The following is a 55,790-nucleotide window of genomic DNA, read 5'->3' as shown; positions in this document are numbered from 1 at the left end:
CGCGCTCGGCGGCAAGCGATGACAGCTCGCGCGTAACCTGCGCCGAAACCGTTGTGTGATCGACCAGAACCGCGCCCTTGTCCATGCCCGCAAATGCCCCGTCTGCACCGGCACAGACCACGCGCAGATCGTCATCATTGCCGACACAGGTCATCACGAACTCGGCGCCCTTTGCGGCCTCGGAGGGCGTTTTGGCGCAAGCCCCGCCATGCTCGGCCACCCATTTTTCGGCCTTGGCAAACGTGCGGTTATAGACCGTGACCTCATGGCCCTTTGCCGCCAGATGCCCCGCCATCGGATAGCCCATCACGCCAAGCCCCAGAAACGCAACCTTCGCCATAGTTCACCCTTTCGTTGCCGCGCGCGCAGGCGCGTTGAAAATCCTTCTCCTGTGACTTAGTAACGGCTCACCCCCGCCCGTCAACCAAAGGCCGGGGCCGACAAAGGGTAAAAGCGCGATGATCACCTTTTTCCGCTGGACGATCCGGCTGGTGTCTTTTGTTCTGATTGCGACGATCCTCGCCGTGATGGGGCTGTATTATTTTGCCGCCCGGTCTCTGCCCGATTACAACGAGGGCTACACAGTCAGTGGCATCTCCGCGCCCGTCGAGATTGTGCGCTCGACCGAGGATGTTCCCCATATCTTTGGCCAGACCGACGATGATGTGTTCTTCGCGCTTGGCCTTGCCCATGCGCAGGACCGGCTGTGGCAGATGACGCTGATGCGGCGCACGGTGCAGGGGCGCCTCTCCGAGGTATTCGGCGCCGAGACGCTGAAGACAGATGAACTCATGCGCCGGCTGGACCTCTATGGCGCGGCCCGCACCTCGGTCGAGGTGCAGGACCCGCAAACCCTTGCCGCGCTGAATGCATATGCCAACGGGGTCAACCAGTGGATCGAGCAGGTGAACTCTGGCGCGCGCGGCCGTGGCGCCCCCGAGTTCTGGCTGTTCAAGAACGAGGTTGCCTATTGGACCCCCGCCGATTCCATCGCGATCCTGAAGCTGATGGCCGTGCAGCTTTCGTCACAGGTCGAGACCGAGGTGCTGCGCGCGCGCATTTCCATGCTGAAGGGCGATTATCTGCGCGATATTATGCCCGATATGCCCGGAACAGGCGTTACCGCCCTGCCCGATTATGCGGCCCTCTTCCCCGGCATGAAAGCCATGCGCCATGCCGATGCAGCCGACACATGGCCACCCCTGATGCCGTTTCCCAAACGCGGGATGGCCGCCGCCTCGAACGCCTTTGCCGCGGGGCCGACGCGCTCGGCCGCTGGCGGGTCGCTGCTCGCCAATGACCCGCACCTGCCGCTGACCGCGCCGTCGCAATGGTATCTGGCGCGGCTGGAGCTGAAATCGGGCGGCGTGATTGGCGGCACTATTCCCGGGCTGCCCCTGGTTCTGACAGGGCGCAACGCGGAAATGGGCTGGGGGCTGACCTCGGCCTATATGGACGATCAGGATGTGTTTCTTGAGCAGGTCAACCCCGAGAATACCGAGCAATACCGCACCCCCGACGGCTGGGCCGATTTCGAGACGCGGCGCGCCATTATCGAGGTGAAAGACGCAGATCCCGTCACCGTAACCCTGCGCTGGAGCACGAACGGCCCGATCCTGCCCGGCAACCATTTCAAGCTGTCCACGGTGACGCCGCCCGGTCATGTGGCAGCGCTTGGCTGGACGGCGCTATCTGCCCGTGATCGCTCGATCAGCGCGGCCATGCGCCTGATGCGTGCAAAGAACATCCCGCAAGCCGTTGCTGCGACAAAAGATTTCACCGCGCCTGCGCAAAACCTGACATTGGCAGACGCGCATGGCGTTGCCCTTGTGATGGTCGGCGCCATGCCGGACCGTGACCCGCGCCACCAGACAAAAGGCCGGATGCCCGCGCCCGGCTGGAACCCCGAGAACCGCTGGCGCGGCACGCTGCCTGCCAGTGACAACCCGCAGGTTATCAATCCGGCCAGCCAACTGGTTTTGAACACGAATAACAAGCTGGTCGATCGCCCCTTCCCACAGCATGTCTCGTTCGACTGGGGCGACAGCCAGCGCATCCAGCGCCTGAGCCGCCTGATGGGCGAGCGCGAGGTGCATACCCGCGAAAGCTTTATCGCCGCGCAACTTGACAGCGTCAGCCCTGCCGCGCGGGGTCTTCTGCCGCTGGTGGGCGCGGATCTGTGGTTCACCGGCACGCCCGCGCCCAATGGCACCCCCGAGCGTCAGCGCCAGCGTGCGCTGGAACTGATGGCGGCCTGGGATGGCGATATGTCCGAGCACCTGCCCGAACCCCTGATCTATGCGGCCTGGATGAAAGCGCTGCAAAACCGGCTGATCCGCGACGAGCTTGGGCCGCTGGCCGAAGAGTTCACCCATATCGAGCCGCTGTTCCTTGAACGCGTGTTCCGCAACACCCAAGGGGCGTCTCGCTGGTGCGACGTCAAACAATCCGCGCCGGTCGAGACCTGCACCGACATCGCCCGAATCGCGCTGGACGAGGCACTGCTTGATCTAAGCGCTACCTACGGGCCAAATGTCGAAAGCTGGCGGTGGGGAGATGCGCATGAAGCGCAGCACGACCATCCGGTGCTGGGGCGTGTGCCCTTCCTGAACTGGATCGTGAATATCCGGCAATCGACCTCGGGCGGCGATTTCACGCTGCTGCGCGGCGTGACCGCTGGCACGGGAGAGACGCCCTTTGCGAATGTCCACGCTGCGGGCTATCGCGGGGTCTATGATTTTGCCGATCCGGATTCGTCGGTGTTCATCACAGCTACCGGCCAGTCGGGCCATCCGCTTTCGCGCCATTACGACGACCTGTCCGAGCTATGGCGGCGCGGCGAGTATATCCCGATGTCGCTTGACCCCGCGCTCGCGCGCGCGGCGGTGGCGGGGATCACCCGCCTGTCGCCTAAAGCGCCATGAACCGGCTTTGCTGGGTCGGGGTCCAGTTGACCTTGATCCGCCAGCCGTCCTTGCCCTGCCGTTCCGCGCGCACGACGTTCTGCTCATGCAGCCACGCCCGCGCGCGCCCCGCCGAGAATGGCAGGTTAAGCACTTCTTCGATCCGCTCTTCGGCCAGCCGGTCCTCGATATTGGCCAAGAGAGCATCCAGCCCCTCGCCCGTGATCGCGGACACGGCCTGAACCTCGCTGCGCCGCGCATCCTGCACCAGAAGAGCTGCACGAATTTCGGGCGAGAGCGCGTCGATCTTGTTCCAGACCTCGATCAGGGTGACGTCCTCGTCCACGCCAAGACCTTCCAGAATTTCGGCCACATCCTCGGCCTGTTCCTCGGTCTCGGGGTGCGAAATGTCGCGCACATGCAAGATCAGATCGGCCTCAAGCACCTCTTCGAGCGTCGCGCGGAAAGCGGCAACCAGTTCGTGCGGCAGGTCAGAAATAAAGCCCACCGTATCGGACAGAATGATCTTGCGCCCAGACGGCAGCGTCACCCCCCGCATCGTCGGGTCGAGCGTGGCGAAAAGCATATCCTTCGCCATCACATCCGCACCGGTCATCCGGTTGAAAAGCGTCGACTTTCCGGCGTTGGTATAGCCCACCAGCGCGACAATCGGGAACGGCACCTTGCGCCGCGCTGCGCGGTGCAACTCGCGCGTTTTTACGACTTTCGCAAGCTGGCGACGGATGCGGATAACTTGTTCGTCAATGGCGCGCCGGTCGGCCTCGATCTGGGTTTCGCCGGGGCCGCCGACAAAGCCAAGTCCGCCGCGCTGGCGCTCAAGGTGGGTCCAGGCACGCACAAGCCGCGTGCGCTGATAGCTGAGCGCCGCAAGTTCAACCTGCAACACACCCTCGCGGGTGCGCGCACGGTCGGCAAAAATCTCAAGGATCAGCCCCGTCCGGTCGAGGAGCTTGACCCCCCACTGCTTTTCCAGATTGCGCTGCTGGATTGGCGAAACCGGCCCGTCGACCAGCACCAGATCGACCTCGGCCGCCTCCAGCCGGCCTTTCAACTCGGCCAGCTTACCCGTGCCGAACAGATGGCCGGGATGCAGCTTGGCCAGCGGCACCACTTCGGAGCCGACAACATCGAGATCCGGCAAGGCCGCCGCCAACGAAACAGCTTCGGCCAGCCCGTGTTCAGGCAAACGCCGAGAGGCCGCACCCTTCAGCGCGGGGTGCAGCACATAGGCCCGCGTCGGGCCGTCGCGCGATTCAATTGCGTCGCTCAGTCTTCGCCCTCATACAGAGAGATCGTCTGGCCCGGCATGATCGTCGAGATCGCATGTTTGTAAACAAGCTGGCTCTGGCCATCACGACGCAGCAGCACACAGAAGTTGTCAAACCACGTAATCACGCCTTGCAACTTGACCCCGTTGATCAGGAAGATCGTGACCGGAATCTTGGTCTTGCGGACATGATTGAGAAAAGCGTCCTGCAGGTTTTGTTTATCGGCAGCCATTGTTCTTGCCTTTTATTATTGTCGCGCATTGGGGCAGATCGCCTGCCCATATTCACAGTATGAGTATTCTATGGGGAGATTCCAGACCCAAAATCAGCCTGTTAGAGAACTATTCGCCCGAAAATCCGCCTGAATTATGTGCAGATCGGGATCAGTTGCGCCAGAACTCGGGGTTGAAGAGCGCGATAAAGGCAAGCGTTTCAAGGCGTCCCAGCACCATCGCAAGCGCCAGAACGAACTTGGACCCCTGATCGAGCAAAGCCCAGTCGAGGGGCTTGTCGGCCGCGACCTCGACCAGCGGGCCGGTGTTGGTCAGGGCGGAGATTGTCATCACCGTCGCGGGTTCGAAGGACATACCAAGGATCGAGAGTGCCGTCATCACCAGCGCAATCGCGAAAGCAAACATCATAAAGACGATCCAGGCGATATAGGCGCCTTCGCGGCGCAAACGCCGCTCGACCGTGCCGCCTCCGGCAACCGAGGCCGGATAGATCAGGCGTTCCAGTTCGCGCTCGCCGTGGCGCATCATCGCATAGACCCGCAACAGGCGCACACCGCCCGCCGTGGTTGCAACGCCCCCGCCCACAATCGCGACGCCCGCCAGAATCATCCCCGAGGTGCCAAGCCCCGACCATTGCCGCGCCTCGCTCCATTCGGTCGATTCAAATCCCGTCGTCGTCAGGAAGGACAGCGTTGTGAACAGCCCGCCCCAAAGCGCCGAAAACACCGATCCCGCATTGGCCGCGCTTTTCACGTCAATCGCCGCGATCCAGTGACGCAGCACCAGAAGCGCCGTCACCGAAAGCACGATCCCCGCCGCCAGACGCAGTTCCGGGTCATCCCCGATCCGCGCCGAGGCCCGCAGCTCCCCCCCACCAGGCCAGAGCCTGCGCGACAAGGCCGGCACGAAAAACGCCAGCATCAGCGCCTCGCCCGCCACCCCCGAGGGCGCATGTGCACCTACAGGCAGTGACGTAATCCCCGAGGTCGAAAGCACCGACATCGCATGAACCAGCCCGACAAGCGCCGGATCGCCCGCGAGGATCAGCAAAATCCACAGCGCAGCCGTCAGCCCGAGATAGGCAGGCGCAAGCTGCATCACGAAATAGACCAGCCGCTCGGAGGTATCAGCGACGCGTTCGGTGCGCATTGGCGCGGCCCCCGTCGTGCCCCCCATAACGCCCGTGGCAAACACTTCAAACCCGCCAAGCCGCAAAGGCGCCAGCACCGCAATCGCCACCACCAGCATGAAGAACCCGCCAAGCCAGCCCACAGTCGCGCGCCACAGATGCAGGCTGGGGGCCAACCGCCCCGCGTCATAAAGCGTCCCGCCTGTCGTGGTGAACGACGAAACCATCTCCCACCAGCTATTGAACAGCCCCGTATCCGGCACCGCCTCGTTAAACGGCACTGCCAGCATCAAGGGCAGCAGCAAAAACGCCGCGATCAGTGACAGCAGATTGTCGCGCCCCGGATGCCCCTTCGGATTGCCGTATGTCGCCAGCCCGACCAGCAGCGTCATGAACGAGAACAGCAGACCCATATAGAAAAACGGCCGCCCCGTGGCGTAATCGCTTGAGACCAGCGCATGAGAGGCGGGCAGGAACATCGCCAGCGCGCCGATCCCCATCAGGACGACGGCCAATGGCAAACGCTGCACGCTCAGGAGGAACCGCTCCATGACAGATCAGAAGAAATCAATGGTGACTTGCAGCAGGCGCTCGACCTCGGGCACATCCGCCGCCAGCACAAACATGGCGATGGTGTCGCCTTCCTCGATGCGGGTCGTGCCGCGCGCGATGACCACCTCGTTGCCCTTTTTCAGCGCACCAACCAGCACGCCTTCGGGGAAATCGACCTCGCGCACCAGCTTGCCCGTGATCGGAGAGGTGCCCATGACTTGCGCCTCGATCACCTCGGCCTCGGCGTCGCCAATCGAATAGACGCCCTGCACCCGCCCGTGCCGGATATGGCGCAGGATCGAGGACACGGTCGTTGCGCGCGGGTTGATATAGGCGTCGATGTCCAAGGGTGCCATCAGCGTGGCCAGCGTCGGGTCGTTCACCAGCGTGATCGCCATCTTGCAGCCCGCCTGCTTGGCGCGCACCGAGACAAGGATATTCGTCTTGTCGTCATCCGTCACCGCCAGCACCGCATCCGCGCGCGAGATATTCGCCTCTTCCAGAAGCTCCGCGCTCAGCCCGTCACCATTCAGCACAATCGTGCGCTCCAGCGCATCGGCGGCCTTTTCAGCGATCGCACGGTTTTTCTCGACCACCTTGGCGCGGATTTTGTCATTGCGCGCCTCAAGCGCGCGCGCCACCCCAAGCCCGACATTGCCGCCGCCGATAATCACGATCCGCTCTTGTTTGCGCGTCGCCTTGCCGAAGATTTCCAGCGTGCGGTCAGTGTCCTTGGCATGAGAGAAGACGTAGATCTGGTCGCCTTCGAAAAGCTGATCGCCCGGCTCTGGCGCGAACAGACGCCCCTCGCGGCGCACGCCAACTACAATCGCGCGCAGCGTGGAAAACAAGTCCGTCAACTGCGTCAAGGGCGTATTCAGCACCGGGCAATCGCCATCCAGCGCGATCCCCAAAAGCTGCGCCTCACCGCCAAGAAAGTTCTCGGTGTCAAAGGTCGCGGGGGCCGCAAGGCGTTGCAACGCTGCCTCGGCGACCTCGCGCTCGGGGCTGATAATCACGTCGATCGGCAGATGCTCGCGCCGGTAAAGATCGGAATATTGCGGCGCGAGATAGGATTGCGCCCGAAGCCGCGCGATCTTGCGCGTGACGCCGAACACCGACTGCGCGACCTGACAGGTGACCATGTTCACTTCGTCCGAATAGGTCGCCGCGATAATCAGGTCGCAATCCGCCGCCCCCGCCTGATCCAGCACATCGGGGTGCGAGGCAAAGCCCACAACGCCGCGCACATCCAGCGTGTCAGAGGCGCGCCGCACCAGCTCGGGGTTGGAATCAACGATTGTCACATCGTTGCTCTCGCCGGCAAGCTGGCGTGCGATCTGCCAGCCAACCTGGCCAGCGCCGCAGATAATGACCTTCATGGGCAAGTCCTCCGAGGCTCGGTCGCCTCCTGTCTATTGCCAGAGGGTCAGCCGGTCAATCAAGCTCGTCTTCGACATGGGCCACGCGCGCGCCCGCCTTGGTGCTGGTCACAACGCCAAGGGATTTCAGCTTGCGGTGCAGAGCCGAACGCTCCATGCCGACGAAATTGGCGGTGCGCGAGATATTTCCGCTGAACCGGTTGATCTGGGTCAGCAGGTATTCGCGTTCGAACAACTCGCGCGCCTCACGCAAGGGAAGCGTCGCCAACTGCCCGCTGAGCGTCAGCCGACCGTCATCGCCAGACGCTTCACTTTCTTGCGGCAAGTCCTTGGATTCAATCGGACCTGTGCCTTCACCCAGGATTAGAATACGCTCGATCACATTGCGCAACTGGCGGATATTGCCCGGCCAGTCCATCGTCTGGATCACCGCCGCCGCCTCCTCCGAAATTTCGCGCAGCGGCAGGCCTTGCGAGCGGTTGAACCCTTCGATGAAATACTGCGCCAGAAGCGGCACATCCTCGCGCCGTTCGGCTAAGGAGGGCACAGCAATTGGCACCACGTTCAGCCGGTCATAAAGCTCTTGCCGGAAGCTGCCCTGTTCGATCAGCCCGCGCAAATCCCGCGTGGTCGAGGAAATCACCCGCAGATCGACCCGCACCTTATCGGCGCCGCCCACGCGGGTGAACTGTTGCTCGGTCAGAACGCGCAGGATTTTCGACTGTGTTCCCAAGGGCATATCGGCCACTTCGTCGAAATAAACAACTCCGCCATGCGCCTGCTCCAGAAGCCCTTTTTCAACCCCGCGCTCGGGCGTCTCGCGGCCAAACAGCACCTCTTCCACGCGCTCGGGTTCAATGGACGCCGAACTCACCGAGACGAAAGGCGCATTCGCGCGCCCCGAATTGGCATGGATAAACCGCGCCGCCAGTTCCTTGCCAGACCCCGGCTCGCCCGTCAGCATCACACGGCCGTTTGATTTTGTAACCTTATCAAGCTGTTCACGCAGCTTCTTAAAGCCGGCTGACTGGCCAATCATCTCGCCCAGATCGCCGCCCTGACGGCGCAGGCTAGAGTTCTCACGCCGCAGACGGGCCGTCTCCATCGCGCGGGCAACAACGACAAGTAACTGGTCGATATTAAATGGTTTTTCGATGAAATCATAAGCGCCTTGCTTGATCGCAGCAACCGCAATCTCGATGTTCCCGTGCCCCGAGATGATAATTACCGGCACGTCGGGATTGTCGCGTTTGACGTGCTTGAGAATGTCGATCCCATCCATCCGGCTGTCTTTCAGCCAGATGTCCAGAACCATCAGCGACGGTTCTTTCGCGTTCAGCTCGTCCATGCACTCGTCCGAGCTGCCCGCCGTGCGGGTTTCATAGCCCTCGTCGCCCAGAATATCCGCGATCAGCTCACGGATGTCTTTTTCATCATCAACAATCAGAATATCACTCATGTCGTCCCCGTTGCGGGCAGCCCCGCTCTTTCGGTGATTGCACGCGGCCCCGTGCGGGCTCGTGGCAACCGGATTTCAGCAAGCGCCCCACGATGGGCACCCTCTTCAAAGGCGGGCGCATCGGTCAAAACCAGCGTACCGCCATGTTCTTCAATGATTTTTTTGACAATCGACAGGCCAAGCCCGGTGCCCTTTGCCCGCGTCGTTACATAGGGCTCGAACAGGCGCGAGCGATCCTGAGGCAACCCGACCCCATTATCCGCGATCCGGATCGTAATCTGCTCAGGAGCGGCCTCCATCTCAACCTGAACGCGCGGTTTATATTCGTCATGAACGCCTTTTTCGCAAAGACTTTCAATGGCTTCTCCGGCGTTCTTGATAAGGTTCGTAACCGCCTGTGAAATCATTGTGGCATCAAGCTCGACGATCACCTCGCCCGTGGGAAGTTTGGCCTCCAGCGCGGCCCCATGAAGCGCCCCCTCTTGCAAGAGCACCGCATCGCGCATGAGTTGCGCCAGATCGCAGTCGCGCCGGTCGGGTTCGGGCATCCGCGCAAAGCGAGAAAACTCGTCAACAATGCGTCGTAAATCATTGGTTTGACGCACAATAACGCCCGTATACTGATCCAGAGCCTCTTGATCGACGCCCTCAACTTTGCTGAACTTGCGCTTCAGCCGCTCGGCCGAAAGCTGGATCGGCGTCAGCGGGTTCTTGATCTCATGCGCGATGCGCCGCGCGACATCCCCCCAAGCCGCCAGACGCTGCGCAGAAACCAGTTCGGTTACATCGTCAAAGGCAATCACATAGCCCTCTGCACTGCCTTCGGTATTCTGCCGCTCGGCCATCCGCACAAGCAGACTTTCAAGCCGCCCGCCGCGGGAAACGCGGATCTCCTCTTGCGCGACCTCATTAATTCCGTCCCTCAAGCGATTGAAAAGAGACCCGAATTCAGGAACACTATCGGTTAGGGGAAGGCCATGGTCGCGCGCGCTTTCCAGGTCAAGGATTTTGATCGCCGAGCGGTTCAGGAACTCGATCCGCCCCTCGGCATCCAGCCCGATCACCCCCGACGTCACCGAGCCAAGCACCGAGTCGAACATCCGGCGGCGTTCCTCGGTCGTGGCATGTGAGGCGACAAGCTCGTCGCGCTGCTGTTTCAACTGGCGCGTCATCCGGTTGAAGCTTTGACCAAGGGTGGCGATTTCATCTTCGCCTTGCTCCTCGATCACCCGCGCGTCAAGATCGCCCGCCCCGACCCGTTCAGCCGCCTGCGCCAGCCGCCCGATCGGGCGCGAAAGGCGTTCGGCAAACCACAGCCCCAGCCACACCGCCGCCAGAACAAGCAAAAGCGCAAAGCCGAAATAGACCAGCCCGAATTCGAACAGAACCCGCCCGCGCGTCGCCTCAAGCTGTTGATAAAGCCCGACAGTTTCGCGCGTATCATCCAGAAGCGACAGCACCTCGCCATCGACCGCGCGCGAGATATAGAGATAGCGGTCGACATAGGCATCAAGTTCGAGCAGCGACCGGAACTCGGAGTTTGGCCAGTCTTCGATCAGCAAGGTGCCGCCGTCCGCCTGCTTGATCTGATCGGCGGTGGGCTGTTCGTAGTCAAACAGGTAGCTACGATCCCCGCGCGCGATTATTTCTCCGGCACCATCAATGACATAGGCCTCTTTCAGGCCACGCTGAACCCCTGCCTGCCCGATCGTCAGCAATTCGCGCAGGTCGCCATCCGAGATGAAATTCGCAGCCTGCCGCCGCAGGTTCAGAAACGAGGCAAGCGCATCCGTGTCGGCCTTGAGATCGCGCCGGTGCTCTTCCTGATAAGCCTCGGCTGCGGTGAGCGATGCGCCCACGACCTCGCGCACACGGTCCGAAAACCAGCCTTCAAGGCCGATATTCACCGTCAAGCCGGCAAAAAGCGCGACCAGAACCGTCGGCACAAGCGCGATCCCCGCGAACACCCCGGTGAGCCGCAGCGTCAATTGAGAGCCGGCTGATCTCGCGCGCCGCGCTGCGATCATCTGCAACAGACGGATCGCGATCAGCCCCGCGAGCAGCAGAAAATAGATGAAATCCGCCAGCAGAGTCAGCCGCAATCCGGTCGAATCCGCGCCCTGCCCCAAAGGCCCGAGCACCGTAAAGGTCAGCACCGCCAGCACAGGCCCAAGCGCAACAAGGCTCAGCGTAAACAGGTTCTTCACGCGCCGCTGCCGACGCAGGCGAACCAGTCGCTCCCAAGTTGCCGTTTGCGGCCGTCGCAGCAAGAATGCCCCCATCGAATACGGGCTGCCTTGCGCGAATCCGGTAATGTAAATCCGCAACAGCCCCCTGTTGCCTGTTTACATCAGTTTGCGACGGCGAGTCACCTGAATATCGAGATCCGTGATCTTTTTTCGCAAGGTATTGCGGTTGATGCCAAGCAAATCGGCACATCTGGCCTGATTGCCGCCGGTCGCATCCAGCGCGATCTCGATCAGCGGAGCCTCCATTTCCTTCAGTATGCGATCATAAAGACCCGGTGCAGGCAGCGCGCCGCCATGCAGATCGAAGTAGCGGCGCAGGTGGCGCGCAATAGCGGCGGACAGCTTTTCGCCCTCGCCCCCTTGTCGCAACGGCTCCATCGCGGGCTGGCTGCCAAGCACGAATTCGACCTCGGCGCGGGTAATCTCTGGCTCGCCCGAGGTGACAACCAACCGGCGCACGGTATTTTCAAGCTGACGCACATTGCCGGGCCACGGATAGGCGCGCACCAGTTGCTTGGCGTCATTCGAGAGGCGGCGCAGCCCCAGCCCCTCGCGCTCGGCCCGCGCAAGGAAATGCTCGGCCAGAAGCGGAATATCCTCGACCCGCTCGCGTAGCGCAGGCACATGCAGCGTGACACCGCAGAGACGATAATACAGGTCCTGGCGGAATTTCCCGGCCTCCATCGGGCCGGTCAGGTCGATCTGCGTGGTCGCAAGGATACGCGGCGCGCTTTCGGGCAGCGAGTCGAGCATCCGCACCACCCGCGCCTGCGTATCGTCGTCGTAATCGCCCACCTCGTCGAAGACGAGCGAGCCACCCTTGGCCCGCGACAGCAACATTGATGGCCCCTCGGCACCTTGTAGATCGTTAGCCTGCGCCACCACAAAGGGTAGCGTCCGGCGATCAGAAAAATCGTGGATCGCGCGGGCCACAAGCGATTTTCCTGTGCCGCTTTCGCCCGCGATCAGAACCGGAAGATCGGCGTTCATCACCCGCGCGACAAGGCGATACAGCTCTTGCATTGCAGTTGTGCGTCCGACCAGAGGCAGATCGTCACCAATCCCGCCGGTTGGTCCCTCCTCGCGCGGCGCGCTGCGGGAGCGGCGCTTTATATCCAGCGCGCGAGAGGCACGTTTCATCAGGTCGGGCAGGTCAAAGGGCTTGGGCAGATAGTCATAGGCCTCGGCCTCGGCCGCCTGAATCGCCGTCATGATGGTATTTTGCGCCGAGATCACGATCACCGGAAGACCGGGGCGCAACTCGGTGATCTTCGGCAGCGCCTCGATCCCGTTTCCGTCCGGCATCACCACATCCGAGATCACCAGATCGCCCTTGCCCTCTTCGACCCATCGCATCAGCGTCACCAGCGAGGCCGTCGCATGGACCTTGCACCCCGCCCGCGTCAGCGCCTGCGTCAGAACCGTGCGGATCGTGCGGTCGTCATCAGCAACAAGAACGGTGCCGTCCATAGATCAAACCTCCTTGGGAGCGATGGGAAGGGAAACGCGGAACACCGTGCGGCCGGGGGCGGAATCAACGCTGATCCAGCCGTCATGGTCCGAGATGATTTTCGAGACCAGCGCGAGGCCAAGCCCCGTGCCATTCTCGCGCCCCGAGACAAAGGGCTCGAACACCGATCCCGCAATGTCGGGCGGCAGGCCCGGACCATCGTCGATGATCTCGACTTGCAACGGCAGCGCCTGCCCCGATCCATCCTCGCGCCGCAAACGCAGTGCGTAATCATAAAAGGTATGGAGCCTGATCCGCCCTTGCCCCCTGGCCGCCTCGGAGGCGTTTTTCAGCAGGTTCAGAAACACCTGCGTCAACTGGTCTGGATCGCCCCATGTGTTCGGCAGCGAGGGGTCGTAATCTTCCTCGATCAGCATATGCGCGCCAAAACCAACCTCTGCCGATTTGCGCGCGCGATCCAGAATATCGTGCAGGTTCACAGGTTTACGCTCGGGCAGGCGAAGGTTTCCGAACTGCTCGACCTGCTCTAACAGCTTCACCACGCGCCGCGTCTCATCCACGATCAGATCGGTCAGTTCCAGATCGTCACCCGTCAGGTTCATCGACAAAAGCTGCGCCGCCCCCGCGATCCCCGCCAGAGGGTTCTTAATTTCATGCGCCAGCATCTCGGCCATGCCAATTGCAGACCGCGCCGCCGTTTTCACCATCGAGGCACGGCCCAGACGGTCGGCAATCTCGCGCGGCGAAATCAAGAGCATCACACGGTCAGGGTCATCCCCAACAGGCGCGGCCTGAAGGTTGCACTGCACCGGCGCGCGTTCGCCCGTCGTCACATCGACATCGTTCACAAACAGGTCCGAGCGGTTATGCCGGACGCGGTGGAAAATCTCTTCCAAGGGCGCCGCAATCGACAGCCGCTCCAGCACATTCTTGCCGTTCAAAGACCGTGCGGACAGGTTGAGGAACAACTCCGCGGCGGGGTTTACCTTCTCAACGCAATCGGCCCCGTCGATAATCAGCGCGGGCACCGGAAGTGAGGTCCAGATCGTATCCGAGGCGCTCATGCGGCGGTCCTTTCCGAAAAGGCGTCGCGGATCAGGGAAAGCGTTTTTGCAGGCGTGTCCGAGACCATCAACTCTGCACGCAGGGGCGCATCGACGCGCTCGGCATACCAGCCCAGATGCTTGCGCGCGAGGCGCAGGCCAAGCTCAGCCCCGTAGAACCCGAGGATCGACTCGTAATGCTCTGAAATAAAATCACAAAGTGCGTTTGTTTGCGGGATTTTCGGTGCCTCTGCCCCATGCAGCGCACTGGCGATTTCCGCCAGAACCCACGGCGCCCCTTGCGCGCCGCGCCCCACCATCACTCCATCCGCCCCCGAAAGCTCGCGCGCCAAACGCGCGCTGGCCACATCGGTAATGTCGCCATTTGCCACCACCGGCACACGCACGGCATCCTTAACCGCGCGGATCGCGGCCCAATCGGCCTGCCCCTTGTAAAACTGCATCCGCGTGCGCCCGTGAATGACGATCATCTGCACGCCAGCCGCCTCGGCCCGCGCCGCGATTTGTGCCGCGTTGAGGCTGGCCCCATCCCAGCCAAGCCGCATCTTCAGCGTCACCGGCAGGTCAACCGCGCCGACCACCGCCTCGATCAGTCGCAGCGCATGGTCGGGGGTGCGCATCAGCGCCGCCCCCGAGGCGCCCCCTGTCACCTTTTTCGCGGGACACCCCATGTTGATGTCGATGATCCGCGCCCCCATATCCGCCACGATCTTCGCGGCCTCGGCCATCGGCTGCGCCTCGCGCCCCGCAAGCTGCACCGAGCACGGCAGATCAAGCCCCAGCTCGGTCCGCGCCTTGGCCCGCACCGATGGCTTCGCCGTCAGCATCTCGCCGCTTGCGACCATCTCCGAGACGACCAGCCCCGCGCCGAACCGCGCCACCATCCGCCGGAACGGCAAATCGGTGATCCCCGCCATCGGCGCAAGCAGCACCGGCGGGTCGATAGTCAACTGTCCAAGCGTGATCGCCACGGTGATTTCCTTCGTTGGTGCCTCCGAATTAGTCGCTTGCGCGCAGAATCACAAACAGAACCCGCCCAAAACGCGGCACAAAACAGCAAATGCCTAATTATTAATCGCAACACCGCCGATCGCATGACCACGCGCCGCGATTGCACCCAAAGGCCGGATCGCCTAAATCCATATACCAGAAGCAGGAGTGGACATGAGCACAGCCGCCATTATCGTCGCAGCCGGTCGCGGCACCCGTGCAGGCGGGGATACGCCGAAGCAATGGCAAGACCTGAACGGCAAGCCGGTTCTGGCACATACGGTCGCGGCTTTCGCGGGGCTGGATCGCGTCGTCGTGGTGCTGCATCCTGAAGACATGGAGCGCGGATTGCAGACCTTCGGCGGAGCCGTCACGCTGGTCGCAGGCGGGGCATCTCGCGCGGGGTCCGTGCGCAACGCGCTGGAGGTTCTGGCGGGCGCGGGCATCGACAAGGTGCTGATCCACGATGGCGCGCGCCCCCTGGTCAGCGCGGATCTGATCGCGCGCGTTGTCGAGGCTCTGGATCATTCGCAGGCCGCCGCCCCCGCCCTGCCCGTCACCGATGCGCTGTGGCGCGGAGAGAATGGGCTGGTCGCGGGCACGCAATCGCGCGAGGGGCTTTATCGGGCACAGACGCCGCAGGGCTTCCGCTTTGACGCGATCCTCGCCGCGCATCGCGCCCATCCCGCAGATGCCGCCGACGATGTTGAAATCGCCCGCGCGGCGGGGCTGGACGTGCATATCGTGACCGGCTCCGAGACCAACCTGAAGATCACCTTCGCAGAGGATTTCGCGCGCGCGCGCGCCAAGATGGGGCAAAACATGGATATTCGACTGGGCAACGGCTATGATGTGCACGCATTCGAAGAGGGCGATCACGTCATCCTCTGCGGCGTGCGCATCCCGCATATCAAAAAGCTCAAGGGCCATTCCGACGCCGATGTCGGGATGCACGCGCTGACGGATGCGATTTACGGCGCGCTGGCCGAGGGCGACATCGGGCGGCACTTCCCGCCAAGCGATCCGCAGTGGAAGGGCGCGGCCTCGGAGATATTCCTCAAACACGCGATTGATCTTGCGCGCGCAAAGGGCTTTCGCCTTGCCAATGCCGATGTGACCCTGATCTGCGAGCGCCCGAAAATCGGCCCGCACGCGGGGGCGATGATGGCAGAGCTTGCCCGCATCATGGGGGTCGAGGAAACCCGCATCTCGGTCAAGGCGACCACCTCCGAGCAGCTAGGCTTTACCGGCCGCGAAGAGGGCATCGCCTCGATCGCGACCGCCACGCTTATCAAGGACTAAGCCCCATGAACCGCGAGAGCCTGACGCTGATCAACACCTTCTTCTACACCGGTCTGATGAAGCCCGCTCCGGGCACATGGGGGTCGCTCGCGGCGCTTGTCGTCGGCTGGGGGATCGAGCGGTATCTGGGCTTCTGGCCGCTGGTGGTGGCGACGGTTCTGGTAACGGCGCTTGGCTTTGTCACCATCGCCGCCGAGCTGGCGCTGCGTCCCGGCGACGAAGACCCCTCGGAAATCGTGATCGACGAGGTCGCGGGCATGTGGCTGGCGCTGCTGTTCCCCGCTGCGGGCTTCTGGATGCGCGATATGTCGATGGTCTGGCCCGGCCCGATTGCGGCTTTCGCGCTGTTCCGGCTGTTTGACATCACCAAGCCGTGGCTTGTTGGCCGCGCGGACCGGCGCGGCGATCCGGCGGGAGTGATGCTGGACGATCTTTGGGCGGGGCTGTTTGCCGGACTTTGCACGCTGGTTCTGGCAGGTCTTTATCATGCGGTGCTGATGTGAGCCATGCCGCACAGGTTTTAGACGCCGCGAAAGCGAAAGGCGTGATGGTCGCCACAGCCGAAAGCTGCACCGGCGGCATGGTTGCGGCGGCACTCACCGATGTCGCGGGGTCGTCGGCGGTCGTCGAGCGCGGCTTTGTCACCTATACTAACGCCGCCAAGACCGAGATGCTGGGCGTGCGCGCGCAAACCCTTGCCGATTGGGGCGCAGTGTCCGAGCAGGTCGCGCGTGAAATGGCCGATGGCGCGCTGGCACATTCTCGTGCCGATCTGGCCGTCGCGATCACGGGCATCGCGGGGCCAGGCGGCTCTGAACACAAACCCGAGGGGCGCGTCTGTTTTGGCCTGGCCGAAAAAGGCCATCCCACCCGCACGGAAACGGTGGAATTCGGCGCGTTGGGCCGCGCCAAGGTGCGCGCCTCCGCCCGCGATCACGCGCTTGAGCTGTTGCTTGGGGCGCTTGGCGCCTAGTTCTCACCCTGCGCATTTCTTCGCCACACGCTCAATAATTCGCTCAAACTTTGTGCAGTTCGCCAAGTGGGCGCTTTTTATGCACCCTTGCGCACAAGTGATGCTTTGCTGCGCACCCGTCGGGTGGTTTGCCCCTGTCAAACCTATCTGAGGAGGTAACTTGGGATGAATGGCGCCGATACCGCCTGGATCATCGTGGCAACCGCGCTGGTCCTGATGATGACGCTTCCGGGGCTTGCCCTGTTTTATGGCGGGCTTGTGCGTGCGCGCAACGTGCTGTCGATCTTTATGCAGTGTTTCTCGATCGCCGCGCTGATGAGCGTGATCTGGCTGTTGGGCGGCTACTCCATCGCGTTCGGCACGGCGAACGGCTTTTGGGGCGGGCTGGACAAGCTCGGGCTGATGGGGGTTACACCCGATAGCCTGTGGGGAACCATCCCCGAGATCCTGTTTTTCGCCTTCCAGATGACCTTCGCGATCATCACGCCTGCGCTCTTCCTTGGTGCCTTTGTCGAGCGGGTGAACTATGCCTTCGTGATGGCGTTCTCGGCACTTTGGCTGATCCTCGTCTACGCGCCGGTGACGCATTGGATCTGGGGCGGTGGTATGATGGCGGATGGCGGCATTTTCGGCGCCATCGGCACCAAGGATTTCGCTGGCGGCATCGTTGTGCACGAAACCGCAGCCCTTGCGGCGCTTCTTCTGGCAATCATGATCGGCCCGCGCCGTCACCGCACCACGCCGCCCCATAACCCCGGAATGGTGGCAATGGGCGCGGGGCTACTGTGGGTCGGCTGGTTCGGCTTCAACGGCGGCTCGCAGCTTGCCGCCGATGGCGGCGCCGCGATGGCGATCACCGTCACGCATATCTCTGCCGCCGCCGCTTCGCTTAGCTGGGCCTTCTGGGAGCGCGTGAAATTCGGGCGTTCCTCGCTTGTGGGTCTGGTCACCGGCACCATCGCAGGGCTTGCCTCGATCACCCCCGCGTCGGGCTATGTCGGGCCGCTGGAGGCGCTTTTGATCGGCACCGTCGCGGGTATCCTCTGCCAGGAAGCCGTGATCCTGATCCGCGAGAAAATCCGCATCGACGATACGCTGGACGTATTCGCCGTGCATGGCGTGGGCGGCATCTTCGGCACGATCATGGTGGCGGTTCTGGGCTATGGCACCTTTACCGCGCAGCTTGGGGCGCTGGCGATTGTCGGTGCTTATACGCTGGCGCTGACCTTCGCGCTGGCCAAGCTGGTGGCGCTGATCTTCCCGATGCGCGTTGACAAAGAGGCCGAGACCAACGGGCTTGACCTGTCGACCCACGGCGAACGCGCCTACGACGTGAATTCGTAAAAAACGAAAGCCGCCCCACGGGGCGGCTTTTGCATGTCTCAGCCGTAAAGCACCTTGGCGCGCTCTTCAAAGGCGCGCACGATCCGCCGCATCGCCTCATCGAACACGACGCCGATGACCTTTTGCAAAATCGCGTTGCGGAATTCGAAATCCACATGGAATTCGGCCTCGCACCCGCCGCCCGGCGCATCCACGAACCGCCACCACGATTTGAGATATTTGAACGGCCCGTCCAGATATTCGATGTCCAGACGGTTCTCCGCGGGCCACAGAGTCGCGCGCGAGCCGAATTTCTCGCGGAACACCTTGAAGGAAATCACCAGATCGGCCTCAAGCACGGTCGCACCATCGGGCCGCTCGGTCCGGCGGCGGATGCGCGCGGCAGAGTTCCACGGCAGGAACTCGGGGTAGCGCTGAACATCGGCCACCAGCTCATACATCTGGCGCGCGCTATAGGGCATGTGGCGGTTTTCCGAATGGGTCGGCATGGGTCTCTCATTTGCTTGCGGCCCTTGATGCGATAAAGCTGGGGAGAAACGCAATACCGGAGGCCAAAATGCCCACCCGTCCGCATGTGATTGACCAGTTGATTTCCGCCAAACAGATCGCGGCCCGGGTCGAAGAACTGGCCGCCACGATCAGCGCCCATTACGCCGATACCGATAAGCTGGTGGTGGTGGGGCTGTTGCGCGGTTCGTTCGTGTTTATCGCCGACCTCGTGCGCGAGATCCCCCTGCCCGTCGAGGTGGATTTCCTTGAGGCGTCCTCTTACGGCGATTCGACCGAAAGCTCGCGCGAGGTGCGTATCCTCAAAGACCTGCGCGCCGGGATCGAGGGGCGCGATGTGCTGGTGGTCGAGGATATTGTCGACACGGGCTTTACCCTGAAACATGTGATGGGGCTGTTGCAGGCGCGCAATCCGCGCAGGCTGGCCAGTTGCGCGCTTTTGGACAAACCCTCGCGGCGCGAAGCGGATGTCTCGGCCACCTGGATCGGCTTTACCATCCCTGATGAATTTGTCGTCGGCTATGGCATCGACTTTGCCCAACGCAACCGCAACCTGCCCTATATCGGCAAGGTGCGCTTTACCGAAGAGGGTTAAGTGCAGCCGATCTGGTTTATCCGCATGGCGAAATGGGTGCGCAGGCCGCCGTCTGCGTCCCGCGTGAAACTTGTGTTTGCGGTGATTGCGATTGCTTTGGTGATTGTCGGGATCGACAAGCTGGGCCTTTGGCCCGAGTGGGCGCAGATGGAGCGCAGGCCGTTCAAGCTGCCCACGCCCCGCTGATTATTCCGAGGTCTTGCCCTCAAGCAGCGGGCGGAGCTTTTGCTCGATCACGCGCTGTGTAACGGGACCGGCAAAGCGGAACAGCACCTTGCCATCGCCCGAAACCACAAAGGTCTCCGGCACGCCGTAAACGCCCCAATCCAGCGCCATCCGGCCCTTGGAATCGGCGCCCAGTTTTGCGTAAGGGTTGCCAAGCTCGCCAAGGAAGCCAAGCGCCTGCTCGGGCTTGTCTTTGTAATTGACGCCCAGAACCTGCACGCCCTCTTGGGCAAGTGCCTCAAGGTTTGGATGCTCGACCCGGCAGGGCGCACACCACGACGCCCAGAAGTTCACCAGCTTGATCTCGCCCGAACGCAGATCGGCGTCCGTAAAGGGCGTGAAATCGGCCAGTTGCTCAAGCTGCACCGCAGGCGCCTCTTTGCCCGCAAAGGCCGAGGGCAGTTGCTTGGGATTATCGCGCGCCATCCCCCAGACGAACATCCCCGCAAGCCCCGCAAAAATCAGGGGCGGCAGCATCATCAAAGGCTTAGCCATTCTTCTTCATCCGTTCTTCTTGCGCAGCCAGCGCGGCTTTCACCTTGGCCCCGCGCCAGAGCGACCAGCCAAGCAGAACGATCATCGGGCCAAGCGTGCCTGCGTAGGACAGCAAAACCGTGGCGGTGTATTTTCCAAGTTCTGGCATCATGCCATGCGCTCCCGTTGTTCAAGGGCTTTCAGGCGGCGGGCGCGGATTTCGGTGCGGGTGCGCAGCAAAAGCAGCGTCACGAAAAACAGCACGAACCCCACGATCGAGATCACCAGCGGCACATAATAGGACGGGTCCAGCGGGTCATCCTGCCCGACCTTCATGATCGTCGAATCCTGATGCAGCCCCTGGTTCCAGAACTTCACCGCGTAGCGCGACAAAAGCGCAAAGACAGACCCCACAAGGCACAGAACACCCGTCAGATCGGCCGCCGTGTCGGGGTTATCAATCGCGCCCCAAAGTGCCATGTAGCCCAGATAGAACAGGAACAGGATCAGGAACGAGGTCAGGCGCGGATCCCACTCCCACCAGGTTCCCCACATCGGCTGGCCCCAGACCGCGCCGGTGACCAGCGCGATGATCGTCATCACCGCCCCGATCGGCGCCGCGGCCTTGGCGGCGAGCGCGGACACATGGTGGCGCCGGATCAGCCAGATCAACGAGGTGACAAGCATCATCACCCAGATGTTGATCGCCATCGTCGCCGAAGGCACATGGACGAACAGCACCTTGACGGTAGAGCCGAAGTTCGCCGCCTCGGGCGTAAAGAAGAAACCCCAGACAAGCCCCGTGACGATGCACAGCGCGCTGAGGATGCTCACCCAGGGCAGAACCATGGACGAGGTCTTCATGAATTTCACGGGGTTTGCGTATTCCCAGATCGACATGGGTCTCTTGCTACTTTCCTGTTCGGTCGTGCTCAAATCACTATCACGTTTGGCACGAATTCCCCTATCGCGTTTTGACCCTGGTCAAGATCATCGTAAGTTGACGCGGATTGCGGCGGCCGAGGCAAAGGGCACAACGGCAATCGTCGCCATCGTGATCCCCGCCAGCATCAAAAGCGGCACCTGCGTTTCCATCCCGTCCGCGCCGCGCCGCACCAGTTCGGCGCCGAAAATCAGCGTCGGCACATAAAGCGGCAGCACCAGCAGCGAGAGCAGAAGCCCGCCGCGCTTCAGCCCCACCGTGATCGCCGCGCCAAAAGTTCCAAGCACCGACAGCGCGGGCGTCCCGAGTAGCAGCGCAATCACCATCCAGTAATAGGCCGCGCCCTCAAGATGCATCAACAGGCCGAATACCGGCGTCGCCACCACGAGCGGCAGCCCCGTGGTGATCCAATGCGCGATCGCCTTGATCGTGACCACGCCTTCCAGCGGCACCGGCGCAGTGGCCAAAAGGTCGAGCGAGCCATCCTCGAAATCGAGCGCGAAAATCCGGTCGAGCGAGAGCAGGCAGGCCAGCAGCGCGCCGAGCCACAGAATACCTGGCGCAATGCGGGCCAGAATTTTCCCCTCGGGGCCAACGCCGAACGGCACCAGCGTCACCACGATCAGAAAGAACGCAAGACCAAGGCCAAAACCGCCGCCGGCGCGGATCGCCAGTTTCAGGTCACGGGACAGAAGCGCCAACATCCGTTCTCTCCTTACCCGAAGGCCTCGTCAAAGGCACCGGTGATGCCGCCATCCTCGGGCGCGCGCGCCTTGAAGGGTGCCAGATCAAGCACGCTCGCCTCGTCCAGACCAAGGTCGATATGGGTGGCCATCAGCGCCGCACCGCCGGATTGCAAATGCGCCCGCACCGCCTCGCCAAACAGCGCGACCGAGGCCGCATCAAGCGACACCGTCGGCTCGTCCAGCACCCAGACCGGACGCCCCGTCACCAACAGCCGCGCAAGACCAAGGCGGCGCTTTTGCCCCGCCGACAGGCTCATCGCCGCGCGGGAGGCAAGCTGGCGCAGGTTCATCTGATCCAGCGCGCCGTCGATTGATCCGGTGCCATAAACGCTTGCCCAGAAGTGCAGGTTTTCCGCCACCGAAAGCGTCGCCTTCAACCCGTCGGAGTGGGCCGCATAGGCCATCGTTTCGGGCGGCATCGAAATTGTGCCCGCCAGCGCCGGTTGCAGCCCCGCGAGCGTCCGCAGAAGCGTTGTCTTGCCAATACCGTTCGGCCCGCGCAGCACCAGCGCGTGACCGGCGTTCAGCGTAAAGCTCAAGCCCTCAAGCACCGGCAGACCGCCACGCGTCACCGCCAGATTGTCAACGCGGAGCATCTCCATCGGCTCAATCCTTCGCAGGCACGGGCAAAAGCGCCACCGCGACCCTGCGCCCCTCGGAGAGGAGCACATTATAGGTGCGCGCGGCTGACGGGCTGCTCATCGCCTCGCACATCACGCCCTTTGCTTCGAGCGCATGAACGAAAGCCTTGGGCAGGATCGCAATATCCGCGCCCATGCCGATAAACAGCACATCCACCTTGCCAGAGAGCGCAAAAAGCGGATCAAGGTCGTCCAGCCCGCCCCATTCGACAACCGATCCCGCCTCGACCACAACCGCCGAGCGATAGACCTCGCCCGCGATGCGGAAGAACCCCGGCCCGTAACCGTCAACCGGCAGGGAGGAGCCGAATTCGGCCTCAGTTATCGGCATCGGACACCTTTTCGGTAAAGAACTCCGCCGCCGGATCTTTCTTTTCCTTGTTGCGATCAACGCCAAGGAACAGAACGATGTTTTTCGCCACAAAGACCGAGGAATAGGTGCCAACCACCACGCCCCAGGTCATCGCAAAGACGAACCCGCGGATCACGTCGCCGCCCAGAACCAAAAGCGCGATCAGCGCCAGAAGCGTGGTGCCCGACGTCATCACCGTGCGCGACAGCGTCTCGTTGACCGAGATGTTCATCACCTCGCGCAGCGGCATGGTTTTGTATTTCACAAGGTTCTCGCGCAGACGGTCGAACACAACCACCGTATCGTTGATCGAGTAGCCAAGGATCGTCAGAAGCGCCGCGATGATCGTCAGGTCGAACTTGATCTGGAAGAGCGAGAAAATCCCCACCGTCACCACGATGTCGTGGATGAGCGCGGCCACCGCGCCGACCGAGAACTGCCATTCGAACCGCAGCCAGATGTAGAACAGGATCGCGACGGTTGCCGCCAGAACCGACCAGATCGCGGTCCAGATCAGCTCACCCGAGACCTTGGGACCAACCGACTCGGTCGAGACGATCTTGACGGCAGCATCTGCACCGACGAGCGCGCCTTCGATCGCGGTCATCTGCTCGGGTGTGATCGCCTCATCGCCCTCTTGCGCCTGAATACGGATCATCGCCACATGCTGATCGGCCGCAAAAGTCGGGTCGAACACCTCGGTGATCGAGACATCGCCAAGGTTCAGCGGCGCCAGCGCGTCGCGATACGCGCCCACATCAAGGGCAGCGGTCGACTCGGTGCGGATGGTGGTGCCGCCCTTGAAGTCGATGCCGAAGTTCAGCCCCTGCACCAGCACCAGAACAACCGAGGCCACCACCAGGAAGACCGAAAACCCGAAGGTCAGCACCTGATGGCGGAAAAAGTCGAAGCGGGTTTCGTCGGGAACAAGTTTAAGACGGAATGCCATGATGTTCCCTCCTTATAGCTCAAGCGTCTTCGGGCGTGTCCGGTCGAACCAGAACGTGACCAGAAGCCGCGTGACATAGATTGCGGTAAAGACCGAGGTGATGATCCCGATGATCAGCGTGACCGCAAAGCCGCGCACGGGGCCAGCACCCAGAACAAACAGGATCAGCGCGGTAATGAAGGTGGTGACGTTCGCATCCACAATCGCGGACATGGCCTTTTCATAGCCAAGCTCGATCGCGCGCGCAGGGCCACGGACCTTTTTCATCTCTTCGCGGATACGTTCAAACACCAGCACGTTGGCATCAACCGCCATACCGATGGTCAGCACGATCCCCGCGATACCAGGCAGCGTCAGCGTCGCCCCGATCATCGACATCGTGCCAAAGACAAGCGCGATGTTGACCATCAGCGCAAAGGCCGCAAAGGCGCCGAACAGGCCGTAGCTGAGCACCATGAACACGATCACCGCGCCAAGGCCGACGATGGCGGCGATTTTGCCTGCTTCGATCGAATCCTGACCAAGCTCGGGGCCGATGGTGCGCTCTTCAAGGAAGGTCATCCCCGCAGGCAGGGCACCCGCGCGCAGCAAGAGCGCCAGATCGGTCGCCTCCTGCACGGTGAAGCGCCCCGTGATAATCCCCGACCCGCCCGCGATATGGCTTTGGATCGTAGGGGCCGAGATCACCTCGTTATCAAGGACAATCGCGAAAGGCTCGCCGATGTGGTTGGCGGTGAAATCGCCAAACGCGCGCGCGCCCGTCGGGTTGAAGCGGAACGAGACCGCCGGATAGCCGTTCTGGTCGGTATCGGGGCGGGCGTCCGTCAACTCGTCGCCCGATACAACCGACAACTCGTCGAGAATGTAATAGCCGTCTTTTTCATCCTGACCGGGCAGAATGATCTTGCCGACACCTGCGGGCGAATTGGCGTCACCCGCGCGCCCCACAACCTGATGGAAGGTCAGCTTGGCGGTCGTGCCGATCAGCGCCTTCAGTTCGGCGGCAGAGCCGATCCCCGGAACCTGAATCAGAATACGGTCCGCGCCCTGACGCATGATCGTCGGCTCGCGCGTGCCAGCCGCATCGACGCGGCGGCGCACGATCTCCAGCGATTGCTGCATGGTGCGGTCGTCGGTGGCGGCGCGTTCGGCCTCGGACAGGCGGATCGTGACAACGTCGCCCTCGCCCGTGATTTCAAGGTCGTTCTGGCCAACCCCCGTCAGCGTCACCACCGGCGAGGCCAGCGTGCGCGCGATCTCAACGGCTTTCGCGATCTGCGACGGCTCACCGATCTGGATGCGCAGCTCGTCCTCGGGCGAGTCGATCCGGCGCACCGCACCGATTGTTGCGCGCTCGGTCGCCAGCAGGCGGCGGGCTTCGGGCCAAAGGGATTTCAGACGCGCGCTATACACCTCGCCGACATGGACCTCGGCCAGAAGATGCGCGCCACCGCGCAGATCGAGGCCCAGGTTCACCAGCCCCGAGGGCAGCCAGTCAGGCCAGCCATCGCGGGCGGCGGCCTGCTCGGTCGTCATCGCCCCCGAATTCTCGAAGGCGACGATCGCATCGTTATGCGCTTCGACGCGCGGATAAAACAGGTTCGGCGCCGCCGTTGCTACCCCAAGAAGACACAGGGCAATAATCAGCACACGCTTCCAAAGCGGGATTTGCAGCATGGCGGCGCGAGCCTCTTAGTTGGCGGCAGCGGCCGGTTCGGTCTTCGACACGACCTGCGTAATGGTCTGCTTGACCATGCGAACGGTCACGCCCTGCGCGATCTCGACCTCGACCTCGCCGTCTTCGCGGACCTTGGTCACCTTGCCGATGATCCCGCCCTGGGTCACAACCTGATCACCGCGACGCAGACCGTCAACCATGGCACGGTGCTCTTTGGCGCGCTTCTGCTGCGGGCGGATAATCAGGAAATACATGATCACGAAGATCAGGATCAGCGGCAGAAACTGGCCGAACGAGGCGGCGGCGTCGCCACCGGCAGCCTGAGCGAATGCGGGAGTTACGAACATAAACAGGGTCCTTTCTTGCGGGCCTTCTTGGGGCACGGACCGCTCCGCCCCCCATGTTTTCGGCGCGCACCCTAGCCCCGACCCCTTGGGATGGCAAGGCGCACTCGCACCTCAGACACAAGGATGTGCGCTATCTTAGCGGCAGGCGTCGTTCGATCAGGCGCGCAAAGAACGACGCCCCCACGGGCGCGGCCTCGTCGTTGAAGTCATAGGCCGGGTGATGAAGCCCTGCCCCCGCGCCCGTTCCCATAAACAGATAAGCCCCCGGACGTGCCTCAAGCATATAGGAGAAATCCTCGCCCCCCATCTCGCGGCGGGCCTGCGTATCGACCATATCACCGCCCGAGATTTCCGCCGCGACCGAGGCCGCGAACAGCGCGCGATCCGCATCGTTCACAGTGGGCGGGTAGCCGCGTTCGTAATTGATCTCGACCGACACGCCAAAGGCCGCCGCCACGCCTGTAACCACCGCGCGAAACCGCGCCTCGGCCAGGTTGCGGATCGCCGGATCAAAGCTGCGGATCGTGGCGCAGAACCAGCCGCTTTCCGCGATGATATTATTGGCCGAGCCGACATGGATCTGCGTGACCGACACAACCAGCTCGTCCTGCGCCGAGACGTTGCGGCTGACGATGGTTTGCAACGCCTGCACCATCGCGGTAATCGCGGGGATCGGGTCAATGGTATCTTGCGGCGTCGCGCCATGCCCGCCGCGCCCGGTGGCCGTGACATAAGCGGTGTCAACGGCGGCCATCAACGCCCCCTGCGTCGTGCGGAAAAACCCGAAGGGCACATTGGGCGCGTTGTGGATGCCGTAGACCTCTTCGATACCGAAGCGATCCATCACGCCTTCCGCGACCATCACCTGACCACCGCCACCCTCTTCCTCGGCGGGCTGGAACAACAGCGCCACGCGGCCCGCGAAGTTACGCGTCTCGCACAGGTATTTCGCTGCCCCCAACAGCATCACGGTATGGCCGTCGTGGCCGCAGGCATGCATCGCTCCGGGAGTTTGCGAGGCATAATCGGCCCCCGTTTTCTCGGTGATCGGCAGCGCATCCATATCGGCGCGCAGCCCGATCGTCGGCCCCTCGCCCTGCCCTTTGATGATCGCGACCATACCCGTCTGCGCGATCCCTTCGTGCAACTCGTCCACACCGATCTCGCGCAGGCGCTCCGCCACGAACTCCGCCGTCTGATGCAGATCGAACTGGATCTCGGGGCGCTGATGCAGCCAGCGGCGCCATTCCGTCATCTCGGGGGCAAGCGCTGCGATGCGATTGAGAACGGGCATGGGTTTACTCTTTGTCGGTGGTGGCGATACTCGGGCGCAAGAACACCCCAGAAGGACGGGCGGCGCAATGGCGAAACCGACAGACGCGATCATCTTTGACGAAACCGGCAAGGCCGAGGCGCAATTCACGCGGCTTTGCGCGATCATGGAATGCCTGCGCGACCCCGACACCGGCTGCCCGTGGGACATCGAACAGGATTTCGCAACCATCGCCCCCTACACCATCGAAGAGGCCCACGAGGTCGCGGATGCGATTGAACGCGAAGCCTGGGATGAGTTGGAGGCCGAACTGGGCGATCTGGCACTGCAGGTGGTCTATCACGCGCAGATGGCGCGCGAAAAAGGCCTGTTCGATGTGACCCGCGTGCTGCGCGCAATCAACGGGAAAATGGTCTCGCGCCACCCGCATGTATTCGGGGATGAAAGCCGCGACAAGTCGGCCGAACAGCAAACTGCCGATTGGGAAAAGATCAAGGCGGTCGAGCGCGCGGCAAATGGAACTCAGGCCCGCGTCGGCGTGCTGGATGGGGTGGCCCTTGGCTTGCCCGCGCTGACCCGTGCGCTGAAATTGCAATCCCGCGCGGCACGGGTGGGGTTTGACTGGCCCTCGACCGATGAGGTGATCGCCAAGATCGTCGAAGAGGCGAAAGAGCTGGAGGAAGCCCGCGATACGCTCGGCCCCGACGAACTCGCCGAGGAATTCGGCGATCTCTTGTTCGTGATGGTGAACCTCGGGCGGCATCTGGGGCTTGACCCCGAGGCATGTCTGCGCGCAACAAACACCAAATTCACGCGGCGCTTCAATTACATCGAAGACAAACTTGAAGCGAATGGCCGCACACCGCACCAAAGCGATCTGACCGAAATGGACGCCCTTTGGAACGAGGCAAAAGCGCTGAAAATCAAATAGGACCGACGGGGGCGTAGCCCCCGACGCAGCGCAAGGGGCTCGATGCCCCTTCGCTGCGTAGCTTGGCCTAGAACAGCGCCTTGCGCAGCATGTTCAGCGCCACCAGCATCAGAAACACCGCGAATACACGCTTGAGCTTCTTCGCATCCAGCTTATGCGCCAGCGCCGCCCCCCAAGGCGCCGTGAAGGTGGTCATCGCGATCACGATCAGGAAGGCGGGGATATTTACCGCCCCCACTGTGAAGGGCGGCGCATGAGGCACGTCCGTAAGCAAAAACGCCACCGCCGAGGGCAGCGCAATCGTGATTCCAAACCCCGCCGATGTCGCCACCGCGCGATGGATCGGCACCCCGTGCAGCGTCAGCATCGGCGTGCCGATCGAGCCGCCTCCGATCCCCAGCAGCACCGAGACCAGCCCCATCAACGGCCCGAACCACGCGCGGAACAGCCCCCCCGGCAGCTCATCCGACAGCCGCCAGCTTGATTTTCCAAACAGCATATAGCTCGCGATCAAGAGCACCATGCCGCCGAAAATCACCTGCAAGGTCGCGCTGCGCAGCTGCGCCACGACCAGCACGCCGACAATCGCTCCAAGCGCAATCAACGGCGCCCATTGCCGCAAAATCCCCCACTCGACCGCGCCTTTGCGATGATGTGCCATGACCGAGCGCGCCGAGGTTATGATGATCGTCGCCAGCGAAGTCGCCACGCAGATCTGCATCAGGTCATCCGAGCCATAGCCAAGCCCCGCGAACAGATAAAAGAACGCCGGCACCAGAACGATCCCGCCGCCGACGCCCAGAAGTCCGGCCAGAACGCCGGCAAAAGCCCCCGTGGCCATCAGGATCGCGACCAGCGGCAAAAGGATTGAAAGCTCTGGCATGATTTATCCTTTCACCTGCGCAAGCGCTGCCTCAAAAAGCGGAATTCCTGCGCCCTCGCGCGTCGCCCCTTCGGACAAAACGCGCCGCCAGCCCCGCGCGCCGGGACGCCCGTGGAACAGCCCCAGTATATGCCGCGTGATCTGATGCAAACGCCCGCCCGAGGCCAGATGCGCCTCGATATAGGGTATCATGCGCGCGGCCACGTCGAACGGGTCGGCAGGTCCGCCCTGCCCCCAGATCAGCGCATCCGCGGCGCCAAGCGCATTCATCGGCTCGTGATAGGCCGCGCGCCCGATCATCACCCCGTCAAGCCCTTGGTCAAGCTGCGATTTTGCCTCGTCTAGCGTCGCAATCCCGCCGTTGATCGACAGATGCAGATGCGGGAATTCCGTCTTCATCCGGTGCACCAGCGGGTAATCCAGCGGAGGAATTTCGCGGTTATCCTTGGGCGACAGCCCCTGAAGCCAGGCCTTGCGCGCGTGGATCGTGAAGCGCGTCACACCTGCCTTGGAAACGGCCTCAAGGAACGCGGGCAGGCGATCAGTCGGATCATCATCATCCACGCCGATGCGGCATTTCACCGTCACCTCGACATCCGTGGCCTCTTGCATCGCGCTGACACAATCGGCCACCAGATCGGGCGATTTCATCAAGACCGCGCCAAAAGCCCCCGATTGCACCCGATCCGAAGGGCAGCCGCAATTGAGGTTGATCTCGTCATAGCCCCAACCCGAGGCAATCTGCACGGCCTCACGCAGTTCCGCCGGATCGGACCCGCCCAGTTGCAGCGCGACCGGATGCTCGGCCTCGGAATAATCCAGCAAAAACTGGCGCTTACCATGAATAACCGCAGGCGCCGTCACCATCTCGGTATAAAGCAGCGCCCGCCCCGAGATTATCCGGTGAAACACGCGACAATGCCGGTCCGTCCAATCCATCATGGGTGCGACGGACAGGCGCGCGGCGTCGCGCACAGTCTGGGACAGCGTGGCCATCTGCTTAGGCTTGGCCGAGCTTATCCAGACGCGCCTGACGCAACCGCGCGAAATCATCGCCCGCATGATAGGACGAGCGCGTCAAGGGTGTCGCCGAGACCATCAGGAAGCCCTTGCCGAAGGCCGCCTTTTCGTAATCCTTGAACTCTTCGGGCGTCACGAAACGGTCAACCTTGTGGTGCTTGGGCGTCGGTTGCAGGTATTGGCCGATGGTCAGAAAGTCGATGTCGGCAGCGCGCATATCGTCCATGATCTGACGCACTTCCTGCGCGTTTTCGCCAAGCCCGACCATGATCCCGGATTTGGTGAACATCGTCGGATCCAGCTCTTTCACGCGCTGCAACAGACGCAGCGAGTGGAAATAGCGTGCGCCCGGGCGCACCGTCGGGTAAAGTCCCGGAACGGTTTCAAGATTATGGTTGAACACATCCGGCTTTGCCTCAACGACAATCTCCAGCGCGCGGGGGCCGCATTTCAGAAAGTCGGGCGTCAGAACCTCGATCGTGGTGTCGGGCGCGCGGTGGCGGATCGCGCGGATCGTCTGGGCGAAATGCTCGGCGCCGCCATCGTCCAGATCATCGCGGTCCACACTGGTAATCACCACATGTTTGAGACCCAGCTTTTGCACCGCATCCGCCACGCGACCCGGCTCGAACACATCAAGCGCATCAGGCCGCCCCGTCGCGACGTTGCAGAACGAACACCCGCGTGTGCAGATCTCGCCCATGATCATCATCGTCGCGTGACCGTGGCCCCAGCATTCACCCACATTCGGGCAGCTTGCTTCCTCGCAGACGGTGGAGAGCTTGTTATTCTTCAGGATGTCGCGCGTTTCCTTATAGCCTTGCGACACCGGCGCTTTCACGCGGATCCAGCTTGGCTTTTTCGGCTGCTCCTGATCGGGGCGATGAGCCTTTTCCGGATGACGCTGACCGGGCATCTTGAGATCGCGCACAGCAATTTCCCCCTAACTTTCGACGAACTTTCCAATACGCTTTTCGCGATGCAGGGGCAATCCCTGCACAATCCAGTGAACGTGTAATGGTAAAATGAAGGGGCACATCATGAAAAAAATGATCGCCGAGGGGCTTGGTACATTCATTCTTGTATTTTTCGGCTGCGGTGCGGCGGTGTTCATGGGGGACGCCATCGGCCTGCATGGTATAGCATGGGCCTTTGGTCTGTCGATCGTAGCTGCCGCCTATAGCCTGGGCGCGATTTCGGGGGCGCATCTGAACCCCGCAGTAAGTCTTGGCTTCCTTGTGTCGGGGCGGATGAACACCCGCGAGTTCGGGCAATACGTCCTTGCTCAACTGGCCGGAGCCATTCTGGCAGCACTGATCATCTATCTGATCGCTTCTGGTAAAGAGGGTTACTCGCTGACAGCAAACGGCCTTGGGCAGAACGGATTCGGCACGGGTTATCTGGGTGAATATGGTGTCGTATCGGCTCTGCTGTTCGAAATCGTCGCGACCTTCATCTTCGTGACCGTCATACTGGGCGCCACCGATGCGGCGGCTCCGGCGGGCTTTGCAGGGCTTGCAATCGGCCTGACGCTTGTCGCAATCCACCTTGTCGGCATCAACGTGACCGGTGTTTCCGTGAACCCTGCGCGCAGCATCGGCCCCGCGCTGTTTGTCGGTGGCACCGCACTTTCGCAGCTTTGGGTGTTTATCCTTGCTCCGCTTGTCGGAGGCGCCGCTGCCGGTGTGGCACATTTGGCCGGGTTCACCCGCGCGAACGCCTGACCTCCTAAAGATCTCCAATGAACGTCGGAGTTCTTTTTCCAGGGCTGTGCATTGCAGCCCTGAAACCAGCCGCCAATCGAATTTTCTGCGTATGCTAAGTCACCGGTTGTGACCTGGATGAAATGCATTTAGAACGCCTCTAAAGAATACGGGCCTCCCCACCCTTTGCAAACCTCATGGAGACAAACCGAATGCAGACCGGCGCAAAACTTCCCGAAGTGACCTTCCACACCCGCGTGCGTGACGAGGCCGTCGGCGGCCCGAACCCCTACCGTTGGCAGGACATGACCACCTCGGATTATTTCAAGGGCAAGCGCGTTGTGCTGTTCGCCCTGCCCGGCGCCTTTACCCCCACTTGCTCGACCTACCAACTGCCCGGATTCGAGAACGGCTTTGCCGATTTCGCCGCGCAAGGCGTTGATGCGATCTACTGCCTCTCGGTCAACGACAGCTTTGTCATGAACCAGTGGGCAAAGTCGCAAGACCTTAAAAACGTTCAGGTTATCCCCGATGGCTCGGGCGAGTTCACCCGCCGCGTGGGGATGCTTGTGCGCAAGGACAACCTTGGGTTCGGGCTGCGCTCGTGGCGCTATGCTGCCGTCGTGAATGACGGCGTGGTCGAGGCTTGGTTCGAAGAGCCGGGCCTGTCGGACAACCACGGCGCCGACCCCTACGGTGTTTCCTCGCCCGAGACCGTTCTGAACTGGCTGGTCGAGGCGAACAAGGAACAGGCTGCCTGAACCATCAGGAAGCGCGCGTGAGTGGCCGGAGGGAAACCTCCGGCCATTTTTCTTAGCCAATCAGGGGCGATTTGCCGCCGTAGACCTCGTCATAATGGCGCTTGAGGCGCTCCAGCGCGATCCGCAGCACAATCTTGCCCGAACGCGCCGACCATCCCATCCGGCGTTCTGTCGCCTCCAGCCCCTCAAGGAAACAGCAGCAGCGCAGCACCATATCGCCAAGCCCCGGCCCAAGGTCGCGCAGCGCTGCCGCAACCCGTTCGCGCGCGCTTTCCGAGCCGATCCCAAGCGAGCCTTGCGGGTTATACTGCCCCCGCGCGCCGCCTGTCATGAACCGCTCCCAGTTCTGTGCGACCCGCGGCCCCATCTGCGCCAGTTCGAAATCCTCGCGCAGTCGTTCTCCGGCGGCGACAAGATCGACCGAAAGGAAGGGCGCGCCGTTCTTGTCCTTGCGTCGCGCCAGGATGCTGAGCGGGCTTTCGGCAAGGTTCGCACGCAAGCGGCGGCGCTGGCCATCCTCGTTGATTTCGCGCTCGCCCCAATCGCGGTTCCGGTCATCAAAGCCCCCCCGCGCAGCTGCCTCATCGTCGAGCAACTGTTTGAGCGCGGCCCGCCCGAGGCCCGTGATCTCGTAGCTGATGACCCGCTTCTCGTGAACGACCTGAATCCAGTCACGCAGGGCAAAATCCCGCGCAACCGAGCGTTCCAGCACCGCTGTGCGCACAGTGCCTCGCAAAATCACCGCGCGCTCCATATCAGGGGCCACCACCATAAGCGCCCCCGGCTCGGCAAGACGCCGCAAGACGCGCATATTTTCTTACTCAATATCAGATGCTTCGAGATCACTCTTAATGTTGCGAACAGGCGCAGTCATCGGCACGTCCTTTGTTGTCTGAACGATTGAACCGCCCGAACAGGAGCGCAAACGAGTGGCGGCCTGCCCGTATTGATGCAGGGCTTCATCCACCAAAGGATCGTCGCGGCGTGATTCAATCCGGCGCACGCGGCGCAAGATCGTCGAGGCATGGCAGCCCTCGGCCCGTGCCAATTGCCGGATCGGAATCCCCTCTTCGACATGGCGAATGTATAAACGGGCATGGTCGGGCAGCCACGAAGGTAGCCCCACCTCCGCCGTTGCGGTCCCTATCATTTGCTCCCCCAAAAGCCCCGGACTGGCAGCGCCGGGCGTTTCAGTCGGTTCAACCGTGAGTTGATATGGTTACCCGTTCGTTAACAAACGGGGCGGGAGTAAGAATTCCTAACAAAAGATAAAGAAACCCGAACGCTCCGAACGATTGAGCGGCGCAAACCGCAACACCCGCTTTGGTTGAGTAGATTTCTGGCACATCGCTACAGGAGACCGATATGCCAAACCTGCCCGAAACCCTGACCAGACTCCGCCGCCCGCGCCTGTTGATCCGCGCCGCGCGCCTCGGGCAAGGAGAGTATAACCGCAAACGCGATCTGCGCCGTGTGCTGCGTCAAAGCGCCCTGCCCGCACCGGGGTCTGCGCTGGCAAGCCTCGCATCGGAAGAGGCGCAGCTTGAGGCGGCCCGCGTCGAAGGGGCCGCCGATTATTCCATCGGCCGTCATATCGAAGTGTTGATCGTGCTTCTGGCCGAACTCGGGCTTTGCCGCCCTAGCGCGACTTGAACAACGATCCCAAGACCCCGCGGATCAGCGCCTGCCCCGATTTCGTGCCAAGCTGGCGCGCGAAGCTCTTGGCAAAGGCGGTCCCGAGCGAATCCGACCGGCTCGACGATTTTCGCGTCTTGGTCGTGGTCTTGATCGGCTCGAAGCGGCGCGCCTTGTTGAACTCGCGCGCGCGCTTTGCGGCCTCTTCATCGGCCAGTTCACGCGCCTCTGCCTCGGCCGCTTCTTTCGCCGCAACCTCCGCGCGGCGCGCCAGAACTTCCTGCGCCGAATCGCGATCGACGGGGGTGTCGTATTTCATCCCGAAGGGCGAGCTTTGCAAGATCGCACGCCGCTCGTCGGGCGTGATCGGGCCAAGCTGCGAACACGGCGGGCGCACCAGCGTGCGCTCGACTACCGAGGGCACGCCCTTCGCCTCAAGGAATGAGGTCACGGCCTCACCAGTGCCGACCTCTTTGATCGCATCCTCGGTCGAAAACCGCGGGTTCGGGCGGTAATTCTCGGCGGCGCGTTTAAGGTCTTTCTGGTCGCGCGCGGTGAATGCGCGCAGCGCGTGCTGCACGCGGTTGCCAAGCTGGCTGAGGATACCATCGGGCACATCTGCCGGATTTTGCGTGATAAAATAGACACCAACCCCTTTCGAGCGGATCAGGCGCGCCACTTGCTCGACCTTGTCGACCAGTGCCTTGGGGGCGTCATCGAACAGCAGATGCGCCTCGTCGAAGAAGAAAACAAACTTCGGCTTGTCGGGGTTGCCGACTTCGGGGAGTTCCTCGAACAGCTCGGACAGCAACCACAACAGGAAGGTCGCGTATAGCTGCGGGCTGCTCATCAGCTTGTCGGCCGCCAGAATATTCACCCGCCCGCGCCCGTCGCTGTCGCAGGTCATCATATCGGCCAGATCCAGCGCCGGTTCTCCGAAAAACTTGTCCGCGCCCTGATTTTCCAGGACCAGCAATTGCCGCTGGATCGCACCGACAGAACGCGCCTCGACATTGCCGTAGCGCGTGGTGATCTCATCCGCGTTCTCGGCCAGATACAGAAGCATCGCGCGCAGATCATCCAGATCCAGAAGCGCCAGCCCCTCTTCGTCGGCCATGTGGAAGGCAATGTTCAGCACACCTTCCTGAGCCTCGCTCAGTCCCATCAGGCGCGAGAGCAACAGCGGCCCCATCTCGGAGATCGTCGTGCGCACCGGATGCCCCTGCTCGCCGAACATATCCCAGAAAGTCACCGGAAAGGCCGCATAGCTTAGGTCAAACCCGATCTGGGTCGCGCGTTTCATAAACGGTTCGTGGAGCTTGTGCGTCGCACTGCCCGCCTTGGCGATCCCCGACAGGTCGCCCTTCACATCGGCCATAAACACAGGCACACCCGCGCTGGAAAAGGCCTCGGCCAGAATTTGCAGCGTGACGGTTTTGCCCGTGCCCGTCGCCCCCGCGATCAGCCCGTGCCGGTTGGCGTATTTGAGCAAAAGCTCCTGCGGCGCGCCATAGCCCTCACCACCACCACCGACAAACACACCCGCTTCGGTCAACACACCTGCCATTCGCCCACTCCACAGACTGATATTCGTTCACGCCGCTACAATACAAATTTAACCTGTTTGTTCCAGCATCTATCTGTCCGCCCCCGCTTTGTCGGCGGCCGCGCGGATACTTCCTCCCTGTCAAACTGGCCGCGCCACACGAGGCGCGGTTTTTTTGTGCGTGGCCAGCGACTTGCTCAAAAGGATTGTGTCAAAATACCCAGTTGACGGAATAAAATCTTCGTTTTAGCGTCGCCCCCAATGACAAGTCGGCCAGTCCGACAGGGAAGGATAAAACGGAAAGCGGTTCTGCGATGCAGGGCCGCTTTTCAAATTTCCGGCCCACCAAAGCGTGACAACTGGCGCCAAATTTCGGGCCTGACACCGATTTGCGCCCGTGATAACCCTTGGCCAATCCAATCTCAGGGATAGTAAAAATGGCAGATTTCAAGCCCCCCCTCCTGATCGCGGCGCTCGCTGGCTTTGCGACCTTCGCGCAGGCGCAGGACACCGCCGCCCCGGCCACTGATGCGGCTCCCGCCGCCGAGGCTCCCGCAACCGATGCCCCGTCCGCTGCCGCTCCGGGCGAGCCGACCGAGGGTGTGGGGTCCGCCTATCTGGCCGAAACCTTCGAGGCATGGGCGCTGCGCTGCGTGCGCACCGAAGACGGCAACGACCCCTGCCAGCTTTATCAGCTTCTGACCGACAAGAACGGCACCGCCGTGGCCGATGTCTCGATCTTCCCGATCCTGAACGACGAGAAGGTCAAGGCGGGTGCGACCGTGATGACGCCGCTTGGCACACTGTTGAACCAGAACCTTGTGATCCGCGTCGATGAAGGGCAGCCGATGGTTTATCCCTACACCTTCTGCACGACCGAGGGCTGCGCGGCGCGTCTTGCGCTGACGGATGCAGAAATCGCGGCCTTCAAGCGCGGCAAAGAGGCGATGCTGACCATCGTTCCGGCTGTGGCTCCCGATCAGAAGGTCAATCTGACGATCTCGCTCAAGGGGTTCACCGCCGCGTTTGATGCGATCAACAAAGCCGCCGCGCAGTAATCCTTGCAGACCAGGTTAAAGCCGCCCTTCGGGGCGGCTTTAGAGTTTCGAAAGCGCCAGAACCGCGTTCAGCCCGCCAAAGGCGAACGCATTCGACAGCGCCGCGTCGACCTGCACCTCGCGCGCGTGATTTGGCACGACATCGAGCGCGCAATCGGGGTCATCTTCCTGATGGTTGATCGTCGGCGCGATCACCCCCTCATTCAGCGCCAGAAGACAGGCGAGCAACTCGACCGCGCCCGTCGCGCCGATCAGATGGCCGTGCATCGCCTTGGTCGATGAGACCGGAACCTTGGGCGCGCGCGCGCCGAACACCTGCGAAATTGCCAGACATTCCGTCCGGTCATTCGCCGCCGTTCCGGTGCCATGCGCGTTGATATAGCCGATCTCGTCCAGCGATAGTTGCGCATCGTCCAGCGCCCCCCGAATGGCACGCGCCGCCCCGTCGACCGAGGGCATCACGATATCGCCCGCATCCGAGGTCATCGAAAACCCGCGGATTTCCGCCAAAGGCACCGCACCGCGTGCAAGCGCCCCCTCCAGCGTTTCGATCACGAAAACGCCCGCGCCCTCGCCCTGCACCATGCCATTGCGGTTTTTCGAGAACGGGCGGCAGGCATCGGGGGACATGACGCGCAACCCCTCCCACGCCTTCAGCCCGCCGAAATTCAGCATCGCTTCCGAGCCACCCGCCAGTGCCCCGTCAATCATCCCTGCGCGCACCATCTGGAACGCAAGACCGATCGCGTGATTTGAACTGGCGCAGGCGGTCGCAACCGAAAAGCTTGGCCCCTGCAAGCCCCATTCCATCGCGATATGTGAACAGGCCGCGTTATTCATCAGGCGCGGCACCGTAAAGGGGTGGACGCGGCTGCGCCCCTCGGCATAGACCGCGCGGAAGGCATCGTTCACCGTGCCATTGCCACCGCCCGCCGTGCCCATAATGCAACCCCAGCGATCAGGCGCACCCGGAACGGCCTCAAGCCCTGCCATCCGCATCGCCTCGCGCGCGGCCACCAGCGCATATTGCGCGAACGGGTCATAAAGCGCGCGTTTTTGCGGGGTGAAATGCAGCGCCGGATCAAAGCCCTTGACTTGCCCGCCGATCCCGACAGACAGACGATCGACATCGGGAAAGTCCAAAGCGCCGATCCCCGAACGACCCTCGCGCATCGCGGCAAAGGTTCCCGCAACATCCAGAGCAAGCGCGTTGACCGTGCCCGCTCCGGTTATCACCACCCGCCGCATATCAGGCCACGACGGTCGCGGGCGTATCACCGGCAATCAGCGCCTCGACCGCGCGGGCAATCGCGCCGACCGAGGAAATATCAAAGCTGCTCTGCCCCGGCTCATTCGCATTGAAGGGCACGGAAATACCAAACGCCTCTTCGATGGCAAAAATCACCTCGACCAGCCCAAGGCTATCCAGCCCCAGCTCGTCCAGCGTGGTCTCATGGGTCAGCTCGGCAGGCTCTCGCAACGCCTCGCGCGCGATGATCTCGACAATCTGGTCTTGCACGTCAGGCCTCATATGGCTGTTTACTCCGTGCCTTTGTTCTGCCCCAGCTTTGTAACAGTTTCCCGAAGTTCGGCCACCTGTGTAAAGAGTCTTCCAAGCCGACGCAGATTTTTCTGCATCTCGACCTGCGTTTCCATCTTGGTCGCGGGACTGCCCAGCAAAACCCGCCCCTTGGGCGCATTGGTGTAAATCTTGGTGCCACCGCCCGCGATCACATCGTCGCCCACGAATATATTGTCCGACACGCCGCATTGCCCCGCCAGCACCACGCGGTCGCCGATTTTCGACGAGCCCGCAACGCCCACCTGCCCGCACAGCAGGCAATCGCGCCCGACCTGCACGTTATGGCCGATATGAACAAGGTTATCGAGCTTGGTGCCCGTGCCGATGGAGGTCGCGCGCACCGTGCCGCGGTCAATCGCGCTATTCGCGCCGATTTCGACGTCGTCACCAATCTCGACCGTGCCGAGCGAGTGGATACGGGTCCAGCTTTGTTCGTGGATCTCGGCGCGCGCGCCAAGGGTCTCGCGGATTTCCTCGACGCCCGATTTTTCCGGCGTGACAAAGGAAAACCCGTCCGCGCCGATCACCGCACCCGGCTGGCAGATGAAGCGATCCCCAATCCGCACCCGCGCGCCGATCCGCGCGCCTTGCAAGATCAGCGCGTCATCGCCGATACGCGCGCCCTCCGCGATGCTGACATGGCTCGCGATCCGCGCGTTTGCCCCGATCACCGCGCCCCGCCCGATCGTCACAAACGGCCCGATTGCCGCGCCGGTCCCGATCGTCGCTGTCGGATCAACCACTGCCATCGGATGAATACCTGCCGCAATCTCGGGACCGGGATCGAAAGCGCGCGACAGCCCCGCCATCGCCAGACGCGGGCGCGTCACAAAGACCGCCGCCTCAAGCCCAAGCGCGCGCCAATCGGTGCCCTCGGGCACAATCGCCGCCCGCGCAGCGCCCTCGCGGATGCCATCAAGATATTTCGGGTCCATCGCCAAAGCGAGCTGATCTGCTGCCGCCGCACGCGGTTCTGACGCAGACACCACCGAGAGGCCAAGATCGCCCTCTGCCCTCGCATTCAATGCTTTGGCAATTGCTTCAATGCTTTGGGCCATCATCTTCATCCTCGGGCAAGGGCGCGCCAGCCGCGCCTTCCCCCCGATTTAATTCGACAAGAGCGGCAATTCTACCCCGGCTTTCGACAAAGCGGCAAAGATCGCGGCGTCGCGGCCATAAACATCGCGCCGGTATTCGACCTTGCCGCGCGCCGTCGGCCATGCGGTGTAATAGACCAGATGCACCGGCACGGGGTCTTTGATCGCGACTGTCGTCTCTTGTCCCGTGCGCAAGATCCGCTGGAAATCGTCCTGCGGCGTATTCGATTGCGCCGCCAGAAGCTCGTAGGCCAGATCAAAGGGCCGCCCGACGCGCACGCACCCGTGGCTGAACGCACGGCTCTCGCGCTGGAACAGCGATTTCGAGGGCGTATCGTGCAAGTAGATGTTGTGTTTGTTCGGGAACAGGAATTTCACCAGCCCGAGCGCATTGCTGTTCGACGGCGCCTGCTTCATCGCGAAGGGGAAGTTCTTGGCTGAATACTGGCTGAAATCCACCGCCGAGCGCGACACTGTGCGCCCGCGCGCGTCGATCAACTGGATATGCCCCGCCGCACCTGCGTTTTTCTTCATCATCGGCAGGTATTCTTTAACGACAATCGAGCGCGGCACATGCCAGCTCGGATTGATGACCATCATCTCCATCTGGTCCGAGAACTCTGGCGTGCGGCGATCATTCGAGTTCTGACCGACAACCACAACCGATTCAAAACTGGTCTTGCCGTGGTCGACGATACGCACGCGGAAATCGGGGATATTCACCCAGATATGGCGCTTGCCAAGGTCGATCCCGTTCATCCAGCGCAGACGCTCCAGCGCAACCAGAATGGACTGCATCCGCTCTTCAGGGCTGCGGTTCAGCTCGCGCAAAGTGCCCTCGCCCGCCACGCCATCTGCCGTCAGACCAAGGTCCACTTGATACTGCTGAACGGCTTTCTGAATATCCGCGTCATACTGCGCACTGGCCGAGCGACCCAGATACCCCATCGCGCGCAGCCGGTCACGCAGCGCCACGACGCGTGCACCAGTATCGCCGGGTTCAAGCTTGCCGCCCCCGACTGTCGGCCCCCAACCGCCCTTCGCGATCTGCGCCTCCAGATCGAGACGCGTTTTCAGAAGCTGGGCATATTGCGGCGCCTGCGGAGCCAGTTCGCGCAGGAACAGACGTGGCGCCGCGCCGGAAACCCCCGCCAGAAGTTCGACCGGATCCCGGCGCGTGATCTCGCGCACGATGCTTTTGTCGACCGTCGCGGGGTCGATAATACCGCTGGAAACATCATGGGCATAAGCAAGGAAAGCCTTCGACACGGCAACTTCAAGCGCACCACGCTGTCGTTCGGATTTCACCTGCGCGAAGGCGCGGCGCAACCCGTCGGGATCGTAGGATTTGACCGGAAGGCCATGCGCCCCCGCCCCGTCCAGCGCGCGAAACAGCGCCTCGCGCCTCTCGGCATCCTCGGCCGAGGTCCAGATCGGGCGATAGTCGCGCGCGGCGTAAAACTCGGCCAGCGCGCGATCCTCAGAGGCCGCAACCGCAATGCTTTGTGTATAACCCGAGAGCGCAAGCTCCGCCCCCGCCACCGGCACGGCCGAAGCCAGCGCAAGCCCGGAAGCCACCAGAACACCACCAAACACCCGCGACAAACCCGACATAGTCACCCCAGAAGCCCCAAAATACTCATCCGACGAAACTTTCGCAATTTTCCGCCTATGTCCAGAGTGGGGCGATCACCTTGCATTTCAAGCCGTTTTCCCCGCCTCAAACCGATGCATTCAGGCCACAACCCGAAAAACTAAGCGAAATTTTGCCGATTCAGGGTTTTGCGCTATAGTGCAGGACAATGAGCAGTTGAAACAGAATCACCCCTCGGTCATAAAAAAGCCCAACTAGGGTTGCAGGGTGTTTACCAAGCCATCGCAGAACTGGCTGAACGAGACAGGACAGGCAAACTGATATGAGCAACATCTCCATTTCCCGCCGCGGGCTACTCGGCGCCTTTGCTGCTACGGCAGTCATGGCTGCGCCCACCATGTCGAACGCGTTCGGAATTCTGAGAGGCGCTGGCGATATTCGCCGCATCCGCATGTATAGCGGGCGCACCGGAGAGAGCCTTGACACCGTTTACTGGATCGAAGGCGAATACGTCAAAGAAGCCCTCAAAGAGATCAACCATTTCATGCGCGACTGGCGCAACAACAAGCTCAAGACCATCGACCCGCGCACGATCGACATCGCCGCCGCCTCGCATCGGCTGATGGATGTGAACGAGCCCTATATGATGCTGTCGGGCTATCGCTCGCCCGAAACCAATGCGATGCTGCGCTCGCGCTCGCGCGGGGTGGCGAAAAACTCGCTGCATATCCAGGGCCAGGCCGCCGACCTTCGCCTGAAATCGCGCTCGGTGCCGCAGATTTACAAGGCCGCGATTGCGTGCAATGCGGGCGGCGTGGGCAAATACTCGCGCTCGAACTTTGTGCATATGGATTGCGGCCCGATCCGTCACTGGAACGGCTAAGCCCAGCCACAGCATCGAATGAAAAAGCGCCGCGTGATGCGGCGCTTTTGTTTTGTGCAGCCCCGTTGCCGGAGCCGTGCCTTACTCTTCGAGGGGTTTCAGCTTGCCCAGTTTCTCGAAATAGGCTTCGCCCTCGGGGCACAGGTCGATCTTGTCATAGCCCGTCACCATCGGCTGCACATGCTGGCGGAAGCCGTGGCCGATGGTCAGCAGGTAGATATGCACCACCACAAAGCTGGCGACCGCAAAGGCCGCGAGCATGTGGATATTGGCGACCAGCGTCAAAGCCCCTGCCCCAAGGTCATTCGCGCCCCACAGCCCGTAGGTCAGATAGGCGATCCCCGAAATCCAGATCGCGGGAAACAGCACCATCTTGAGCGCGAAATAGGCGCCCGCCTGCAACGGGTTATGGCGACGATCGAAGCGCTTTACATAGGGGTGCTCCTCGCCCTTGAAGACACCGTAGGCGTAAAAGCGGGCGACCTCGACAAAGCCGGTGAGGCGCGGGATGAACTGCTTCCAGCCTTCGGTCGTAAACAGCCAGAAGGTCGCGAACACCCACAGCACCAGAAGCGCCAGCGCCACCACCGTATGCACCGTCACCGCAAGCCCGAACGGCCCGATCTGATGCAGCCCCAAAAGCCGCGCGCCGGTGAAGAACAGCGCCATAATCGAGACCATCTGCGACCAGTGCCAGACACGGTTGAACCGCGTGTAAACCTTGACGTAACGCTCAGCCATGATGGTTTCCTTTCTTGCCAAAGAGGCGCAGCACCCCGTGCCCGATCACGCCCAAAGCCGCGAGCAGGAAGAGCACCATCCCCGCCTTGCCGCCTGTCCCGACGCCCGCGCCCGGAACATAGACGCCCGCGATATTGGCCATCCGCCCGTCCTTCGCGTGGCAGCTATCGCATTTGAGCGCCTCCTCCGCCGGTCCGACCATATGGGTGATCGGCCAATACATATGCGTATCGACAAAGCCGAACTCGCCCGAATACTCGACCCCCGCATAGTCCATCCCGGCCTTGAGGGATTTCTCCCAGTCAAAATTCGACCACAGAGCAGTGCCATTCGTCGGCCCGTAGACGTTGTTATAGGCCAGAACATTGCGCACGGAATCATAGGCTTGCCGCCCGATCATCTGCTTGAAGGGGAAGATGCGCGCGTTCGGGTCCAGCGCCGATCCGCCCATCTTGTTCAGCTCGACCACCTGCGTCGGGTCGATCTCGGTTTCGGGCAGCGTGTAGGTCATCACCCCGTCCGACCAGGCATAGAAAGGCGCTACATCCTCGCCCCATTCGAAATCGCCTTTGGTGGACATATAGGTGTGCAGATGCTTGCCATCCGATTGGGTAAAGCCCTCTTCGGAATAGGGTTTCCCGTCCTTGAGCTTGCCCGCTGTCGACCAGTCCCATTTCGTTTTCGTGGCCACGCCGCCCTTGGCATATTCGGGGATATGGCAGGTCTGGCAGGCCACGCGGTCGGTGTGATCGTTCAGCTTCAGCGCCAGAACCGGGTTTGGCCCTTCGTGCGGCGCGTCCGAGTGGCACGACGTGCAGCTTGCCACATCGCGCGCCTCGCCGGGTTTGCGCGTGTCGGCATGGGGATCAACCACATCGGTTTCATAGCGCGAGCCTGCAAAGACGTGCTTTTCCGAGACGTGGCAGGTCGAGCATTTGAAATCCGCGCCCTCTTTGGCCATGTGCACATCGACATGGACGCTTGGATCAAACAGCGCCGAGGACAAATCCCCGTGTTTCACATTGTCGCCGCCGCCGCCGTAGAAATGGCAGTTGCCACAATTCTCGCGTCCGGGTTCCGGCCCGACCGATTGCGCAGCCTTGGCCAGATCGACGGCCCATGCCGCCTTGCCGGTAATCGTCTTGGCTTTTTCGGCGACAGGTTCCAGCGGCGGGTTGCCTGCCAGATTGTCCTGCTTGGTATATTGCCCCGAGGTATCATGGCAGACCAGACAATCGACCTTGCTTGGATCGTCGGGCATCGGCGCGCGCACATCCTCCCAGCCATATCCGGTATGGCACGAGGTGCAGCGCGTCTCGTTCGAGGCCACATTGCCGCAAAACGAGTTCATCTCGACCGATTTGCCAAGCGTCTGGCCCGTCGCCTCGTTTTCATATTCCCACTTCCAGTGGACCGAGTGCATGACCTGATTTGACGCCTCGGTATGGCACGAAAGGCAGGCCGAAGTGACCTCTGGACCCGACGCGAACGGCCCTTTCAGAATCTCGAATTTCTTGTGATCGGCGGTGAGTTTCTTCACCGGATCGCTCATATGCGCGGGCGTGGACATCGCGCCGGTCGCCGGGGCGTCCTGCGCCAAAGCCCCGCCTCCGATCAACACGACCGAAACGAACGCGGTCACCCATGAGTTTCTGTATCGCATAGCTCCCCCCTCGGTTCGAAACATGTCCGAACGACTCACATTCCGTAACACGAATATGAAGAAACACCGATGCGACACACACGACCGCCCCCTGAGACATGACGTCGCATAAGATGGATCAGCGATGTACAATTAATAGCCAAAGCGTCGAGGCCCGACGGCCTAGCCAAGCCGACGCGTATTTTAAGGGCTTGGCTCCCTTTCAACGCACCCCAAAGCCAGAGACATTGCTGCCCTTTACCCTCGCGCCTCTATTCCCTATATATTCACTCGACAATTGGCACGGGGCGCGCACGCACGCATGACAGCCCCCGATTGCATCGCAGGAAACGCCATGACACAAGAGACCCCGCCCCTTGAGGGCACGCCGCTGATCCGCCCCTCGACCACCGACCACCCGCTGCATGACTCGGTCGTCGAGGCCTGCCGGACTGTGTTCGACCCCGAAATCCCGGTGAATATCTACGACCTCGGGCTGATCTATACGATCGAGATCAACGACGAGGACGACGCGAATATCACCATAACGCTGACCGCGCCGGGCTGCCCTGTCGCGGGCGAGATGCCCGAATGGGTGCAAAACGCAGTATCCTGCGTCGAGGGAATCCGCTCGGTCAATGTCGAGATGACCTTCGATCCGCAATGGGGCATGGATATGATGTCCGACGAAGCCCGCCTTGAACTGGGCTTTATGTAAGGAGAGCCGCGGATGTTCGCGCTGCCCGGAGACAAGCCCCCCGTCACCATGACCCCCGCCGCCGCGCAGCAGATCGCGCGGCTGATGGCGCGCGAAGGCGCGGCGGGCTTCCGTATCGGCGTCAAAAAGGGCGGCTGTGCGGGGATGGAATATACGATGGAGGTCGCCCAAGAGGCGGGTCCGATGGATATTGTTGTCGAGGATGGCGCGGCCCGCGTGCTCATCGCGCCGATGGCGCAGATGTTCATGATCGGCACCGAGATCGATTATGAGAGCGGCCTTCTGGAAAGCGGCTTCAAATTCCGTAATCCTAATGTCGTCGAAAGCTGCGGCTGCGGCGAGTCGATCAAGTTCAAGGACGCGGACAGCTAACCGCGCCCGCCCCGATTTCACCCTTGCGCCGGCCCGCGCAAATTATCGTCAGTCGCAACAAACGGAGGATTTGATGCGCAAAAAGCTTGCCGCCGGTAATTGGAAGATGAATGGCCTGAGTGCCAGCCTGACCGAGGTCTCCGCCCTGATCGAAGCGCATCCCGCGCCGGTCTGCGAGGTGCTGCTCTGCCCGCCCGCGACGCTGGTCGCGGGGATGGCGGCGGTGGCTGCGGGGCGTATCGCGGTTGGCGGGCAGGATTGCCACGCGAAAGCCTCGGGCGCGCATACGGGCGACATTTCAGCCGCAATGCTGAAAGACGCGGGCGCAAGCCATGTGATCGTAGGCCATTCGGAGCGCCGCGCGGACCATGGTGAAAGCAACGCAGATGTTCTGGCCAAGGCCGAAGCCGCGCTGACTGACGGGATGGTCGCGGTGATCTGCATCGGCGAGACCGAGGCCGAGCGTGACGCGGGCACCACCCTCGATGTGATCGGCGGACAGCTTGCAGGCTCGACCCCCGAGGCGGCCACCGGCGCCAATACCGTCATCGCCTACGAACCCGTCTGGGCCATCGGCACGGGCCGCACGCCCACTCTGGAGCAGATCGCAGAGGTGCATGATTTCCTGCGCGCAGAGCTGGTCAAACGCTTTGGGGCCGAGGGCGAGGCCTTCCGCCTGCTTTATGGCGGCTCGGTCAAACCCTCGAACGCGACCGAGATCTTTGCGGTGCCGAACGTGGATGGTGCGCTGGTGGGCGGCGCAAGCCTGAAGGCTGCGGATTTCGGCGCGATTATCGAGGCACTGTCCCAAGCCTGATCCAGCACAATCAATCCAAATGAAAAGGCCGCCCAGATGGGCGGCCTTTGCTGTTATTTCGTGATGATCTCTGGCCCCATCGCCATCGTCGGCAACCATGTCGAAAGCACAGGCATATAGGTAATCAGGATCAGGAAGACGAAGAGCACAGCCAGGAACGGCAGCGCTGCCTTCACGACCCGCATCATCGGCATCCCTGCAACCCCCGAGGTCACAAACAGGTTCAGGCCAACAGGCGGCGTGATCATCCCGATTTCCATGTTCACCACCATGATGATGCCCAGATGGATCGGGTCCACCCCTAGCTCGATCGCAATCGGGAACACCAGCGGCGCCACGATCAGGATCAGCCCCGACGGCTCCATGAACTGCCCGCCGATCAGCAGGATCACGTTGACGATCACAAGGAACATGATCTTGCCAAGCCCCGCGCCCAAAAGCGCCTCGGTGATCTGCTGCGGGATCTGCTCATCTGTCAGAACGTGCTTGAGGATCAGGGCGTTGGCGATGATGAACATCAGCGTGACCGTCAGCTTGCCTGCCTCGAACAGCGTCGCGCGGGTCGCCGGATGGATGAGCGCGGTGACAAGCGCCTGCGGCTTTTGCCACAGCGGAATTTTCACCTCGCCCTGATCGAGCGGCCCCATGTCGCGGTAAATGAAATTCGCCACCAGCCACGCATAGACCGCCGCGACTGCCGCCGCCTCGGTCGGGGTGAAGATGCCCGGCAGAATGCCCGGAATACCGTAAAGACCGACCATGATGATGACGATCAGCATCAGCCCCCAGAAGGCGTCGGCAAAGCTCGCCCAGATCTCGCCCCAGCCCTTCCACTCGCCCTTGGGCAGGTTCTTGCGGATCGCGATAAACAGGATCGTCGCCATCAGCATAAAGCCCGCCAGAAGGCCGGGAATAACGCCCGCAAGGAACATCCGACCGACCGAAACATCGGTGGCAGAGGCATAGACCACCATCACGATCGACGGCGGGATCAGGATACCCAGCGTGCCTGCGTTACAGATCACGCCAGCCGCGAAATCCTTGGAATAGCCAACCTGACGCATCGCCGCGATGACGATCGAGCCAATCGCCACCACAGTTGCGGGCGAAGACCCCGAAAGCGCGGCAAACAGCATACAGGCGAACACGCCTGCAATCGCCAGACCGCCCGGCAAATGCCCGACGCAGGCAATCGCAAACCGGATGATCCGCTTGGCCACGCCGCCCGTCGACATAAAGCTTGAAGCGAGGATGAAGAACGGAATTGCCAGCAGCGTTGGATGCCCCGCCATCGCCTGATAAAGCGTCTGCGCCACCGAGGCGAGCGAGGTCTCCGAGAAGGTCAGAAGAAAGATGATCGAGCTAAGCCCCAGCGAGACCGCAATCGGAACCCCGATCAGCAAAAGCCCCACGATCATCGCGAAAAGAAGGACGACGTCCATAAGCGCTTACTCCTGATTGGCCGCTGCGACGCGCTCGACGTCGTCTTCGGCTTCGTGGCTGACGATCAGGCTTTCCTGACGCCCAGAGATGACGCGCAGCGTCGCTTGCGTGACCCGCAGCACGATCAGCGCCACGCCGAAGGGAAGAATGAAATAGGGGATCACGCGCGGCAGCTTGTCATAGGCCTCGCCCTGATTGATCAGCGGCTCGAGCCAGCTGAAAATCCACAGCATCGGCACCTGATCGGTTTCATACCATGCCTGATCGCGGGTCTTCTCGAATCCGGTCGGGAACCAGTGGCCCGAGGTCCGCTCGAGCGCGGCATAGGGCGCCCAGTAGTCCCATGCGCCCTTCATCAGCAACAGCGCGTAAATCACACAGGCCAGCGCCGAGATAATCGCCAGCAGGCGACGGCTGGACGGCGGCGCAATGTTAATCAGCGCATCCACCCCAAGATGGGCCGTCTTTTTGAACGCGTAGGACACGCCCAGAATAACCAGCCATGCAAAAAGGATCGACGTCAGTTCCAGACCCCATATCAGCGCGGAGTTGAACAGATAGCGCAGAACAACGTTGATGAAGGTAATCACGGTCATCGCACCAAGGATCAGCGCGATAGCGCCTTCTTCGAAATGGTCGATCAGATGGCCGCCTTGGCGCGGCCCGTGGGCATGAGCGGACATGCTGTCCCCCTTTTTGGCGGGTGTTCGCAAAAAGCCCCGCGCGGCCTGCGCGCGGGGCTGGTGTCTGGCCCCTTGGGACAGATCAGTGCTTGGCGTTGATCTCTTGCGCGGCGGCAATGTTATCCGTGCCAACATCGGCTTCGAACTTGGACCAGACCGGCTTCATCGCGTCGACCCATGCCTGACGCTGTTCGGGGGTCAGTTCGCGGATCACGCCGCCAGCATCCAGAATGGCCTGACGGTTGTTCGCGTCGACCTCGGCAATCGCGGCGTTCCGCGATGCGGTCACTTCGTCCATGATCGTGCCGAGTTGGGTGCGGATGTCTTCGGGCAGGCCTTCCCACCAGTCGACGCTGGTCACGACCATATAGTCGAGAACGCCGTGGTTGGTTTCGGTCGAGCCGTCCTGAACCTCAAAGAACTTCTGGCCATAGATGTTCGACCAGGTGTTTTCCTGACCATCGACAACGCCGGTTTGCAGCGCGCCATAAACCTCCGAGAAGGCCATCGGCTGAGCGGATGCCTTCAGCGCTTCCATCTGCGCGACCAGAACGTCCGACGGCTGCACGCGGAACTTCAGGCCAGCCGCATCGGTCGGCAGCTCAAGCGGTTTGTTGGCCGAGAATTGCTTCAGGCCGTTATGCCAGAAGCCAAGGCCCAGAAGGCCGCGGCGCGTCATCGATTCTTTCATCGCCTGACCGGTTTCCGAGTTCTGGAACTCGTCCACGGCTTCCATGTTCTTGAACATGAACGGCAGGTCGAAAATGCGGAACACCTTGGTGAAGGTCTCGAACTTCGACAGCGACGGAGCCGCCATCTGCACATCGCCCTGAAGCATCGCTTCAAGCACCTGATCGTCATTATAAAGCGTCGAGTTCGGGTAGACCTCGACACAGGCCTTGCCGTTCATCTCGGCGTTGACACGGTCTGCGAACAGCTGTGCTGCGATGCCTTTGGGATGCTTGTCGGTGTTCGTGACGTGGCTGAACTTGATGACCATCTCGCCCGAGTCGCACTGGGCGAAGGCCGGAGCTGCAACGGTGACCAGAGCAATTGCCGTCATCGCGGCGGTAAACTTTTTCATGATTTCCTCCCATGAATGCCATTCGGCACAAGTATCGCGCCGCTGTGGCGACGCCTGATGCAAGCCAACCGCGAGACGCATAGCCGATCAACAGTTTCGTGATAGCTCGCGAAAAGAGTCTGATTTTTGTTGTATTTTAATGACTTATAAATTTTCACCCCATGCGGGCCCGCAAGGCATGTGCGGAATTTCACACAGATGTTAGCGCCTGACGGGCGAAATGCCGCACGGGTCGCGCCTGCCCTAGCGGAAAGATTCGGGCTTTAACCCGTGCCGCGCGAGCTTGTCGTAAAAGGTTTTACGCGGCAGTTTGAGCGCCCCTGCGGCTTCGGTCGCGTTGCCCTTGGCGTGGCTCAGCGCCTCGACCAGCATCGAGCGTTCGACGCGGTGCATCCGCTCGGCCAAGCCCTGCCCCGCGTCATCCGCGCCTTCCGCCACCAGGCCCATCGCAAAGCGCATCGCTTCGGTCATCAGCGCGCGCGCATTGCCCGGCCAGTCGCGCTCCATCAGATGGGTGTTCATCTCGGGCGGCACCTCGGGCAAGGGCAGGCCCGATTGTTCGCAGGCAAGCTGCACATAATGGCGGAACAAGAGCGGGATGTCCTCGGGACGCTCGGAGAGCGAGGGGATCCGCACCCGCATCACCTCGAGCTTCCAGTAGAGATCGGGGTGAAAGCGCCCTGCCCGCGCATCCGCCGCCAGATCGCGATAGGTGCCCGCGATAAGGCGCGTTGAAGGGCTGGTTTCCAGCAGGTCGATCAATGCGAATTGCGCGGGCTGCGGCAGGTCGGCCACCTCGTCGAGATACAGCGTGCCCTCTTCGGCGCGGGTAAATCCGGCGGCCAAGTCCTCGGGCGACAGCCCTGCGGCTGCGAGTTTGACAAAGGCGCGGGGGGCGGCTGCGGACAACAGATGGATCACCTCGGCCACCTTCGAATTGCCCGCCCCCGGCGCGCCGGAAATCAGCACCTCGGCGCCCGAGCGCGCGGCCTTGCGCGCCTGTTCGCGCAGGGCTTCGGCCACAGGGGACGCGCCCACCAACATCCGCGCTGCCGCATCCCCGCGCCGGATTTCGCGGTGCAGGCGGCGGTTCTCCATCACAAGCGCGCGGGTCTTGAGCGCCTTCTGAACAACGGCCAGCAAATCCTTGGCAGAACATGGTTTTTCAAGAAAATCAAACGCCCCGCCCGCCATCGCTTTCACCGCCATCGGCACATCTCCCTCGCCGGTCAGCAAGATCACAGGCAGCTCCGCATCCGCCCCGTGCGCGAACTCCAATAGCTGAAAACCGTCTTTGCCCGGCATCCGTATATCGGTCAGCACAATGCCGTCAAACTCGGGGCTGATGTGGTCCTTGGCCTCGATATACGAGCCACACAGAACCGGCGTAAGCCCCGCCAGATCAAGCGTCTGGCCAAGTGCCTCGCGCACCGCGCGATCGTCATCGACAACCAGAACCTTCATGCCGCGTGCTCCTTATCCACCATCGGCGCGGGCGCCTCATTCAGCTCGACGGTAAACACCGCCCCGCCATCCGGCGCATTCCCCCCCGTCAGGCTACCGCCGAACCCCTGCACCAACCCGTAAGAGATCGACAGGCCAAGCCCCATCCCCTCGGCTGAACCCACCTCTTTTGTCGAATAGAACGGGTCGAAAATGCGGTCCGGCTCGCGGATACCGGGACCACTGTCACGCAAGACAAGGGCGATCCGGCCCTTGGCGGGCCGCGTGATCCTGATGTCCACCCGCTTCACCAGGCTATCCGCCATCGCATCGGCCGCATTCGCCAGGAGGTTCACGACGACCTGACTGAGCCGCACCTCGCCCGCCATCACAATCGCCGGAAAATCGGGGCGCCTCCAGTCCACGGTGACGCCCGCGCGCTCCAGCCGCATCTGCGCAATCTCCAGCGCGCTTTCCACCACCGCAGCAAGCCCCACCCGCGTCGCCGGTTCGGCCTCTTGCCGGGCAAAGGCGCGCAGGTTGCGGATGATCCGCCCCATCCGGCGCGACAGATCGGCAATCCGCGAGAGGTTCTCTGCCGCCTCCTCCTTGCGCCCGCGTTCCAGCAGCAGTTCAGCGTTTTCCGCATAAGACCCGATCGCCATCAGGGGCTGGTTCAGCTCGTGGCTGATCCCCGCCGACATCTGCCCGAGCGCCGAGAGCTTGCCCGCCTGCACCAGTTCCGCCTGCGTGCGTTTCAACTGCTCATTCGCCGTTGAAAGCTCTGCCGTGCGCTCGCTCACCCGCATTTCCAACGCCGCATTCGCCCGCGCCTCGACCTCAAGCCGCGCAGCCAGCGTGCGCCGCCGTTCCCAAAGCGCAAGGATTACCGCAACGATGCCCACGCCGCCAAGCGCCGCCGCCAGCGCCAGTGTTCGCGCCGTATTCAGAACCCCTTGCGCATCGGCCAGCGCATGACCCGTCATCCCGATCACCGGAAGATCCTGCGTCACCGGCAGCCCCAGTTCGGGCAGATAGCCCCCCGCCGTCACCAGATCGAACCCCGCGACCTCTTGCACGGGGCGATGGACGCGGCGCAAAGGCGTGGCAGACGGATAGTCCCCCGCCAGAAGGGCAACAGGCCGGTCGACTTCGAACACCATCTCAAGCCGGTTCGCCAGAAAGGTCACGCCTTGCGCATCGCTGAACCACACCGGAACCGGATCGCCGCGCCCCTGCGCCTCGACGCGGTCGGCCTCGATGCGCAAAAGCACAATCCCCGCGACAGGGCCGGCCATCTCGAACACCGGCGCCGAAAAGGTGAACAACCGGCGCGCGGTCTCGGGTTCGACATGGTGGTGCATTCCGCTTGCACCCTGCGCCGCGCGCGCCAGCTCGGGCGTAAGGGGTAAGCGCTCGGGCGCGCCTTCGGGACCAGCCAGAACCCGCCCGTCGGGCGCGAGCAAAAGAATATCGCGCGCACCGGCCCGATCCGCCATGCGCCGCAGAACCGCCGCGACCGCCTCGGGCGCAATCGCGCCACCACCATCGCGTGCAAGCGAGGCCACATAGGGGTGCTCGGCGGCCAGAACCGCGACCTCGCGATATTGCGCCAGTGCCGTGACCAACCGGTCCGCTGCAAGCCGCAAATCGGCCTGCGCACGGTCCTCCAGCCGCCCAAGCCCTTCGCGCGCAGACAGCATCCACACCTCGGCCGCACCTGCCACCATCGCGGCCAGCGCAATCGCCAGAACTGTAAACCGTGTCAGCATCACCATCCGCCCGCGGGGTTTCCTGCCCCTTGATGCAACCGCATGGAGCGGAAAATCAAGCGCCCCCTGCGGCAGCTTGTCCGCGAAAAGACGCTTTTCGCGCGCGGTATTCTGGCCTATCTGCCATTCCGAGTGCCGATTTGAGTTAGATCAAGGCTCGCACCCGACTGAACAGGTATCTGCGAGACATGTTTAAGCCCCCGACATTCGGGGCAAGCCAGAAAGACGAGACGCCCCGTGACCGATACAGCCATTCCGCCCGTGAAAACCCTTCCCGACGCGCAGACGGTGACGTCTGTGACGCATTGGACGGACCGTTTGTTCTCGTTTCGGGTGACGCGGCCGCAGTCTTTGCGGTTCCGCTCGGGCGAGTTTGTGATGATCGGGCTTCTGGGCGACAACGGCAAACCGCTCTTGCGCGCCTATTCGATCGCCTCGCCAAGCTGGGACGAGGAGCTGGAGTTTTACTCGATCAAGGTGCCGGACGGGCCGTTGACCTCGCGGCTGCAGCACATCCAGGTGGGCGAGGAAATCATCCTGCGCCCGAAACCTGTGGGCACGCTGGTGGTGGACGCTCTTTTGCCCGGAAAACGGGTATGGTTCCTGGCTACCGGCACTGGGATTGCGCCCTTTGCCAGCCTGATGCGAGACCCGGAAGTCTATGAAAAGTTTGACGAAGTCGTGATGATGCACACCTGCCGCACGGTCGAGGAACTGGAATACGGCCGCCGTCTGGTCGAGGATCTGAAGAACGACGAGCTGATCGGCGAGATGGTCGAGGGGAAGCTGAAATACTACCCCACGACGACCCGCGAAGAGAGCCCGCACATGGGCCGGATCACCGATAATCTGGCGTCCGGCAAGGTGTTCGAAGACCTTGGCATCGCGCCGATGGACGCCGCGCACGACCGCGCGATGGTCTGCGGCTCGCTCGCGTTCAACAAGGATGTGATGGCGGTGCTGGAAGGCTTTGGCCTGCGCGAGGGGGCAAACTCCGAGCCGCGCGAATATGTCGTCGAAAAAGCCTTCGTCGGTGACGGCGTTTAAGATCGCCGACCCAAAACAAAAGCCGCCCCGAAGGGCGGCTTTTTCATTTCAGGCTGGCATTATTACATGCCAAGCGCGGCTTTCACCTGCTCCAGCACCATCGGGATCTGATCGGCATTTTCTGCCGCAAGATCAACCGCCGCTTTCAGCGTGGCTTTGGTGCCATCGCCCAAGGCGGAGCCGTCGATCATCTCGCCGATTTTCACCGGATCGAAGTTCTCGACCGTCAGGGTCTTCGCAGCCCCGAGCACGGCCTCGCCCATCGAGGACGCTCCGTCCACGGCTTGCGAGGTTGCCTCTGCCGCAGCACCTGCTGCGTCCGCAGCAGCGTCGCCCACGGCTTGTGCCACATCACCCGCGGCTTCGGTCGCGGTTGCTGCCATGTCGGAAGCCGACTCGGTTGCAGCCTCGACGGCCCCGGCGGTCGCATCAGCGGCTTCCGACGCAGCCTCGGTCACCGCCTCGGTTGCGGTTTCGACGGCCCCTGCAGCGGCATCGGCTACCGCGCCCGCGGTCTCGGCCATGGTGCCGGCAGCGGTATCAGCCGCCGTCTCAGCAGCGCCAGAAACCGTCGCAGCAGCCTCCGACGCCACATCGGCCATACCGGATGCGGCTTCTTCAACCTCTTGCGAATTCAGATAAAAATAGGCTCCGGCCGCAATCGCAGCCACCAGCACAGCTAAACCAGCAAACTTGTTCATTTCCCCACCTTTCACTCACTCGGGTGCACAGTTAACCAGTGCTATATGGCACCCCGCCCCCCGTTTGAAAACCCTAAGCCCCTCGAAGCCCGACTTATCGGCTAAAACGCGCTTTGGAGGTTGAAAGCCCCGTAATTGCAGCCTATTTTGCGGGCCATTCACGCTAAGGTTACAGAAGGATCACCGCCATAGCCCGCAGACCGCATAACGCCCCGCCGCAACGCGAAACCGGACCTCGCGTAAACGGACGTATTCGCGCACCAGAAATTCGCCTGATCGGCGCGGATGGGGAAAACGTCGGGGTGGTAAGCCCTGCGCGTGCCATGGAAATGGCGGAAGAGGCTGGCCTTGATCTGGTGGAGATTTCTCCGAACGCCGTGCCGCCCGTGTGCAAGATCATGGACTTCGGCAAGTTCAAGTATGAACAGCAAAAGCGCGAAGCCGAAGCCCGCAAGAAGCAGAAGATCATCGAGATCAAAGAGGTGAAGTTCCGTCCCGGAACCGACACCCACGATTACGAAGTGAAAATGAAGAGCGTGCTGAAATTCCTTGCCAATGGCGACAAGGTCAAGGTGACGCTGCGCTTTCGTGGCCGCGAAATGGCGCACCAGGATCTGGGACTTGAGCTTTTGAACCGCGTGAAAGAGGACGTGGGCGAAGAGGGCAAAGTCGAATCTATGCCCAAGCTCGAAGGCCGCCAGATGGTCATGATGATCGCGCCGACGCGATAAGCGGCCCCGATCCACAAGATGCAAAGCCCTCCCCATTCGGGAGGGCTTTTTCGTATCTGCCGGTTGGTTTGGAAAACGCCTCCCCCAAAAATTTAAGCGCAGCGGGAGGGAGGCCCGCTGCGCATTATGGGGATCAGACGAGGGAGAGCGTCTCGATCCTCGGTTCAGGTTCCGGCGGTAAACCGCTTTCAGGGAGATCAGAAACCTGATGAGCCTGAGATACGCCCGCGCCGCCCCCGAAACCTTGACCTAAGTCAAATTCCGAAACCCGATGCTGCGACATTTTGGCAGGCCGCTTTTTACAGCTTTTGCAGCCCCAATCGCACCGCACGGTTGTCGTTTTGACGCAAGACCCATTGCCCCAGTCGCTTCGCCAGAACCTTGTGCCCCTTGTCCACCGCGCGCGAAAACAACTCACGCTGATAGCGGGGGAAGGCACGCCGCGCGCGCAGCCGCGCATAGAACTGATCCTCGGTCAGCGAACCATCCAGCGCGCCCAGAATAATCGGGTTCAGGATACCCATCTGATGCAAGGACGAGCCAAGCCGGTGCCCCATCAGCGGCGTGCGCAGTTTGATGACATTTCCGGCCTTGAACCGGTCGGCATGGCCTGCGTCCAGGGGTTCATAGGGATCATAGAGAATTGTCACCTGCCGCGCTGTGCGCGACGCGGCCGCCGCATCCCCGTATTTCCCCGAAAAATCCTTGTCCCACGCGACCTTATAGCGGGTTTCCCAAGGCACGACCGCTTTATCCAGCGTCGATTGCGGCGAGATTACCACCACATCGGCACCCGGATGCGCAGCACAAAACGCCGCCGCCGCATAGCCGCC

At 62.1% G+C, this 55,790-nt stretch carries 57 protein-coding genes and 1 pseudogene (2 of these 58 only partly in view); 18 read left to right on the top strand and 40 right to left on the bottom strand.

The features are described from left to right. Nucleotides 1-340: the beginning of an NAD(P)-dependent oxidoreductase gene (locus RYZ20_RS02085; protein WP_317670213.1), read on the bottom strand. It extends 533 nt beyond the left edge of the window; the window shows 340 of its 873 coding nt (coding positions 1-340); its start codon is at nt 338-340; the stop codon falls past the left edge of the window. Nucleotides 341-458: 118 nt separating this feature from the next. Between RYZ20_RS02085 and RYZ20_RS02080 the strand changes: the two genes are divergently transcribed. Beyond that, a complete protein-coding gene (locus RYZ20_RS02080; RefSeq protein WP_317670212.1) occupies nt 459-2,924 on the top strand; it encodes a penicillin acylase family protein in 2,466 nt (821 codons plus the stop codon). On the opposite strand, the gene hflX is transcribed toward RYZ20_RS02080, so the two are convergent. From hflX to dusB, 9 genes are all read right to left on the bottom strand, one after another. Beyond that, nucleotides 2,911-4,194: a GTPase HflX gene (gene hflX, locus RYZ20_RS02075; protein ID WP_317671306.1), complete on the bottom strand. Its 1,284-nt coding sequence runs from the start codon at nt 4,192-4,194 to the stop codon at nt 2,911-2,913. The two genes, RYZ20_RS02080 and hflX, sit on opposite strands and share 14 nt — an antisense overlap. After that, nucleotides 4,191-4,424 carry an RNA chaperone Hfq gene (gene hfq / locus RYZ20_RS02070; RefSeq protein ID WP_317670211.1) on the bottom strand — a complete coding sequence of 78 codons (234 nt, stop codon included), beginning with the start codon at nt 4,422-4,424 and terminating at the stop codon, nt 4,191-4,193. The genes hflX and hfq overlap by 4 nt, the downstream gene beginning before the upstream one ends. 151 nt (nt 4,425-4,575) lie before the next feature. After that, a complete protein-coding gene (locus RYZ20_RS02065) occupies nt 4,576-6,105 on the bottom strand; it encodes a potassium transporter TrkG (RefSeq protein ID WP_317670210.1) in 1,530 nt (509 codons plus the stop codon). Between the two features lie 6 nt (nt 6,106-6,111). Further along, nucleotides 6,112-7,488, bottom strand: a complete 1,377-nt coding sequence (gene trkA / locus RYZ20_RS02060) for a Trk system potassium transporter TrkA (protein WP_317670209.1) — start codon at nt 7,486-7,488, stop codon at nt 6,112-6,114. A 55-nt stretch (nt 7,489-7,543) separates the two neighbouring features. Next, nucleotides 7,544-8,947, bottom strand: a complete 1,404-nt coding sequence (gene ntrX / locus RYZ20_RS02055; RefSeq protein WP_317670208.1) for a nitrogen assimilation response regulator NtrX — start codon at nt 8,945-8,947, stop codon at nt 7,544-7,546. Continuing rightward, nucleotides 8,944-11,229 carry a sensor histidine kinase NtrY-like gene (locus tag RYZ20_RS02050; RefSeq protein ID WP_317671304.1) on the bottom strand — a complete coding sequence of 762 codons (2,286 nt, stop codon included), beginning with the start codon at nt 11,227-11,229 and terminating at the stop codon, nt 8,944-8,946. Before RYZ20_RS02050 ends, ntrX begins: the two co-directional genes overlap by 4 nt. A 63-nt stretch (nt 11,230-11,292) precedes the next feature. Continuing rightward, nucleotides 11,293-12,666 (bottom strand): response regulator, encoded by a 1,374-nt coding sequence (locus RYZ20_RS02045; protein WP_317670207.1) that lies wholly within the window; start codon nt 12,664-12,666, stop codon nt 11,293-11,295. Nucleotides 12,667-12,669: 3 nt separating this feature from the next. Continuing rightward, a complete protein-coding gene (locus tag RYZ20_RS02040; RefSeq protein ID WP_317670206.1) occupies nt 12,670-13,731 on the bottom strand; it encodes a two-component system sensor histidine kinase NtrB in 1,062 nt (353 codons plus the stop codon). After that, nucleotides 13,728-14,648 (bottom strand): tRNA dihydrouridine synthase DusB, encoded by a 921-nt coding sequence (gene dusB / locus RYZ20_RS02035; protein WP_411572318.1) that lies wholly within the window; start codon nt 14,646-14,648, stop codon nt 13,728-13,730. Before dusB ends, RYZ20_RS02040 begins: the two co-directional genes overlap by 4 nt. 247 nt (nt 14,649-14,895) lie before the next feature. On the opposite strand from dusB, the gene RYZ20_RS02030 reads away from it, so the two are divergent. The 4 genes from RYZ20_RS02030 (at nt 14,896) to RYZ20_RS02015 (ending at nt 18,340) form a co-directional block, all read left to right on the top strand. Then, nucleotides 14,896-16,023, top strand: coding sequence for a bifunctional 2-C-methyl-D-erythritol 4-phosphate cytidylyltransferase/2-C-methyl-D-erythritol 2,4-cyclodiphosphate synthase (locus RYZ20_RS02030; protein ID WP_317670204.1), 1,128 nt, complete (start codon nt 14,896-14,898; stop codon nt 16,021-16,023). Nucleotides 16,024-16,028: 5 nt separating this feature from the next. Next, on the top strand, nt 16,029-16,526 hold the full coding sequence (locus RYZ20_RS02025) for a phosphatidylglycerophosphatase A family protein (protein WP_317670203.1): 498 nt from the start codon (nt 16,029-16,031) through the stop codon (nt 16,524-16,526). Beyond that, nucleotides 16,523-16,996, top strand: a complete 474-nt coding sequence (locus RYZ20_RS02020) for a CinA family protein (RefSeq protein WP_317670202.1) — start codon at nt 16,523-16,525, stop codon at nt 16,994-16,996. Before RYZ20_RS02025 ends, RYZ20_RS02020 begins: the two co-directional genes overlap by 4 nt. 165 nt (nt 16,997-17,161) lie before the next feature. Next, a complete protein-coding gene (locus tag RYZ20_RS02015; RefSeq protein WP_317670201.1) occupies nt 17,162-18,340 on the top strand; it encodes an ammonium transporter in 1,179 nt (392 codons plus the stop codon). 38 nt (nt 18,341-18,378) lie between these two features. Here RYZ20_RS02015 and RYZ20_RS02010 read toward each other — a convergent pair whose 3' ends face one another. After that, complete coding sequence (locus tag RYZ20_RS02010; protein WP_317670200.1) at nt 18,379-18,828, bottom strand: type II toxin-antitoxin system RatA family toxin; 450 nt, start codon at nt 18,826-18,828, stop codon at nt 18,379-18,381. 68 nt (nt 18,829-18,896) lie between these two features. On the opposite strand from RYZ20_RS02010, the gene hpt reads away from it, so the two are divergent. Continuing rightward, nucleotides 18,897-19,442, top strand: coding sequence for a hypoxanthine phosphoribosyltransferase (hpt, locus tag RYZ20_RS02005; protein WP_317670199.1), 546 nt, complete (start codon nt 18,897-18,899; stop codon nt 19,440-19,442). After that, the gene (locus RYZ20_RS02000) at nt 19,443-19,628 is read left to right on the top strand and encodes a hypothetical protein (RefSeq protein WP_317670198.1); all 186 of its coding nucleotides are present in this window, start codon (nt 19,443-19,445) and stop codon (nt 19,626-19,628) included. It abuts the gene before it with no gap. Here RYZ20_RS02000 and RYZ20_RS01995 read toward each other — a convergent pair whose 3' ends face one another. The 10 genes from RYZ20_RS01995 to RYZ20_RS01950 form a co-directional block, all read right to left on the bottom strand. Then, nucleotides 19,629-20,162, bottom strand: coding sequence for a DsbE family thiol:disulfide interchange protein (locus tag RYZ20_RS01995; protein WP_317670197.1), 534 nt, complete (start codon nt 20,160-20,162; stop codon nt 19,629-19,631). It abuts the gene before it with no gap. Continuing rightward, the gene (gene ccmD, locus RYZ20_RS01990; RefSeq protein ID WP_317670196.1) at nt 20,155-20,313 is read right to left on the bottom strand and encodes a heme exporter protein CcmD; all 159 of its coding nucleotides are present in this window, start codon (nt 20,311-20,313) and stop codon (nt 20,155-20,157) included. Before ccmD ends, RYZ20_RS01995 begins: the two co-directional genes overlap by 8 nt. Beyond that, nucleotides 20,310-21,041, bottom strand: a complete 732-nt coding sequence (locus RYZ20_RS01985) for a heme ABC transporter permease (RefSeq protein ID WP_317670195.1) — start codon at nt 21,039-21,041, stop codon at nt 20,310-20,312. Before RYZ20_RS01985 ends, ccmD begins: the two co-directional genes overlap by 4 nt. A gap of 90 nt (nt 21,042-21,131) precedes the next feature. Next, nucleotides 21,132-21,788, bottom strand: a complete 657-nt coding sequence (ccmB, locus tag RYZ20_RS01980; RefSeq protein ID WP_317670194.1) for a heme exporter protein CcmB — start codon at nt 21,786-21,788, stop codon at nt 21,132-21,134. 11 nt (nt 21,789-21,799) lie between these two features. After that, nucleotides 21,800-22,432 carry a heme ABC exporter ATP-binding protein CcmA gene (gene ccmA / locus RYZ20_RS01975; RefSeq protein ID WP_317670193.1) on the bottom strand — a complete coding sequence of 211 codons (633 nt, stop codon included), beginning with the start codon at nt 22,430-22,432 and terminating at the stop codon, nt 21,800-21,802. Nucleotides 22,433-22,436: 4 nt separating this feature from the next. After that, nucleotides 22,437-22,802 carry an Mth938-like domain-containing protein gene (locus tag RYZ20_RS01970; protein ID WP_317670192.1) on the bottom strand — a complete coding sequence of 122 codons (366 nt, stop codon included), beginning with the start codon at nt 22,800-22,802 and terminating at the stop codon, nt 22,437-22,439. After that, the gene (gene secF, locus RYZ20_RS01965) at nt 22,789-23,772 is read right to left on the bottom strand and encodes a protein translocase subunit SecF (RefSeq protein WP_317670191.1); all 984 of its coding nucleotides are present in this window, start codon (nt 23,770-23,772) and stop codon (nt 22,789-22,791) included. The genes RYZ20_RS01970 and secF overlap by 14 nt, the downstream gene beginning before the upstream one ends. A 12-nt stretch (nt 23,773-23,784) precedes the next feature. Continuing rightward, nucleotides 23,785-25,449, bottom strand: coding sequence for a protein translocase subunit SecD (gene secD / locus RYZ20_RS01960; RefSeq protein ID WP_317670190.1), 1,665 nt, complete (start codon nt 25,447-25,449; stop codon nt 23,785-23,787). Nucleotides 25,450-25,464: 15 nt separating this feature from the next. After that, nucleotides 25,465-25,797, bottom strand: a complete 333-nt coding sequence (gene yajC / locus RYZ20_RS01955; protein WP_317670189.1) for a preprotein translocase subunit YajC — start codon at nt 25,795-25,797, stop codon at nt 25,465-25,467. A gap of 130 nt (nt 25,798-25,927) precedes the next feature. Beyond that, complete coding sequence (locus RYZ20_RS01950) at nt 25,928-27,091, bottom strand: M20 aminoacylase family protein (protein ID WP_317670188.1); 1,164 nt, start codon at nt 27,089-27,091, stop codon at nt 25,928-25,930. 67 nt (nt 27,092-27,158) lie between these two features. On the opposite strand from RYZ20_RS01950, the gene mazG reads away from it, so the two are divergent. Continuing rightward, nucleotides 27,159-28,001 carry a nucleoside triphosphate pyrophosphohydrolase gene (gene mazG, locus RYZ20_RS01945; RefSeq protein WP_317670187.1) on the top strand — a complete coding sequence of 281 codons (843 nt, stop codon included), beginning with the start codon at nt 27,159-27,161 and terminating at the stop codon, nt 27,999-28,001. Between the two features lie 67 nt (nt 28,002-28,068). Here mazG and RYZ20_RS01940 read toward each other — a convergent pair whose 3' ends face one another. From RYZ20_RS01940 to lipA, 3 genes are read right to left on the bottom strand one after another with little or no spacing between them, the layout of a single operon-like run. Continuing rightward, nucleotides 28,069-28,884 carry a sulfite exporter TauE/SafE family protein gene (locus RYZ20_RS01940; RefSeq protein WP_317670186.1) on the bottom strand — a complete coding sequence of 272 codons (816 nt, stop codon included), beginning with the start codon at nt 28,882-28,884 and terminating at the stop codon, nt 28,069-28,071. Nucleotides 28,885-28,887: 3 nt separating this feature from the next. Continuing rightward, nucleotides 28,888-29,880, bottom strand: a complete 993-nt coding sequence (gene dusA, locus RYZ20_RS01935; protein WP_317670185.1) for a tRNA dihydrouridine(20/20a) synthase DusA — start codon at nt 29,878-29,880, stop codon at nt 28,888-28,890. A gap of 4 nt (nt 29,881-29,884) precedes the next feature. Continuing rightward, on the bottom strand, nt 29,885-30,820 hold the full coding sequence (gene lipA, locus RYZ20_RS01930) for a lipoyl synthase (protein ID WP_317671303.1): 936 nt from the start codon (nt 30,818-30,820) through the stop codon (nt 29,885-29,887). A 121-nt stretch (nt 30,821-30,941) separates the two neighbouring features. On the opposite strand from lipA, the gene RYZ20_RS01925 reads away from it, so the two are divergent. After that, on the top strand, nt 30,942-31,628 hold the full coding sequence (locus RYZ20_RS01925; RefSeq protein ID WP_317671301.1) for an MIP family channel protein: 687 nt from the start codon (nt 30,942-30,944) through the stop codon (nt 31,626-31,628). Nucleotides 31,629-31,819: 191 nt separating this feature from the next. Beyond that, the gene (locus tag RYZ20_RS01920) at nt 31,820-32,368 is read left to right on the top strand and encodes a peroxiredoxin (protein WP_317670184.1); all 549 of its coding nucleotides are present in this window, start codon (nt 31,820-31,822) and stop codon (nt 32,366-32,368) included. Between the two features lie 52 nt (nt 32,369-32,420). Here the strand turns inward: RYZ20_RS01920 and RYZ20_RS01915 are convergent. Beyond that, nucleotides 32,421-33,518 (bottom strand): annotated as a pseudogene (locus tag RYZ20_RS01915) (DUF6456 domain-containing protein). A 215-nt stretch (nt 33,519-33,733) separates the two neighbouring features. Between RYZ20_RS01915 and RYZ20_RS01910 the strand changes: the two are divergent. Beyond that, the gene (locus RYZ20_RS01910; protein ID WP_317670183.1) at nt 33,734-34,021 is read left to right on the top strand and encodes a DUF6477 family protein; all 288 of its coding nucleotides are present in this window, start codon (nt 33,734-33,736) and stop codon (nt 34,019-34,021) included. Here RYZ20_RS01910 and RYZ20_RS01905 read toward each other — a convergent pair. Then, nucleotides 34,008-35,570 carry a helicase HerA-like domain-containing protein gene (locus RYZ20_RS01905; RefSeq protein ID WP_317670182.1) on the bottom strand — a complete coding sequence of 521 codons (1,563 nt, stop codon included), beginning with the start codon at nt 35,568-35,570 and terminating at the stop codon, nt 34,008-34,010. The genes RYZ20_RS01910 and RYZ20_RS01905 overlap by 14 nt on opposite strands. Nucleotides 35,571-35,760: 190 nt before the next feature. Then, nucleotides 35,761-36,000, bottom strand: a complete 240-nt coding sequence (locus RYZ20_RS01900) for a hypothetical protein (RefSeq protein WP_317670181.1) — start codon at nt 35,998-36,000, stop codon at nt 35,761-35,763. On the opposite strand from RYZ20_RS01900, the gene RYZ20_RS01895 reads away from it, so the two are divergent. After that, complete coding sequence (locus RYZ20_RS01895; protein WP_317670180.1) at nt 35,987-36,607, top strand: invasion associated locus B family protein; 621 nt, start codon at nt 35,987-35,989, stop codon at nt 36,605-36,607. The genes RYZ20_RS01900 and RYZ20_RS01895 overlap by 14 nt on opposite strands. 39 nt (nt 36,608-36,646) lie before the next feature. On the opposite strand, the gene RYZ20_RS01890 is transcribed toward RYZ20_RS01895, so the two are convergent. The 4 genes from RYZ20_RS01890 to RYZ20_RS01875 are packed head-to-tail and all read right to left on the bottom strand — an operon-like array spanning nt 36,647 to nt 40,900. Then, entirely contained in the window at nt 36,647-37,855 is a 1,209-nt protein-coding gene (locus RYZ20_RS01890; RefSeq protein ID WP_317670179.1) for a beta-ketoacyl-[acyl-carrier-protein] synthase family protein, read from the bottom strand. A 1-nt stretch (nt 37,856) separates the two neighbouring features. Next, a complete protein-coding gene (locus RYZ20_RS01885; protein WP_317670178.1) occupies nt 37,857-38,138 on the bottom strand; it encodes an acyl carrier protein in 282 nt (93 codons plus the stop codon). A gap of 8 nt (nt 38,139-38,146) precedes the next feature. Continuing rightward, complete coding sequence (locus RYZ20_RS01880) at nt 38,147-39,247, bottom strand: UDP-3-O-(3-hydroxymyristoyl)glucosamine N-acyltransferase (RefSeq protein WP_317670177.1); 1,101 nt, start codon at nt 39,245-39,247, stop codon at nt 38,147-38,149. Between the two features lie 48 nt (nt 39,248-39,295). Next, the gene (locus tag RYZ20_RS01875; RefSeq protein ID WP_317670176.1) at nt 39,296-40,900 is read right to left on the bottom strand and encodes a L,D-transpeptidase family protein; all 1,605 of its coding nucleotides are present in this window, start codon (nt 40,898-40,900) and stop codon (nt 39,296-39,298) included. Between the two features lie 302 nt (nt 40,901-41,202). Here RYZ20_RS01875 and mepK point away from each other — a divergent pair, with 302 nt between their 5' ends. Continuing rightward, on the top strand, nt 41,203-41,763 hold the full coding sequence (gene mepK / locus RYZ20_RS01870; protein WP_317670175.1) for a peptidoglycan L,D-endopeptidase MepK: 561 nt from the start codon (nt 41,203-41,205) through the stop codon (nt 41,761-41,763). Between the two features lie 81 nt (nt 41,764-41,844). Here mepK and RYZ20_RS01865 read toward each other — a convergent pair whose 3' ends face one another. Both RYZ20_RS01865 and RYZ20_RS01860 read right to left on the bottom strand, forming a co-directional pair. Next, entirely contained in the window at nt 41,845-42,504 is a 660-nt protein-coding gene (locus RYZ20_RS01865) for a cytochrome b/b6 domain-containing protein (RefSeq protein ID WP_317670174.1), read from the bottom strand. Further along, nucleotides 42,497-44,167 (bottom strand): tetrathionate reductase family octaheme c-type cytochrome, encoded by a 1,671-nt coding sequence (locus RYZ20_RS01860; RefSeq protein WP_317670173.1) that lies wholly within the window; start codon nt 44,165-44,167, stop codon nt 42,497-42,499. The genes RYZ20_RS01865 and RYZ20_RS01860 overlap by 8 nt, the downstream gene beginning before the upstream one ends. Before the next feature lie 334 nt (nt 44,168-44,501). Between RYZ20_RS01860 and RYZ20_RS01855 the strand changes: the two genes are divergently transcribed. The 3 genes from RYZ20_RS01855 to tpiA all read left to right on the top strand — a co-directional run bounded on the left by RYZ20_RS01855 (nt 44,502) and on the right by tpiA (nt 46,053). Next, nucleotides 44,502-44,864 carry an SUF system Fe-S cluster assembly protein gene (locus tag RYZ20_RS01855; protein WP_317670172.1) on the top strand — a complete coding sequence of 121 codons (363 nt, stop codon included), beginning with the start codon at nt 44,502-44,504 and terminating at the stop codon, nt 44,862-44,864. Nucleotides 44,865-44,876: 12 nt separating this feature from the next. Next, a complete protein-coding gene (locus RYZ20_RS01850) occupies nt 44,877-45,236 on the top strand; it encodes a HesB/IscA family protein (RefSeq protein ID WP_317670171.1) in 360 nt (119 codons plus the stop codon). A 73-nt stretch (nt 45,237-45,309) separates the two neighbouring features. Further along, nucleotides 45,310-46,053 (top strand): triose-phosphate isomerase, encoded by a 744-nt coding sequence (gene tpiA, locus RYZ20_RS01845; RefSeq protein WP_317670170.1) that lies wholly within the window; start codon nt 45,310-45,312, stop codon nt 46,051-46,053. Nucleotides 46,054-46,106: 53 nt separating this feature from the next. Here tpiA and RYZ20_RS01840 read toward each other — a convergent pair whose 3' ends face one another. From RYZ20_RS01840 to RYZ20_RS01820, 5 genes are all read right to left on the bottom strand, one after another. After that, a complete protein-coding gene (locus tag RYZ20_RS01840) occupies nt 46,107-47,495 on the bottom strand; it encodes a TRAP transporter large permease (protein WP_317670169.1) in 1,389 nt (462 codons plus the stop codon). Nucleotides 47,496-47,501: 6 nt separating this feature from the next. After that, nucleotides 47,502-48,179, bottom strand: a complete 678-nt coding sequence (locus RYZ20_RS01835) for a TRAP transporter small permease (protein WP_317670168.1) — start codon at nt 48,177-48,179, stop codon at nt 47,502-47,504. An 82-nt stretch (nt 48,180-48,261) separates the two neighbouring features. Further along, nucleotides 48,262-49,263 carry a TRAP transporter substrate-binding protein gene (locus RYZ20_RS01830; protein ID WP_317670167.1) on the bottom strand — a complete coding sequence of 334 codons (1,002 nt, stop codon included), beginning with the start codon at nt 49,261-49,263 and terminating at the stop codon, nt 48,262-48,264. Nucleotides 49,264-49,506: 243 nt separating this feature from the next. Beyond that, complete coding sequence (locus tag RYZ20_RS01825) at nt 49,507-50,727, bottom strand: sigma-54-dependent transcriptional regulator (protein ID WP_317670166.1); 1,221 nt, start codon at nt 50,725-50,727, stop codon at nt 49,507-49,509. Then, on the bottom strand, nt 50,724-52,478 hold the full coding sequence (locus tag RYZ20_RS01820) for a sensor histidine kinase (protein WP_317670165.1): 1,755 nt from the start codon (nt 52,476-52,478) through the stop codon (nt 50,724-50,726). The genes RYZ20_RS01825 and RYZ20_RS01820 overlap by 4 nt, the downstream gene beginning before the upstream one ends. 237 nt (nt 52,479-52,715) lie before the next feature. Between RYZ20_RS01820 and RYZ20_RS01815 the strand changes: the two genes are divergently transcribed. After that, nucleotides 52,716-53,525 (top strand): ferredoxin--NADP reductase, encoded by an 810-nt coding sequence (locus RYZ20_RS01815; RefSeq protein ID WP_317670164.1) that lies wholly within the window; start codon nt 52,716-52,718, stop codon nt 53,523-53,525. A gap of 62 nt (nt 53,526-53,587) precedes the next feature. On the opposite strand, the gene RYZ20_RS01810 is transcribed toward RYZ20_RS01815, so the two are convergent. Further along, complete coding sequence (locus RYZ20_RS01810; RefSeq protein ID WP_317670163.1) at nt 53,588-54,226, bottom strand: hypothetical protein; 639 nt, start codon at nt 54,224-54,226, stop codon at nt 53,588-53,590. Nucleotides 54,227-54,405: 179 nt separating this feature from the next. Here RYZ20_RS01810 and infC point away from each other — a divergent pair, with 179 nt between their 5' ends. Then, nucleotides 54,406-54,957, top strand: coding sequence for a translation initiation factor IF-3 (gene infC / locus RYZ20_RS01805; RefSeq protein WP_465250145.1), 552 nt, complete (start codon nt 54,406-54,408; stop codon nt 54,955-54,957). Between the two features lie 299 nt (nt 54,958-55,256). On the opposite strand, the gene RYZ20_RS01800 is transcribed toward infC, so the two are convergent. Continuing rightward, nucleotides 55,257-55,790, bottom strand: the 3' end of a protein-coding gene (locus tag RYZ20_RS01800) for a hypothetical protein (RefSeq protein WP_317670162.1). Its footprint extends 1,686 nt past the window's final position; only the last 534 of its 2,220 coding nucleotides appear in the window; its start codon lies off the right edge, out of view — the gene reads right to left on this strand; its stop codon occupies nt 55,257-55,259.

Source organism: Pseudothioclava alba (genome assembly GCF_033100795.1).
GTDB lineage: Bacteria > Pseudomonadota > Alphaproteobacteria > Rhodobacterales > Rhodobacteraceae > Pseudothioclava.
The sequence above is the reverse complement of the archived record's forward strand: the minus strand, read 5'-3'. Positions and strand labels throughout refer to the sequence as shown.

Bases quoted from the DNA above. Each gene is read 5' to 3' on its own strand.
- RYZ20_RS02080 (WP_317670212.1), top strand. From the start codon at position 459: ATGATCACCTTTTTCCGCTGGACGATCCGGCTGGTGTCTTTTGTTCTG.
- hfq (WP_317670211.1), bottom strand. From the start codon at position 4,424: ATGGCTGCCGATAAACAAAACCTGCAGGACGCTTTTCTCAATCATGTC.
- RYZ20_RS02065 (WP_317670210.1), bottom strand. From the start codon at position 6,105: ATGGAGCGGTTCCTCCTGAGCGTGCAGCGTTTGCCATTGGCCGTCGTC.
- trkA (WP_317670209.1), bottom strand. From the start codon at position 7,488: ATGAAGGTCATTATCTGCGGCGCTGGCCAGGTTGGCTGGCAGATCGCA.
- ntrX (WP_317670208.1), bottom strand. From the start codon at position 8,947: ATGAGTGATATTCTGATTGTTGATGATGAAAAAGACATCCGTGAGCTG.
- RYZ20_RS02050 (WP_317671304.1), bottom strand. From the start codon at position 11,229: ATGGGGGCATTCTTGCTGCGACGGCCGCAAACGGCAACTTGGGAGCGA.
- RYZ20_RS02045 (WP_317670207.1), bottom strand. From the start codon at position 12,666: ATGGACGGCACCGTTCTTGTTGCTGATGACGACCGCACGATCCGCACG.
- RYZ20_RS02040 (WP_317670206.1), bottom strand. From the start codon at position 13,731: ATGAGCGCCTCGGATACGATCTGGACCTCACTTCCGGTGCCCGCGCTG.
- dusB (WP_411572318.1), bottom strand. From the start codon at position 14,648: ATGGCGGGGATCACCGATTTGCCGTTCCGGCGGATGGTGGCGCGGTTC.
- RYZ20_RS02030 (WP_317670204.1), top strand. From the start codon at position 14,896: ATGAGCACAGCCGCCATTATCGTCGCAGCCGGTCGCGGCACCCGTGCA.
- RYZ20_RS02025 (WP_317670203.1), top strand. From the start codon at position 16,029: ATGAACCGCGAGAGCCTGACGCTGATCAACACCTTCTTCTACACCGGT.
- RYZ20_RS02015 (WP_317670201.1), top strand. From the start codon at position 17,162: ATGAATGGCGCCGATACCGCCTGGATCATCGTGGCAACCGCGCTGGTC.
- RYZ20_RS02010 (WP_317670200.1), bottom strand. From the start codon at position 18,828: ATGCCGACCCATTCGGAAAACCGCCACATGCCCTATAGCGCGCGCCAG.
- hpt (WP_317670199.1), top strand. From the start codon at position 18,897: ATGCCCACCCGTCCGCATGTGATTGACCAGTTGATTTCCGCCAAACAG.
- RYZ20_RS01995 (WP_317670197.1), bottom strand. From the start codon at position 20,162: ATGGCTAAGCCTTTGATGATGCTGCCGCCCCTGATTTTTGCGGGGCTT.
- ccmD (WP_317670196.1), bottom strand. From the start codon at position 20,313: ATGATGCCAGAACTTGGAAAATACACCGCCACGGTTTTGCTGTCCTAC.
- RYZ20_RS01985 (WP_317670195.1), bottom strand. From the start codon at position 21,041: ATGTCGATCTGGGAATACGCAAACCCCGTGAAATTCATGAAGACCTCG.
- ccmB (WP_317670194.1), bottom strand. From the start codon at position 21,788: ATGTTGGCGCTTCTGTCCCGTGACCTGAAACTGGCGATCCGCGCCGGC.
- ccmA (WP_317670193.1), bottom strand. From the start codon at position 22,432: ATGGAGATGCTCCGCGTTGACAATCTGGCGGTGACGCGTGGCGGTCTG.
- RYZ20_RS01970 (WP_317670192.1), bottom strand. From the start codon at position 22,802: ATGCCGATAACTGAGGCCGAATTCGGCTCCTCCCTGCCGGTTGACGGT.
- secF (WP_317670191.1), bottom strand. From the start codon at position 23,772: ATGGCATTCCGTCTTAAACTTGTTCCCGACGAAACCCGCTTCGACTTT.
- secD (WP_317670190.1), bottom strand. From the start codon at position 25,449: ATGCTGCAAATCCCGCTTTGGAAGCGTGTGCTGATTATTGCCCTGTGT.
- yajC (WP_317670189.1), bottom strand. From the start codon at position 25,797: ATGTTCGTAACTCCCGCATTCGCTCAGGCTGCCGGTGGCGACGCCGCC.
- RYZ20_RS01950 (WP_317670188.1), bottom strand. From the start codon at position 27,091: ATGCCCGTTCTCAATCGCATCGCAGCGCTTGCCCCCGAGATGACGGAA.
- mazG (WP_317670187.1), top strand. From the start codon at position 27,159: ATGGCGAAACCGACAGACGCGATCATCTTTGACGAAACCGGCAAGGCC.
- RYZ20_RS01940 (WP_317670186.1), bottom strand. From the start codon at position 28,884: ATGCCAGAGCTTTCAATCCTTTTGCCGCTGGTCGCGATCCTGATGGCC.
- dusA (WP_317670185.1), bottom strand. From the start codon at position 29,880: ATGGCCACGCTGTCCCAGACTGTGCGCGACGCCGCGCGCCTGTCCGTC.
- lipA (WP_317671303.1), bottom strand. From the start codon at position 30,820: ATGCCCGGTCAGCGTCATCCGGAAAAGGCTCATCGCCCCGATCAGGAG.
- RYZ20_RS01920 (WP_317670184.1), top strand. From the start codon at position 31,820: ATGCAGACCGGCGCAAAACTTCCCGAAGTGACCTTCCACACCCGCGTG.
- RYZ20_RS01910 (WP_317670183.1), top strand. From the start codon at position 33,734: ATGCCAAACCTGCCCGAAACCCTGACCAGACTCCGCCGCCCGCGCCTG.
- RYZ20_RS01905 (WP_317670182.1), bottom strand. From the start codon at position 35,570: ATGGCAGGTGTGTTGACCGAAGCGGGTGTGTTTGTCGGTGGTGGTGGT.
- RYZ20_RS01895 (WP_317670180.1), top strand. From the start codon at position 35,987: ATGGCAGATTTCAAGCCCCCCCTCCTGATCGCGGCGCTCGCTGGCTTT.
- RYZ20_RS01890 (WP_317670179.1), bottom strand. From the start codon at position 37,855: ATGCGGCGGGTGGTGATAACCGGAGCGGGCACGGTCAACGCGCTTGCT.
- RYZ20_RS01885 (WP_317670178.1), bottom strand. From the start codon at position 38,138: ATGAGGCCTGACGTGCAAGACCAGATTGTCGAGATCATCGCGCGCGAG.
- RYZ20_RS01880 (WP_317670177.1), bottom strand. From the start codon at position 39,247: ATGGCCCAAAGCATTGAAGCAATTGCCAAAGCATTGAATGCGAGGGCA.
- RYZ20_RS01875 (WP_317670176.1), bottom strand. From the start codon at position 40,900: ATGTCGGGTTTGTCGCGGGTGTTTGGTGGTGTTCTGGTGGCTTCCGGG.
- mepK (WP_317670175.1), top strand. From the start codon at position 41,203: ATGAGCAACATCTCCATTTCCCGCCGCGGGCTACTCGGCGCCTTTGCT.
- RYZ20_RS01865 (WP_317670174.1), bottom strand. From the start codon at position 42,504: ATGGCTGAGCGTTACGTCAAGGTTTACACGCGGTTCAACCGTGTCTGG.
- RYZ20_RS01860 (WP_317670173.1), bottom strand. From the start codon at position 44,167: ATGCGATACAGAAACTCATGGGTGACCGCGTTCGTTTCGGTCGTGTTG.
- RYZ20_RS01855 (WP_317670172.1), top strand. From the start codon at position 44,502: ATGACACAAGAGACCCCGCCCCTTGAGGGCACGCCGCTGATCCGCCCC.
- RYZ20_RS01850 (WP_317670171.1), top strand. From the start codon at position 44,877: ATGTTCGCGCTGCCCGGAGACAAGCCCCCCGTCACCATGACCCCCGCC.
- tpiA (WP_317670170.1), top strand. From the start codon at position 45,310: ATGCGCAAAAAGCTTGCCGCCGGTAATTGGAAGATGAATGGCCTGAGT.
- RYZ20_RS01840 (WP_317670169.1), bottom strand. From the start codon at position 47,495: ATGGACGTCGTCCTTCTTTTCGCGATGATCGTGGGGCTTTTGCTGATC.
- RYZ20_RS01835 (WP_317670168.1), bottom strand. From the start codon at position 48,179: ATGTCCGCTCATGCCCACGGGCCGCGCCAAGGCGGCCATCTGATCGAC.
- RYZ20_RS01830 (WP_317670167.1), bottom strand. From the start codon at position 49,263: ATGAAAAAGTTTACCGCCGCGATGACGGCAATTGCTCTGGTCACCGTT.
- RYZ20_RS01825 (WP_317670166.1), bottom strand. From the start codon at position 50,727: ATGAAGGTTCTGGTTGTCGATGACGATCGCGCGGTGCGCGAGGCACTT.
- RYZ20_RS01820 (WP_317670165.1), bottom strand. From the start codon at position 52,478: ATGCTGACACGGTTTACAGTTCTGGCGATTGCGCTGGCCGCGATGGTG.
- RYZ20_RS01810 (WP_317670163.1), bottom strand. From the start codon at position 54,226: ATGAACAAGTTTGCTGGTTTAGCTGTGCTGGTGGCTGCGATTGCGGCC.